Source organism: Nonomuraea bangladeshensis (genome assembly GCF_039529455.1).
Taxonomy (GTDB): Bacteria; Actinomycetota; Actinomycetes; order Streptosporangiales; family Streptosporangiaceae; genus Nonomuraea; species Nonomuraea bangladeshensis.
Genome location: NZ_BAAAMV010000025.1, coordinates 1 through 56852, shown reverse-complemented (window position 1 = coordinate 56852; position 56852 = coordinate 1). Strand labels below are relative to the sequence as shown.

The window sequence follows — 56852 nt, the reverse complement described above, 5'->3', positions numbered from 1 at the left end:
AGCCGCTCGGTGGCGTCGCCCGCCGCCTCCCGCAGCTCCCCCGCCGCCCGCGCCTGCGCCGGGTCCAGCCCGGGGGCCAGCTCCAGCCCGGCCGCCCGGACCGCGATCAGGGCCAGGTCGTGGCCGAGCGAGTCGTGCATGTCCCGCGCGATCCTGGCCCGCTCGCGCAGCCGGGCCTGCGCCTCGGCCGAGAGCCTGGCCTGGCCCCGCTGCCGGATCACCAGCCGCCGCACCAGCCCTATCAGGTACGGGATCAGATAGGTGCCCACCAGCCCGGTCACCATCGACACCCAGAGGGCGATGTCGCCGCCCGCCGCGAGCACGACCGCCATGCCGACCGCCGTGATGAGGCCGAACGCGGCGACCGGCGGCCACGCCGCGCCCTCCCGCCGGCCGGTCAGGTAGGCGTACCCCATGATGAACGGCGAGGCCGGCACCAGCGGGAGGATCTTGACGCCGGTCCGGGGCAGCAGCCAGCTCAGGTCCACGGTGGCGAACCCCTCGCTGAAGCGCCACGGGCCGAGCGGCAGCAGCAGCACCAGGGCGACGAGCGGCCGGCGGCGGCCCACCAGCACCACCGCCGACGCCAGGGCGAGCCGCGGCCCGGTCACCATCCCGAACGCGGCCGGATCCCGGAGGGGATCGGGCCCCGCGGCGGCGACGAAGGCGCACAGCAACATCCAGAGCAGCAGGTCGACGACCACCTCACGGCGGCTCTGCCTGCGGATCGACGGCGGGATTCTCACGTCGTCGAGCCTATGGGGGCCGGGCGGAGGCCCGCCCTCGTCCTCCGGCAGGAGACGACCCTGACGAAAGTCAGGGTAGGGCGCGTGGCACCGTCCTGGTAGTGCTAGCCCCACCCCCGATTCGCCTACCTCCACTCCTGCGCCGGCCTGCGCGAACGGGTTGGATCGAAGGTGTCGGCCGGGGCAGGCGGCACCGCCCCCGACGAAAGTCGGGGGCACCCGCTGCCGATCGGCCGATGTGCCATGACCAGCGGAGTTTCTAGCTTCATGAGCTACGGCCCTGACCCGATTAGGGGACGGGTCCGCGTTCGACCGGGGGCATCCCTGATGCCCCGGGACCCCGCGTACCGAGACGCTGTCCGTGTGCCGTGAAGATCGGAGTCAACGCCCCATGTCACATGCCATCCTCGACCTGGTCCAGCAGGTCATGTCATCCCCCTGGCTGTACGCGGCCCTGTTCGCCCTGGCCGTGCTCGACGGGTTCTTCCCCATCGTCCCGGCCGAGACCTCGGTGATCACGGCGGCGGTGTTCGCCGCTTCCGGGGAGACGAACCTCGCGCTGGTGATGGTGGTCGCGGCGCTCGGCGCGTTCGTGGGCGATCACGTGTCGTACCTGATCGGGCGCATGTCCGGCGGGCGGCTGCGGGACAAGAAGGCGTTCGTCTGGGCGCGCGGCGCGCTGGAGGAGCGGGGCGGGCTGGTGCTGGTCGTGGCCAGGTACATCCCCGGCGGCCGGACGGCCACCACGCTCACCATGGGCGCGGTACGCCACCCGCTGCGCTCGTTCACCTTCTTCGACGCGATCGCGGCGAGCTCGTGGGCGGTCTACTCCGGGCTGATCGGGTTCTTCGGCGGGATGGCGTTCGAGAACGACCCGATCAAGGGCCTGCTGCTGGGCCTCGGCATCGCGGTGTCCGTCACGGCGGTGGTCGAGCTCGTGCGGTGGGCGCGGAAGCGCCGCGCCACCCAGCCTTCCCCGGAAGTCCTTCCCGTGGACACGTCCGTTTGACCCTGCCGGGCGACCATCCGATTCGAGAGGAGTGCGCATGACTGTGCTGGCCGCGGCGATCGCCCTGGTCGGGTCGCTGTTCTTCGCCCTCGGCGCCGCCCTTCAGCAGTTCGAGGCCGCCGGCTCGGCGAAGCCGGGGCTCCTCGCCCTGCTGCGCCGGCCGCGCTGGCTGATCGGCGGCGCGTCCATCCTGGCGGGTGGCGGCCTGCACATCGTCGCGCTCGGGCTCGGCCCGCTCACCGTGGTGCAGCCGATGGGCGTGGCGAGCCTGCTGTTCGCCCTGCCGCTCGCCGCCACGCTGCACGGCCGCCGGCCCACCCGCAAGGAGCTGGGCGCGGCGGCGGTCGTCGCGGCCGGGCTGGTCGGGCTCGTGCTGATGGTCCCCGAGTCCGAGGGGCCGACCCGGCTCGACCCGGACGGCGTCCTCCTCCTGCTCGGCGTGGCCGGGATCGCGGCGGTGCTGCTGTGGGCGGGCGCGAAGGCGGCCTCGCCGGCCTGGCGGGCGGCACTGCTGGCCACCAGCTCCGGCGTCCTGTACGGCGCCACCGCCACCCTCATGCGGGTGCTCGTCGACGGCGGCTGGAACTGGTGGTACCTGCTGGCCCTGCCGGTGCCCACGCTGCTCGCGCTGATGATGCTGCAGCGGGCCTACGCCGTCGGCCACTTCGGCGTGTCGTTCGCCTCGCTGCAGGTCGCCGATCCGCTGACGGCGGTGGCGTTCGGCGCGCTGCTGCTCGGCGAGCCGCTGCCCACCGGGGTCGTCCCGGTCGCGGCCGCCCTGCTGACCGCCGCCGGCACCGTCGCGCTGGCGCGTACCAGTCCGCTGGAGGCGCGCAACGATCTCGCCTGACCCCGACCCCGTTCCCGGCTCGTCGTCCCCTGTTCCCCCTCCGGCCCTCCCCGGGCCGGGTTCCCTTGCGATTGTGGAGTCACCGTCATGGCCATGCCCCTGCACAGCGTCACCGACCGCGCCCGGCTCGCCCCCGCCCCCGAGCGCCCGCGCCGGGTGCTGATCTCGACCGACACCTACCCTCCCGACGTGAACGGCGCCGCCTACTTCACCCACCGCCTGGCCACCGGCCTCGCCGCGCGCGGCAACGAGGTGCACGTGGTCTGCCAGTCGGAGCACGGCCCGGCCAGCGCCGACGTCGTGGACGGCGTCATCGTGCACCGGCTGCGCTCGGCACCGCTGCTGGTGCACCCGACCATGCGTGTCACCGTGCCGACCCGGCTGGACCGGCTGGTCGCCGACATCAACCCGGACGTGCTGCACACGCAGGGCCACTTCGTGGTCGGCCGGGCCGCCATCGCCGCCGCCCGGCGCGCCGGCGTCCCCGTCGTGGCCACCAACCACTTCATGCCCGACAACCTCTTCCAGTTCGCCCACATCCCCGACCGGCTGCGCGTGAAGGCGGGCCGGCTGGCCTGGCGCGACTTCAGCCGCGTCTTCAACCGGGCCGACCACGTCACCACGCCCACCCCGCTGGCCGCGCGGCTCCTCGCCGACCAGGGGTTCGCGCGGGAGGTGGAGCCGGTGTCCTGCGGCATCGACCTCAGCAGGTTCCACCCGCACGCCGAGCCGAAGGCGTGGGCGCGCAAGCTGTTCGGCCTGCCCGACCGGCCGACCGTGCTGTTCGTCGGCCGCCTCGACGAGGAGAAGCGGATCGACGAGCTGGTCCGGGCGCTGCCGCTGGTGCTCAACGAGACCGACGCCCAGGTGGCGCTGGTCGGCAAGGGCAACCAGCGGGCCGAGCTGGAGCGGCTGGCCGCCAGGATCGGGGTCGGCGACCGGGTGTTCTTCCTCGGCTTCGTGCCCGACGAGAACATGCCGCAGGCGTACGCCGCCGCCGACGTCTTCGCCATGCCCGGCGTCGCCGAGCTGCAGAGCATCGCGACGCTGGAGGCCATGGCGAGCGGCCTGCCCGTGGTGGCGGCCGACGCGATGGCGCTGCCGCACCTGGTGGTCTGCAACGGCCACCTGTTCCAGCCGGGCGACGTGGTCGAGCTGGCCCGCCACCTGACCCGCGTGCTCGGCGACGACGAGCTGCGCGCCAGGTACGGCAAGGCCAGCAGGGAGCTCGCCCTCACCCACGACGACCAGGCGTCGCTGGCCCGGTTCGAGGCGATCTACGACGAGGTCGCGCGATGATCCCTCGGTGGAGCCTGTGGGCCACGGCCGGTGGCACGGCCGCCTCTGCGGCGGCGCTCGCCTGGACCGAGCTCACCCTGCCCGCCCAGCCGCTGATCAGCGACTACGCGCTGGTCGCCGGCGGCCTGGTGCCGGTGCTCGTCGGGATGCTGGCGCTCGCGGGGGCGTGCCTCAGCCTGGCGTACGGGCTGGTCGTGGCCGACCCGGCGCGCACCGCGGCCACCCGGGTGCTGCTGCTGGCCGGGGCCGCCGGGCTGATGCTGAGCGCGGTCTTCCCCACCGATCCCGGCTCCTCCCAGATCGGTACGCTCGCCGGGGAGATCCACCGCTGGGCGGCCGCCGTGGTGTTCACCGCGCTGCCGGTCGCCGGGTGGACGTTCGCCAGGGGACGGGCGGGGGCCGCACGCTGGAACGCGGTGCGGGCGATGAGCGTGACCGCGGGGCTGACGCTGGCGGCGTACCTGGCCGCGCATCCGGCCACCGTCACCTCGCCGCTGATCAACGGGGTCGCCTACTACGGGCCGCTGGAGCGGGCCGTGGTGCTGGCCGAGATGGTGCTTCTCGTGACGATGGCGGTGGCGGCCGCGGCCGGTCGCCGGGTCTCCGCGCGCGCCGAGAGCGCGCCCGCGCATTCCGCGCCCGCCAGTCCCGCGCCCGCCGGGTCCGCACCCGCCGGATCCGCGACCGTCGGCGACGCGTCCGCCGAGGGCGCGTCCGAGCTGGCCGCCTGAGCGCGGGCATGTTTCGGCCGCCGCCGAAGGATCTCGCTCCTAGCGTGGACCGCATGCACATCACCCGTCACGCCGAAGCCCTGGCGGTGCTCGCCGACCCCCGGTACGTGCCGCCGCCCGTGCGCCAGGACGCCCCCGAGGGGACGCTGGCCTGGCTGCGCGCCCACGTCTCGCGGTTCAGCTCCGGCGCGGAGCACGCCGAACGCCGCCGCCGCGTCGTCGAGCGGCTGGCCGCCCTGGACCCCGTACGCCTGCGCGCCGCCGCCAAGGCCGCGACCCTGGAGCGGCCCGGCGAGTGGCGTGCCGTGCCCACGCGGGTGCTCGGGGCCGCGCTCGGCGTCGCCGACACCACGCCGGTCGCCGCCGCGGCGGCCGGTTACCTGTCGGGCCAGGAGAGCCCGCAGGCGGACGCCGCCGTCGCCGCCCTCCTGGACCAGACCGACCTGCCGGCCGTCACCCTGCTGCTCCAGGGGCACGCCGCCACCGAGGCGCTGATCGCGGGCGCCCTGCCGCGGCTCGCCGAGCACGACGACGTGGAGGCGGTGCTGCGCGAGACGCTCCGGCACGATCCGCCGCTCAAGGTCACCCGCAGGCTGGACCTCCGCAGCGGCGAGGAGGTGACCCTCGACCTGGTGGCCGCCAACCGCGACCCTGACGTCTTCCCCGATCCCGGCCGGTTCGACCCGGCGCGCGGCGAGACGCCGCATCTGACGTTCGGCGCCGGGGTGCGGCCCTGCCCGGCGCCCGCGTACGCGCTCGCGCTGGCCGCCGGCGTGCTGGAGGGGCTGCGGGAGGGCGAGCGCCCGTGAGCTTCCGCGACCTGCACCGCCCCGGCGAGCCGTTCCTGCTGCCGAACGCCTGGGACTACGGCTCGGCCGCCGCCCTGGCCGCGCTGGGCTTCCCCGCGATCGGCACCACGAGCCTCGGCGTGGCGGCCGTGCACGGCCGGCCGGACGCGGCCGGCGTCACCCGCGCCGAGACCGTCGAGCTGGCCGAGACCATCAAGGACCTCGGCGTGCTCGTCACCGTGGACATCGAGGGCGGCTTCAGCGACGACCCGGCCGAGGTGTCGGAGCTGGTGGCGAGCCTGGCCGCGCTGGGCGTGGCGGGGGTGAACCTCGAGGACGGCCGGCCGGACGGCACCCTGCGCCCGATCGGGCTGCACCAGGAGATCATCGAGGCGGCCAAGGGGCACGGCGTGTTCGTCAACGCCCGTACCGACACCTGCTGGCTGCGGACGGGCGACACGCTGGAGCGGGTGCGGGCGTACGCGCACGCCGACGGCGTCTTCGTGCCCGGCCTGACCGGACTGGACGCGATCGCCGAGGTGGCGGCGGCCACGCCGCTGCCGCTCAACGTGCTCCTCCAGCCGGACGGCCCCACGATGGCCGAGCTCGGCGCGGCCGGGGTGGCCCGGGTGAGCACGGGCTCGCTGCTCTACCGGGCCGCGCTCCAGGGGGCGCTGGCGGCGGCGCTCGCCGCCGAGGGCAGGCCCGCGCCCCGCGTCCCGACCTATGAGGAGACGGCCGCGCTGCTGCCGAGAACTGGATAATCGAGGCATGCGCTTCCAGATCCTGGGGCCCACCACGGTGCTGGGCGACGACGGCGAGCCCGTCGCGCTCGGCGGCCCCCGGGTACGGGCGCTGCTCACCCTGCTGGCCCTGCACGCCGGCCGCGTCGTCGGGGCGGACCGGCTCGCCGCCGGCCTGTACGGCCCCGAGCCGCCCGAGGGCGTGGCCAACGCGCTGCAGTCCCAGGTGTCCCGGCTGCGCAGGGCGCTCGGCAGGGATCTGGTCGAGTTCCATCCGGCGGGCTACCGGCTGGCCGTCGAGCCGTCCGACGTGGACGCCCACCGCTTCGAGCGGCCGGTCGCCGGGCCCTCGCGGCCGGCGATCCCGGCCGTGCCGCCGGGCTGCTGCGCGAGGCGCTGGAGCTGTGGCGGGGCGCGCCGCTGGCCGACGCCCCGCACGCGGAGGACGCGGCGAGCGCGCTGGAGGAGCTGCGTCTCGCCGCGACGGAGGACCGGGTGCAGGCCGACCTGGACCTCGGGCGGCACCGGGAGCTCGCCGCCGAGCTGCGCGGCCTCGTCGCCGCCCATCCGCTGCGCGAGCGGCCGCGCGCCCAGCTCATGCGGGCGCTCTACGGCAGCGGCCGCCAGGCGGAGGCGCTGACCGTCTACGACGAGGCCAGGAGGTTGCTCGACGAGGAGCTGGGGGTCGCGCCCGGCCCCGAGCTGGCCGCCGCGCACCTGGCCGTGCTGCGGGCCGACCCCGCGCTCGGCGCGCCCGCTCCGGCCGCCCCGCAGCGGCAGGGGCTGCCCGCGCAGCTCACCAGCTTCGTCGGCCGGGACCGGGAGCTGGCCCAGGTGAGCGCGCGGCTGCGGGCAGACCGGCTGGTCACGCTGATCGGCCCGGGCGGGGCGGGCAAGACGCGGCTCGCGGTCGAGGCGGCCGGGCAGGAGCCACAGGATGTCTGCTTCGTCCCGCTGGCCCCGGTCACCGAAGGCGCGGACGTGGCCGCCGCGGTGCTGGCCGCGCTCGACGTCCGCGACGCCCTGCGCCCCGCCGCCGACCGGCCGGTGGATCCGCTCACCCGCCTCGCGACCGCGCTCGCCGGGCGCGAGCTGCTGCTCGTGCTGGACAACTGCGAGCACCTGGTCGAGGCGACCGCCGAGCTGACCGATCTGCTGCTGGCCTCCTGCCCCGGCCTGCGGGTGCTGGTCACCGGGCGGGAGGCGCTGGGCATCACCGGCGAGTCGATCCTCCCGGTCGCGCCGCTGCGGCTGCCGCCGGCCGAGGCCGTCGAGCCGCTGGACTATCCGGCCGTGCGGCTGTTCGCCGACCGGGCCGGCGCGGTGTCCCCCGGTTTCGTGGTGAACGCGGTGAACGCGGCGCACGTCGTACGGATCTGCCGGGCGCTCGACGGGCTGCCGCTGGCGATCGAGCTGGCCGCGGCGCGGCTGCGGACGATGTCGGTGGCCGACGTGGCGGCGCGGCTGGACGACCGGTTCCGGCTGCTGGCCCGCGGCAGCCGTACGGCGCTGCCGCGCCACCAGACGCTGCGCGCGGTCGTGGCCTGGAGCTGGGACCTGCTGGACGCCGACGAGCAGCGCATGGCCCGGCGCTTCAGCGTGTTCGTGGGCGGGGCGCGCCCCGAGACGGCCGAGCGGGTGTGCGGGCTGCCGGAGGAGGTGCTGTTCTCGCTGGCGGAGAAGTCGCTCGTGGAACGGGTGGACGGGCGCTACCGGATGCTGGCGACGATCCAGGCGTTCTGCGCGGAGCGGCTGGCCGAGTCGGGCGAGGTGGCGGCGGCCCGCGACGCCCACGCCGCCTGCTGCCTGGACCTCGTGCTCGCCGCCGACGAGCGGCTGCGCACCCGCGAGCAGCTGGAGTGGCTGGCCCGGCTCGACGAGGAGAGCGACGACGTCAACGCCGCCCTGCGCTGGGCCACCGAGACCGGCCAGGTCGAGACGGCGCTGCGGCTGCTCGCGCACTGCGCCTGCTACTGGTGGATGCGCGGTCACCGCGTCACGAGCGCCGACCTCGCGGCCACGCTGCTGCTCAGGCTCGGCGCGGCCGTCCCCGAGGGGCTGGAGGAGGAGTACGTGACCTGCGCGGTCGTCACCGCCTGGCGGGGCGAGGTCGGCGACGAGGTGCGCGACCTGATCGCCCACTCGCGCACGCTGCTGCCGTGGAACCACCTGCCGCGCCGTGTGGAGTTCCTGATGATGCTGCTGTCGATGTACAACGGGCCGCGCGGCGACTTCGAGCAGGCCTATCTCGACGTCCAGCGCACCATGGCGGGGCTCACGCCCTGGCCGCGGGCGCTGGCGTACGCGGGGGCGGCCTTCGTGCTGCAGGTGCTCGGCCGGATGGAGGAGGCCGCGGGCCACTTCCACGAGAGCCTGGCCAGGTTCAAGGCCATCGGCGAGCGCTGGGGCACGGTGCTGGTGCTGTCCGGGCTCGGCACGCTCCACCAGGAGCAGGGGGACTACGCGACGGCGTACGCGCTGGCGGACGAGTCGCTGGCGATCGCCCGCGAGCTGAAGGCGACGACGGAGATCGCCGAGTCGCTGTGCCGGCGCGGCGACGCCCTGCAGTGCCTGGGCCGGCCGGAGGAGGCGCGGGCCGACTATCTCCCGGCCGCCGAGCTGGCCGGCCGCAACGGCTCGGTCGAGATCCTGGCCTGGGCGCTGCTCGGGCTCGCCGAGGTGGCGCTGCGCGGCGGCGCCGCCGAGGAGGCGCGCGGCCTGCTGCTGCGGGCCCGCGCGGAGTGCCCGGACGACTGGTACAGCACGGCCGACACCCGCGCCCGCATCGCGGCGGCGCTGACCGAGCTCGACGGTCAGGTCAGCGGGGCGGTCAGCGACCGGTAGGCCCGCGGTCAGAGGCTCCCGTCACGCTGGCCCGCATGACGAACAAATGGTGGTGCCTGGCCGTCGCCTGCCTGGCCACTCTGCTGCTCTCGCTGGACCTGACGGTCCTGCACCTGGCGCTCCCCCGGCTGACCGCCGATCTCGGCGCGAGCTCCACCCAGCTCCTCTGGATCGGCGACGTGTACGGCTTCGCTCTCGCCGGCCTGCTGGTCACCATGGGCAACCTCGGCGACCGCATCGGCCGCAAGCGGCTGCTGCTGATCGGCGCGGCCGCGTTCGGCGCGGCCTCGGCGCTCACCGCGTACGCGACGAGCCCGGAGCTGCTGATCGCGGCCCGCGCGCTGCTCGGCGTGGCCGGTGCGACGATCATGCCGTCGACGCTGTCGATCGTCAGGAACGTCTTCACCGAGCCGGGCGAGCGCACCGCGGCCGTCGGCGTCTGGAGCGGGATGAGTGCGGCGGGCTTCGCCGTCGGCCCGGTCGTGGGCGGGCTGCTGCTGGACCACTTCTGGTGGGGCTCGGTGTTCCTGATGAACGTGCCGATCATGCTGCTCGTGCTGGTCGGCGGCGTGCTCGTGCTGCCCGAGTCGCGCAACCCGGCGGCGGGCCGGCTCGACCTCCTCAGCGCGGCCCTGTCCACGGCCGGGGTGATCGCGGTCGTCTACGCGGTCAAGGAGGCCGGGCACCAGGGCCTGGGGCACGAGAACGTGCTGGTCGCGGGCGTGGGCGGGGTGGCGCTGCTGGGCCTGTTCGCCTGGCGGCAGGCGCGGCTGCCCGAGCCGCTGATCGACGTGCGGCTCTTCGCCCGGCGGGCGTTCAGCGCGTCCATCGTGACGAACCTGCTGGCGATCTTCGCCATGTCGGCCATGATGCTGATGTTCGCCTGGTATCTGCAGCTCGTGCTGGGCTGGTCGCCGCTGCAGGCGGGGCTGGCGCAGCTCCCTGGCGGGCTGGCAGGCGCGGCAGGCGGCGTGCTCGCGGCCGGGCTGATCCGGCGTCTCGGCCGGGGCGGTGTGGTCGCGCTGGGCCTGGCCATGCAGGCGGGCGCGTTCCTCTACTACACGACGCTCGGCCTGGAGCTGACCTACGTGACGCTGCTGCCCGCGATGGTGATCGGCGGCGTGGGCGTCGGTTTCGCCTTCACCGTGAACAACGACAACGTGCTGGCCACCGCGCCCAGGGAGCGCGCCGGGGCGGCGGCCGCGGTGTCGGAGACCGCGTTCGAGCTGGGGGCGGCGCTCGGCATCGCCATCCTCGGCACCGTGCTCACCAGCACTTACCGGGCCAGCCTGGAGCTGCCCGCCGGGGTCGCCGGGGAGGAGGCCGGGGAGTCGATCGCGGGGGCCGCCCACGTGGCCGCGACGCTGCCCGCCGAGCAGGCCGGGGCGCTCATGCGGGCGGCGCGGGAGGCGTTCCTCGCCGGTGTGCACGTGACGTCGCTGGTCACCGGCGTGCTGCTGGCCGCGGTCGCGGTGCTGGCGCTGGTGGGCCTGCGCGGCGTGCCGAAGGAGATCCCGGAGGAGGTGCTGACCGCCCGCGCCTGAGCCGCGGGGTCACGGGAGGGGGTTGGTCGGGCAGGGGCGGCGGACGGTCGGGGTGAGGCCGTCCCAGCGGGTGCCGATCATGCGGGCCACGCCCTCGACGGTCTCGATGCCCGCCCCGTCCCCCGGCTGCAGGTCGGTCTGCACCGACAGCAGCAGGTCCCGTCCCGGCCCGGCGATCCTGCCGTAGCTGCTGACGGCCCAGGTGCCGTGGACGAACGGGCGGGGCGCCCAGCCGTTCTTGAGCGCCACCCGGTCGCCGCGCCGCGCCGCCGCGCTGACGCCCCACGCCTGGTCCTCCTGGACGCGTCCCATCAGGCCGAGCACCAGGTGCCGGTCCTTGGCGCTCAGGCCGCCGCCGCCCTTGACCAGCACCTTCAGCAGCCGGATGCGGTCGGACGGGCTGCTGGTGGTGCCGCCCCAGTAGATGCCCCGCCCCGGCGTGGTGTGGCGCAGCCCGATCCGCCGGTAGAACGCGCTCATCGCGCCGCTCCCGCCGATCCGCGCCCACATCACGTCGGCGGCGCGGTTGTCGCTTTCCGTGATCATGCGTACGGCCAGGTCGCGCTCGTCCTCGTCGAGCCTGCCCGCGCGGCGGGCCAGCAGCGCCATGACGACGTCCACCTTGGCGCCGCTGGCCGTGATCAGCTCGTCGCGATGCCGGCCGTATCCCAGCGTGACCCCGCTGACCAGGTCGTGGACCGCGTAGACGATCCGGCCGGGGCGGCGCGCGAGGTAGCGGGCGATGTCGTCGGCGAGCCGGGCCCTGGCCAGGCGCGCGCCCCGTACGTCGGGAAAGCTCATGACGCAGCGGGCGACCTTGACGGCCGGCGGCGCGGCGGGCAGGACCTGGCCCTGCCGGCTCCCGCAGCCACCGGCCAGCAGCAGCACGCCGACACCGGCGACCAGCCTCGCGCGCACCTCGCGACCCCCACTTCGGTGGTGTTGGGGGTCGCCAGGCATCATGCCCGAGAGATCAGGAGTCGAACCCCAGCCCCATCCTGTCGAGCGTGCGCAGCCACAGGTTGCGCCTGCCCTGATGCTGGTCGGCCTGGGCGATCGACCAGCGGGTGACCTGGATGACGCCCGAGCGCACCGGCTCCGGCGGGAACGGGACCGGCTTCTCCTTCACCATGCGCAGCTCGGTCCGCTCGGTCGGCTCACCGGACAGCAGGTCGAGCATGACGTTCGCGCCGAAGCGGGTGGCGCCCACGCCCATGCCCGTGTAGCCGACGCCGTAGGCCAGCCGGCCGCCGTGGGCCTGGCCGTAGAAGGCGCTGAAGCGGCTGCAGGTGTCGATCACGCCGCCCCACCGGTGGGTGAAGCGCACCTCGTCGAGCTGCGGGAAGGTGTCGTAGAAGTGCTGGGCGAGGGTCACGAACGTCTCGTCGCGCTGGTCGTACTCGGGCTTGACCAGGCCGCCGTTGTAGTAGACGGCGTCGTAGCCGCCCCACAGGATGCGGTTGTCGTCGGTGAGGCGGTAGTAGTGGAAGCGGTTGCCCGAGTCGCCCACGCCCTGCCGGTTGCGCCAGCCGACCGCGGCGAGCTGGTCGCCGGTCAGCGGCTCGGTCATCAGCGCGTAGTCGTAGACGGGGACCACGAAGTGCTTGAGCCGGCGCAGCAGCGGCGGGAAGACGCCGGTGCCGAGCGCCACCTTGGCCGCGCTGACCCCGCCGTACGGGGTGCGCAGCTCGATGCGTACGCCGTCGTCGCGCAGCGAGCGCACCGGGGAGCGCTCGTGCACCCGCACCCCGACCCGCAGGCACGCCTCGCGCAGCCCCCACGCCAGCCGCGCCGGGTCGAGCATCGCGCAGCCGCTGCGCTCCCAGAGCCCGCCGAGGTAGGTGGGCGAGTTCACCTCCGCCCGCACCTGCTCCTGGTCCAGGGGCACGTAGTCGAGCCCCAGGTCCGAGATGAGGTCCAGGTGCTCGCCCAGCGCGTCGAGCTGCCAGGGCTCGGTGGCCACGTGCAGCTCGCCGGTGCGTTCGAAGGAGCAGTCGACGCCGTAGCGCTCCAGCGTGGCCTCGATCTCGTCGAGGTTCGCCACGCCCATGCGCTCCAGGCGCCCGATGTCGTCCGGCCACCGCTCCAGGCCGTTGGCCAGGCCGTGGGTGAGGGTCGCCATGCAGAACCCGCCGTTGCGGCCGGTGGCCGCCCAGCCGATCCGGCGGCCTTCCAGCAGGACGACGTCCAGTGAGGGGTCGCGTTCCTTGGCCATCAGCGCGGTCCACAGACCGGAGAAACCGCCGCCGATGACGGCCAGGTCGGCGGTGGTGTGATCGGTGAGCCGCGGTCGCGGCTCGGGTCTGGCCGGGCTGTCCAGCCAGTACGGCTTGCGCTCCGCGTCAGCAAGCGCCTTCAGCGGATCCACAAATCCCACTTCCCTACGAAGGTCAGGTGTCTCAGTTGCGGCGCCGCGCCGCGATCGCGTTGCCGATCGCGATCAGCACCCCTATGCCGAAGATCAGCGTACCCATGACGTTCACCTGGGGCGGGATTCCCGTCTTCACCGCACCCACGATCCACAGCGGGAACGTCACGGTCGAGCCGTTGACGAAGCTGGTGACCACGTAGTCGTCGATCGACAGCGCGAACGACAGCATCGCCCCCGCCGCCACGCCCGGCATGATCGACGGCAGCGTGACCTGCCGGAACGTGCCCCACGCCGTCGCCCCGAGATCCCGCGCGGCCTCCTCCAGCGACGGGTCGAGCCCGACGACCCGTGCCCGTACGGTGACGACCACGAAGGACAGCGAGAACAGCACGTGCGCGACGATGATCGTGACGGAGTCGCGCGGCACGTTCCCCGAGACGAACAGCGACAGCAGCGAGGCGCCCATGACCAGCTCGGGCGTGGAGATCGCGGCGAAGACCAGGAAGTTCGTCGCGCCGAGACCGCGGAAGCGGTGCCGGCCGAGCGCGAGGCCCAGCATGGTGCCGATCACGACCGTGACAGCGGTGCTGGCCACCGCGATGACCAGCGTGTTCCTCAGCGCCGTGGTCAGGTCGGCGATCTCGAACAGCTCGCCGTACCAGCGGAGGGTGAACCCCTGCCAGGTCGTGTTGGACTTGCTCTGCTTGTCGTTGAAGCCGAACAGGACCATCACCGCGATCGGCGACGACAGCCACACGATGACGAGCCAGGTCCAGACGTGCAGCAGCCGGTCGCCCAGCCGGATGCCCCTCATCGGGCCGCCGCCTCGAGGACGTTCTCCGTGCCGAGCACGCGGGCGTAGACGAAGATGCCCACGAGCAGCACCCCCATCAACGTGAACGACAGCGCTGAGGCCGTCGGGTAGTCGAGGTTGGTGAGGTACTCGGTCTGGATGATGTTGCCGATCATGGTGTTGGCGGTGCCGCCGAGGATGGCCGCGTTGACCGGGTCCGCCGTGGCGGGCACGAACGTCATCAGCACCCCGGCGAACACCCCGGGCAGCGACAGCGGCAGCACCACCCGGCGGAAGGCCGCGGCGCGGGTCGCGTAGAGGTCCTGGGCCGCCTCCACCACCCGCGGGTCCACGCGCTCCAGCGCCACGTAGATCGGCAGGATCATGAACGGCAGCCAGTTGTAGGTCAGGCCGCCCACCACGGCGAACGTGGTGGCCAGCACGTGGAAGTCGGCGGGCAGCAGCCCCCAGCCCTTCAGCGTCCCGAACAGGATGCCATTGTCCGCCAGCAGGAAGTTCCACGAGATCGTCCGCAGCACGAACGACACGAAGAACGGCAGCAGGAGCAGGAACAGGTAGACCGACTTGCGCCGGCCGCCCTTGAAGGCGATCCAGTACGCCACCGGGTAGCCGATGACCAGCATCGCCACCGTCGCCATCCCGCCGTACAGCAGGGACCGGACGAACTGGGTGCCGTAGCGGCCGAGGGCGTCGGTGTAGTTGGAGACGGCGAACGTCATCGCGTAGCCGTCGATGGCGTTGCCGGTCTGCAGCGACACCGACGCCATGGCCGCCATGGGCACGACCAGGAAGATCGCCAGCCACATCCAGCCCGGCAGCGCCAGCAGGTAGGGGGTGAGCCGCCGCATCGTCTAGGCCTGGGTGACGGACTGGAAGATCGGGTTGAAGACCTGCTGCTGCTTGTTGTCGAGCGGCGTGTAGCCGCGCAGCCGGGCGTAGTCGGCCTCGGTCGGGAACATGAGCGGGCTGTCGGCCATCTGCTCCAGCGCCTTCTTGTCCTCGCCCTGGGCGGTCTTCGCCTTCTCCCGCAGCAGGTCCTGCACCGCCGGGACCGGGGTGACGAACTGGATGAACTCATCCAGCTCGGCGGCCACGGCCGGCTGGTAGAGGTAGTCCATCAGCATCAGCGCGTCCAGCGGGTTGGCGGCGCCCTTGGGGATGAGCATGTTGTCGGTCCAGATCGTGCCGCCCTCCTCGGGCACCACGAACTTGACCGGCTCGCCCGCGAGCTGGCGCTGGAACACGTCGCCCGACCAGGCCATGGTGATCCAGATGTCGCCCTTGGCCACGGCGTCGATGTAGCTCTGGTCGTAGTACTTGCGCACCAGGCCGTTGTCGCGCTGCTCCTTGAGCTTGTCGCCGGCCTTCTTCCAGTCGGCCTCGGTCGACTTCTCCGGGTCGATGCCGAGGGCGAACATCCCGAAGTTGCCGATCTCCTGCGCGTCGGCCATCATGCCGATCCGGCCCTTGTACTTCGGGTCGAACAGCGCCTGGATGCTGGTGATGTCGTCCTTGACGTACTTCGTGTTGTACGCGATCCCGGTCACGCCCGAGGTGTAGGGGACGGTGTACTTGTTGCCGGGGTCGTAGGCGCGTTCCTTGTACTTCTGGCCGGCGTTGGCCGCGAAGTTCGGCAGCTTGGAGTGGTCGAGCGGCACGCAGTAGCCCAGCTCGATCATGTGCTGGAGCTGGATGCCGTTGGTCATGACGACGATGTCGTAGCCCAGCGGCTGGCCGGCGCGGAGCACGGGGTCGGCCTTGCCGAAGAAGTCCGCGTTCTCCTGGATGACTTCTTTGTACTCGTAGGAGATGCCGGTGTCCTTGGCGAACTTCTCCAGAGGGCCCTTGTCCTCGGGCATGTACTCCGGCCAGTTGGCGAAGACCACCTTGCCGTTCTTGGTCTGCTTGGACCAGAAGTCCTGGACCTCGTCGGCCTTGGGCGGCGCGGCCTTCTGGCCCTGCACGCCGCAGGCGGCGAGCGCGAGGCCGGCGGCCGACAGGCCCGCGAGCCGGAACGCCTCACGGCGCGGCAGTCCGTGGCGAGGGAGGGGGAGACGGGGGTTCATGGCCTGCTATCAACTTCCAATCACGTACGAGTGCTGCGCCTGCCAGGACAGCCACACGGAGTCGCCCCGCTCCGCCGTGGCCGTCGCGTCATGGGCGTTCTGCTGGAACACCGTCATCTCGGCCCCGTCGGCGAGACGCACGGCATAGCTGTTGTAGGTGCCGAGGTAGACCACCTCGGAGACGGTGCCGGCCAGCGCGCTGAGTCCCGCCTCCGGCGCGTCCGTGCCGATGGTGATCTTCTCGGGGCGTACGGTGACCGTCACCTCGCCGTCCTGGCCGGGCACCAGCACGCGGCCGTCGCCGATCCGCAGCTCGCCCGCGCTGGCGGTCCCGGTGAGCAGGTTGGAGGTCCCGATGAAGCCGGCCACGAAGGGCGTCGCCGGCCGCTCGTAGATCTCCCGCGGCCCGCCGAGCTGCTCGACCAGGCCGTCGTTCATGACCGCGATGCGGTCGCTCATGGTCAGCGCCTCGTTCTGGTCGTGCGTCACGTACACGAACGTGATGCCGACCTCGCGCTGGATGCGCTTGAGCTCGATCTGCATGGCCTGGCGCAGTTTGAGGTCGAGCGCGCCGAGCGGCTCGTCGAGCAGCAGCGCCCGCGGCCGGTTGACCAGCGCCCTGGCCAGCGCCACCCGCTGCTGCTGGCCGCCGGACATCTCGCGCGGCCGGCGCTTCTCCCTGCCGACCAGGTCGACGATCTCCAGGATGTCGCCGACCCGCCGCCTGATCTCCTCCTGCGGGGTCTTGCGCTGCTTCAGCCCGAAGGCCACGTTGTCCCAGACGCTCATGTGCGGGAAGAGCGCGTAGGACTGGAAGACCATGTTGACGTCGCGCTTGTTGGGCGGGACGTTGGTGACGTCCTGGCCGTGCAGCTTGACCAGCCCCTTGGAGGGCGCCTCGAAGCCGGCGATCATCCGCATGGTCGTGGTCTTGCCGCAGCCGGACGGGCCGAGGAGGGAGAAGAACTCCCCCTCCTCGATGTCCAGCGAGACGCCCTTGACGGCACGGACGAGCTCGCCGTGCGCGTGATATTCCTTGACGACGTCCTCAAGCTCGATGGCGCTGGTCATCAGCGCTATTCACCGATGTAGTGCATGACGTGCTTGACCCTCGTGTAGTCGTGCAGGCCGAAGACCGACAGGTCCTTGCCGTAGCCGGAGTGCTTGAAGCCGCCGTGCGGCATCTCGGAGACGAACGGGATGTGCGTGTTGACCCAGACGACGCCGAAGTCGAGGCGGTTGGACATCCGCATCGCGCGGCCGTGGTCGGAGGTCCAGACCGAGCCGCTCAGGCCGTAGCGGACGTCGTTGGCCTTGGCCAGCGCGTCGGCCTCGTCGGTGAAGGTCTGGACGGTGATGACCGGGCCGAAGACCTCGTTCTGCACCATCTCGTCGTCCTGACGGAGGCCGTCCACGACGGTGGGGGCGAAGAAGTAGCCCCGGTCGCCGACGCGGTGGCCGCCGGTGAGGACCTTGGCGTGCGCCGGCACCCGGTCGATGAAGCCCTGGACGCGGGTGAGCTGGTTCTCGTTGTTGAGCGGGCCGTAGAGCGCGTCCTCGTTCGACAGGTCGCCGGTGACGGTGGCGGCCGCGGCCTCGCTCAGCGCGGCCACGAACTCGTCGTGCACGCTCTCCTGCACGAGCACCCGGCAGGCGGCCGTGCAGTCCTGGCCGGCGTTGTAGAGGCCGGCCGTGGCGATGTCGGCGGCGGCCTTGGCGAGGTCCTTGACGTCCTCGAAGACCACGACCGGGGCCTTGCCGCCGAGCTCCAGGTGCACCCGCTTGAGGTCGTCGGCGGCGCTCTTGGCGACCGACATGCCCGCGCCGACCGAGCCGGTGATCGCGACCATGGACGCGGTCGGGTGGCCGACGACGAGCGCGCCGGTCTCACGGTCGCCGGTGACGACGTTGAAGACGCCGGCCGGCAGCACCTCGCCGAGGATCTCGGCGAGCTTGAGCGTGGAGACCGGGGTGGTGTCGGACGGCTTGAGCACGATCGTGTTGCCCGCCGCGAGCGCCGGGGCGATCTTCCAGACCGCCATCATCATCGGGTAGTTCCAGGGCGTGACCTGGCCGATGACGCCGATCGGCTCGTGCCGGATGACGCTCGTGTGCTCGGCGAGGAACTCGCCGGCCGTCGGGCCCTCCAGCGTGCGGGCCGCGCCCGCGAAGAAGCGGAAGTGGTCGGCGGCGACCGGGGTCTCGTCCTCGGCCATGCGGGCGCGCGGCTTGCCGGTGTTGCGGCACTCGGCCTCGTTGATCTCGTCGGCCCGCGCCTCGATGGCGTCGGCGACCTTCAGCAGCAGGTTGGCCCGCTCGCCCGGTGTGGTCCTGCCCCACGAGTCGAACGCGGCGGCCGCGGCGGCGTAGGCGGCGTCGACGTCCTCGATGCCCGAGATCGGGGCCTGGACGTACGCCTCGCCCGTGCAGGGATCGATGATGTCGGAGAATCGGCCGCTCTTGGCGTCCACGAACTCCCCGTTGACGAAGTTCTGCAGACGGGTGGTCAAGGTGACCTCCTCGTGAGGTGGCTGAAGATGCCGCGACTCTTACAGAGTGGAAGCATCCGGACAAGGGATTTCGTGGTGAAGATACCAAATTGCTACGAATTCGCTTGACAGACCGCCAGGAACTGACAACATGTCGCACCAGGACGGCAATCAAGCGGGAACGCCCCCGTAACGCCGGACCGCTAGGAGGATTCCCTTCGATGACGTCGCCGCCCCGCGTCCGCCGCAGCAATCCGGCCCAGGGTCCCGTCGTGCTCGACGAGCTGTCCAAGCAGATCATCGAGCAGCTCCAGGCGGACGGGCGGATGCCGTACGCGGCGATCGGCAAGGCAGTCGGGCTCTCCGAGGCCGCCGTGCGCCAGCGCGTGCAGCGGTTACAGGAGGCCGGCGTCATGCAGATCGTCGCGGTGACCGACCCCCTCACCCTGGGCTTCCCCCGGCAGGCGATGATCGGGGTCAACTGTGAGGGCGACCTGGACTCGGTCGCCGACGAGCTGGCCGCGATCGAGGAGATCGACTACGTCGTGCTCACCGCGGGCTCGTTCGACGTCATCGTCGAGGTGGTGTGCGAGGGCGACGGTCACCTGCTGGAGATCCTCAGCAAGATCCGCGCCATCCCCGCCGTGCGGGCCACGGAGTCGTTCGTGTACCTGAAGCTGCGCAAGCAGTCCTACTCCTGGGGCACGCGCTGACCCAGGCGGGCCACCGCGCGGACGGGAGCGCCGTCCGCGCCGGCCAGCCTGATCGGGAACAGTGACACCTCGATCGACCGGCCGCTCTCCTGCGCCTGGAGCAGGCTGTCGAGGCCGGTCAGGTTCTCGGCGATGACCGCGTGCGCGCCGCACAGCACCCGGTGGGCGGCGAAGTCGGCGGCCGGCGTGGGGTCCACGCTCAGCGCGTCGATCCCGACCGTACGGACGCCCCGCTCCACCAGCAGCTCCGCCGCCTCCTCCGACAGGTAGGGGTGCTCCAGGTAGGCGGCGCTCCCCCAGTGCGCCGACCAGCCGGTGGCGACCAGCACGACCGTGCCCGCGCGCACCTCGCGGAAGGCCGCCGCGCCGATGCCCGACCGGGGCGCGAGGCCCCGGGCGTCCACCACCGTCGCCGGGCCGGCGAACCGGTCGAGCGGCAGGTCGTCCAGCGTGGGGAGCCCGTCGCCGAAGTGGTACGGCGCGTCCACGTGGGTGCCGGACTGGGAGCCCATGTGGACGGACAGCACATTGACGCCGTCGCGGGCCATGGTGAGCGCCGGGCCGATCGAGACCTCGGGGTCGCCCGGATAGACGGGCATCCCGGTCTCGACCGGCACCGACAGGTCGACGAGTTCCGTCATGGGGCAACCGGCTCCGTCGCCGCCGGCCGCGCGTCGATGATCGGCGGCACCGGGGTGTCGGCGGACCGGACCAGACGCGGGCCCCGCGGCCCGTAGACCTCGCGCGGCTCGGGGAAGGCGGTCAGCAGCGCCAGGTAGAGCAGCGCGGCGACGGCCAGGCCGACGGGCAGCGAGATGTCCACGCCGCCGGCCAGCTCGCCGAGCGGGCCGACGAACTGCCCCGGCAGGTTGACGAACGACAGCGCCAGCGCCGCCGAGGCCAGCCAGGCGGACATGCCCCGCCAGTTCCAGCCGTGGGTGAACCAGTAGCGGCCGCCGCGCTGACGGCGGTTGAAGACCTGCAGGGCGTCGGCGTCGTACCAGCCGCGCCGCGTGACGTAGCCGAGCATCATGATCACCATCCACGGGGCGGTGCAGGTGATGATGAGCGTGGCGAACGTCGAGATGCTCTGCGTCAGGTTCGCGGCGAAGCGGCCGACGAAGATGAACACGATCGACAGCGTACCGATGAAGACCGTGGCCTGCACGCGGCTGAACCGCGGGAACACGCTGGAGAAGTCCAGGCCGGTGCCGTAGAGGGAGGTGCTGCCCGTGGACATGCCGCCGATGAGCGCGATCAGGCAGACCGGGACGAAGTACCAGGCGGGCGAGATCGCCAGCAGGCCGCCGACGTAGTTGGGTGCGGCCGGGTCCACGTACTGCGCCGCCTTGGACGCGATGATCGAGGCGGTGGACAGGCCGAAGAAGAACGGCAGGATCGTGGCGATCTGCGACATGAACGCCGCCGTCATCACCTTCTTGCGCGGCGTGTCCGCCGGGATGTACCGCGACCAGTCGCCGAGGAAGGCGCCGAAGGAGACCGGGTTCGACAGCACGATGAGCGCCGCGCCGATGAACGACGGCCAGAACAGCGGGTCACCGGCCGCGAGCGTGCCCGGGTAGGACGGGTCGAAGTCGCCGGCGAAGGCGAAGATCCCCAGCACGAACAGCAGCGACGCCGCCGCCACCGCGATCTTGTTGACGAACAGCATGAAGCGGAAGCCGTACACGCAGACGGCCAGGACGAGGGCGGCGAAGATGCCGTACGCGACCGCGTACGACGCGTCCACGTCCGGCAGCCCGACCAGCCGGTGTGCGCCGCCCACGAGCGCGTCCCCCGACGACCACACCGAGATCGAGAAGAACGCGATCGCGGTCAGCAGCGACAGGAACGAGCCCACGACCCGCCCGTGCACGCCCAGGTGGGCCGAGGACGACACGGCGTTGTTGGTGCCGTTGAGCGGCCCGAACAGCGACAGCGGCGCCAGGATCATCGACCCCACCACCAGCCCGAGCACGGTCGCGGCCAGCCCCTGCCAGAACGACAGGCCGAACAGGATGGGGAAGGCCCCGAGCACGCAGGTCGCGAACGTGTTCGCGCCGCCGAAGGCCACCCGGAACAGGTCGAGCGGGCGCGCCGTCCGGTCGGCGTCCGGGATGCGCTCGACCCCGTAGGTCTCGATCTCGGTGAGGGTGTTGCTCATGTCTGCTTCTCCTGCCGCAACGCCAGCAAGCTGACGAGGTCGTAGGCCACGTGGGAGGCGGCGACCGAAGTGATCTCCGCGTGGTCGTAGGCCGGGGCCACCTCGACGACGTCGGCCCCGATCAGGTCGCAACCGGCGAGTCCGCGCAGGATCTCCAGCAGCTCGCGGCTGGTGAGCCCGCCGGCCTCCGGGGTGCCGGTGCCGGGGGCGTGGGCGGGGTCGAGCACGTCGATGTCGACCGAGACGTACAGCGGGCGCCCGCCGATGCGCTGCCGCAGCACGTCGATCACCTCGTCCAGGCCGCGCCGCAGCACGTCGGCGGCGGTCAGGATGCCGAACCCGAGCCGCCGGTCGTCCTCGAGGTCCTTCTTGCCGTACAGGGGGCCGCGGGTGCCGACGTGGCTCAGCGCCTCGGTGTCGACCAGCCCCTCCTCCACCGCCCGCCGGAACGGCGTGCCGTGCGTGTACTCCGCCCCGAAGTAGGTGTCCCAGGTGTCGAGGTGCGCGTCGAAGTGCAGCACCGCGAGCGGGCCGTGCTTCCTCGCGGCGGCCCGCAGCAGCGGCAGCGCGATGGTGTGGTCGCCGCCGATGGTGACGAGCCGGGCGTCGATCGAGCCCGCCGCCTCCTCGATCGCCTCGATGGCCGCGCCGATGTCGAACGGGTTCGCCGCGATGTCACCGGCGTCGGCCACCTGCACCCGCTCGAACGGCGACACGTCGAGCCCCGGGTGGTACGGCCGCAGCAGCCGGGACGCCTCCCGGACGGCGGCGGGACCGAACCTGGCCCCCGGCCGGTAGGACACGCCGCTGTCGAACGGCACGCCCACGACCGCGACGTCGGCCCGCTCCACCTGGTCGAGGCGGGGCAGGCGGGCGAAGGTGGCGGGCCCGGCGAATCGCGGGACCCGGGAGGAGTCGACGGGGCCGATAGTCATGCCGACAGTGTTCGTCATGCCTCTGACCTGCGGCAATTGTAGTGGGCACGAAGTAATACGGTGTGTGTTGTGCCGGAACACAAACGCCCGGTCCCGGAACGTCCGGACCACAAGATCACCGTCGAGGACCTCCTCCGCTCGCCCGCCCTGCAGCTCCGGCTGCTGGCCGGCGAGGCGGGGCTGTCCCGGTCGGTGTCCTGGGCACACGTCAGCGAGCTCGACGACCCGACGCCCTGGCTGCTCGGCGCCGAGGTCATCCTGACGACCGGGCTCGGCCTGCCCCGCTCGGCCGCCCGGCAGCGCGCCTACCTGCGCCGCCTCGACGACGCCGGCGTCTCCGCACTCGCCCTGTCCGCCGGGCTCCACGTGCCGCCGCTGCACCCGGCCTTCTTCGAGGCGGCCGAGGAGCGCGGCATCCCGGTGCTGGAGGTGCCGCTGGCGGTGCCGTTCATCGCGATCTCGCAGGAGGTGGCGGCGGCGCTGCAGGAGGACGCGAACCACCGCCTGGGCGCGCAGCTCCAGGTCTTCGGCGCGCTGCGCTGGCTCGCCGCCGAAGACCTCGACACCGCGACTCTCTTCAAACGCCTCGAACGGCTGTCCGGCTACGACGTCCACCTGTGCACGCCGCAGGGCCGGCCGCTGCTCAAGGGGGTGCCGGTGCCGCCCAGCCTGGACGTCCTGCCCGCCGAGCCTGACGCGCCGCCCACCATCCCCGGCGGCTTCGCCCTGCCGGTCTCCGCCCCGGGCGGACCCGCCGGTTTCCTCGTCGCCTTCGAACGCGAGGGCGCCCGCCCGGCCGGGCTCGCCGTCGTCCAGCACATCGCCACGGTGGCGGCGCTGCAGGTGGCGATGGCCCGCAACGAACGCGAGACGCTCCGCCGCGAGGGCGCCGAGACGCTGGCCGAGCTGCTCCAGGACGTGCTGGACCCGCCGGCCGCCCGCCGCCGCCTGACCCGCCTCGGCCTCGACGCCGACCTGGTCCTGCTGGTCGTCCGCGACGCACCCGACGACGCGCTGCGCCGCGCCCTGGACGAGCTGCCCCATCTGATGCTGCGCCGGGGCGAGGACCACTATGTGCTGGGGCCGCCCGCGGCCGGCCCCGCCGTCGCCACCGTCCCGGACGCCCGCGCCGGGGCGAGCCGCCCGTTCCCGGCCGGCGCGTCACTGCGCCTGCCGCACCGCGAGGCCGTCTGGGCCGCCTCGCACGCCGCCGAATCCGGCAAGCCCCTGGTCCACTACGGCGAGGACACCACGGGCCGCTGGCTCCCCGACGACCCGGCGACCCTGCGCGCCCTGGTGGACCACGTGCTCGGCGAGGTGGTGGCCTACGACGCCGCCCACGACTCGCGGCTGCTGGCGACCGTACGGGTGTGGATGGAGCACAACCGGCACACGGACGACGCCGCCGCGGCCCTGCACATCCACCCCAACACGCTGTCCTACCGGCTGCGCCGCTTCGCCGCGCTCACCGGCCGCGACCTCTCGTCAAGCGGCGCCTTCGCCGAGGTCTGGCTCGCCCTCCGCGCCGCCCGCCAACTCGGCCTCTTCGGCTAGGAACTCGGCCTCCAGGCGTTTCCTCTTCAATCGCTCGGCCTCCTCCAGTTCCAGGAACAGACGCTGGCCCACGAGAAGATCCTCCGCCGCCCTGACGTCGTTGACCGTCTTGAGCCACAGCTCAAGAATGACCGGGTCGATGCAGTCCAGGATCCGGGCCCGGACGTCGTCGGGCACCGGCAGCCCACGGTCTTCCAGCTGCTCGACGACGGCCTCGGCCTGTTCGCGCATCTCCGAGACGAAGAGGCGCTGGTAGGGATACGTCTGCTTCCGCATCTGCTCGAGCCAGTACGTCGCAGGATCGCGACAGGCGTTCTCGGCGATGATGCCGAACTTGTCCTCCCCATCGCCGTAGAGCAGGGCGCCGTCGGCCCGGCACACGGCCGGGTCGGCCTCCGAGAGGTCGGGCGAGGCGAGGCGGCCCTCGCCCGACTTCGGAATGGGCAGGTCGAACAGTGCGAGCAGCATATGTCGGGTGTGATCCGGTTCGAAGGTCGCGACCTTGGTCAGACCCTCGTGTTGCGACGTGACCATGCCACAGACATTACTACTCGCGTTCGATTCATTACTCAGAGTTTGCGGAACTGGATGGTGGCGATCTCCCAGGGCTTCAGGGGGAGGCGGAGCTCGCCGCCGGTCACCGGCAGGGAGTCTCCGGGGCGGCCGCGGAGGTCGGCGTGGCGGGCCTCGGTGAGGCCGCCCGCGACGACCGCCTCGGTGGCGTCCGGGGTGAGGGCGACGACGCGCAGCTCGTGCCAGTCGTCGCGCATCCGCAGCGACGTCATGGTCACCCCTTCGCCCGTCACCGACAGCCCGTACGCCGCCGCCGGCAGCGGCAGTGACGGGTCGCCGGCGCCCGCGACGGTGACCAGGTCGTGGCGGAAGACCTCGGCGGCGGGCGGCGCCTGCCGCCAGGACGCGCACGGCATCAGGGCGAGGTTGAGCGAGCGCAGCCCGCGCGACTGCGCGGCCGGGGTCGGGAGCTGAGGGCCTGCGGGCTCGGGGCGGAGGGCGTTGCGGTTGCGTGAGAGGTAGCCGGCCGAGCGGAGCAGGGTCAGGGCGAGCTCGCCGTCGCCGGTCAGCTCGTACTCGGTGACGTGCTCCAGCAGCACGGCGGCGCCGCCCGCGGCGACCCAGGAGGAGGCGGGGAAGGTGGGCAGCGGGGTCTCGCCGCAGCCGGCCTCGGCGGTCAGGCCGCGGGTGACGACCGCGAACTGGCCTTCGGCGTGGGACTCCGTGGCCGGCTCGGGCAGGGGCACGTGGAAGCGGACGCGGTGGTCGTCGCAGCGGTTGTCGAAGTCGAGCCGAAGCCGGACGAAGGGCTCGCCGGAGCGGAGCTCGACCCGGGTGGTGACGACGGTCCGCTCCGTGCGGGTGGTCCGCGACCTGGCCGGGAGCTCGGGGGTCTCGGCGAGGCCGTCGCCGGCGGCCGGCCACTCGTACGTCCTCCGCACCTCCACCACGGCCACCAGCGGCCCCGAGTGGATGAGCTCGGTCTCGACCGCGACCGGCTCGGAGACGAGCAGGTCGTGGGCGGGCGGCGCGTAGTTGTAGGTGTCGCCGACGTCGCCGCCGTCCACGATGCGGCCCGCGCCCGTGATGGTGGTGCCGTCCGCGCCGACGAGCGTGAGCGTGCCGTCGGCACCGAAGGTGACGCGGACCAGCCCGTTGTCGAGGAAGTCCTCGTCGGCGCGCGCCGGGAGGGGGCTGACGTCGGAGGCGAGCCAGCAGGCCGGGTCGTGGGTGGCGGTCTCGTCGTCCTCCGTGGGAGCGGGCGCGGTGAACAGCTGGGCGTGCGGCACCGTGCGCACGCTGGTGTGGCCGAGCGGCGGGACCTGGACCTGGGCGGCGACCGTGCGGCGGGTCTCGGCGACGATACGGACGCGGGTGACGCCGTCGAGGGCGTCGCGCAGCTCGGCGACGTCGAAGGCGAGCGTGGTGGTGCGGGCCACGGTGAAGGTGAGCACGCCGTCCTCGACGGACCAGCCGGTGATGTGCTGGCCGTACAGCTCGGTGCCGTGGACGAAGGTGAGGGCCGTGGCGGGGTCCATCTCCTCGTCGAGCAGCAGCGTGGGGGCGTACTCCAGGGGCTGGACCGGGACGACCGCGCCGGAGGGGTCCACCAGGGGGTCGAGGCCGGCGACGTCCAGGAGCACGACGCCGGTGCGGGCGGCGGGGGTGGGGTTGACCACGAGGATGCCCTCCGCCGGCACGGTGGCGGCGAGGCGGGCGGTCACCATGTCGCGTACGGCCTGGCCGAGGTGTTCGGCCTCGGCGATGCGGGCGGCCACCTGCTGGGCGGTCTCGTCCACGCCGCAGCCGGTCACCGAGTCGTGGCCGCTGGCGTCCACGAGCCGCCACCAGGCCATGTCGAGGAAGCGGCCGGGCCATTCGCCGCCCCAGAGCGCGGCGAACGGCTCGGCGTAGCGCTCGACCATGCGCTCGGCGCGGCCCATGGCCTGCTTGATGTGGGGGCGGATGGAGATGACGCCGGGCAGGATGTTGGCGCGGGCGTGGGAGCGGAGCTCGCCGGGCACGGCGGGCAGGCCCGTCACGTCGCCGGAGTACGCCCCGACATAGCCGGACAAGGTGTCCATGCGTGCCCCGATCGCGGCCACCATCTCGGGCAGGCCGCGCACCGGCGCGGAGTGGTCGGTGCCGTACATCGCCAGCAGCGACCCCTCGGGCCCGTGCCAGCGGCGCATGGTGGTGACGAACGTCGCCGCCCGCTCGGCCAGCCCGTCGGGGTCGTGGAACAGGTGGGCGCCGTTGCCGTAGCCGCCGGCCGGGAGGTACTGGGTGCGGATGGCGGTGCCGTCGGGGGCGACCCAGGCGAAGGCGTCGGTGGTGACGGCGGACGGCACGCCCCGGTAGACGCACGCGTGCAGCAGCCCGGCCTTGCGCAGGATCTGCGGCATCTGGGCGGTGTGCCCGAACATGTCGGGCAGGTAGCCGACCGGCATCGCGCCGCCCAGCTTGTCGGCCCGGTCCATGCCGAGTTCGAGGTTGCGGACGATGTTCTCGCCCGAGCACAGGAACTCGTCCAGCAGGATCTGCCACGGCCCGATCGCCAGCCGTCCCGACTCGACGAGGGCGGCGATCCTGTCGCGGTTCTCCGGCCGCACCTCCAGGTAGTCGTCCACGCAGGCGAGCTGGCCGTCGAGGGTGAAGTGGTAGCCGGGCTCGCGCTCCATCGTGTCGAGCACCTCGTCCAGCAGCGCCACCAGGCGCAGCCGGAAACGCTGGAACGGCTCGTACCACTCGCGATCCCAGTGGGTGTGCGGGACGACGACGATCTCCGTAGGCACGATCTCCGCGCTCACGCGGCCTCTCCTCCGATCGGCAGACCATGCTGCTCGGCGTAACGCGCGGCGATGCGCTGCGCGGTGACGATGTCCTCCAGCGCGCCGCCGGCGTCGGTGAGCGGCGGCTTGCCATCGCTGACGAAGGCGTGGAAGGCGGCGAGCTGCACCTCGAACGCCTCGGTGACGTCGCGGTACTCGTTGCGGCTCTCGGCCCCCGACACGACGGTGAGCGTGGTGGGGGCGTTCATCAGGTAGGGCGCGGGGAAGACCAGCTCCAGCGTGCCGGTGTCGTGGTGGATGGCCACCGTCTCCCGGTAGGCGGGGTAGTCCTCCAGGTAGTGCCAGCGGATGGAGAAACGCCCCCGTACGGGCAGCGCGCCGGAGATCTCCACCGAGCCGGGCGCGGGCCCCCAGGTCTCGACGTGCGAGATCTCGGCCGGCGAGCCGGTGAACCTGCGCAGCAGCGACAGGTCGTGGCAGATCGAGCCGAGTGAGATGCCGTACAGGCTGCGCACCGGCTCGGACTCGCCCACCGCGCGGATCGTCAGCTCGCGCTCGGCGGCCCGCAGCGAGTCGAGGAGCCCGGCGTCCACGTCGCGGGCCTGGGTGAGGTTGGCGAAGGCGAGCTGCGACTCCCCGCTCGGGTGCAGCACGGTCACCTCGACGGCGCGGATCGCCGCGGGGCCGCCCAGCTCGGCCAGCAGTTCCTCGGCCCGGCGCACGGCGGGGTCGTACTGCTTCATGTAGCCGACCATGAGCCGCCCCTCGGGCAGCGCGGCCACCTCGGCGCGGGTGAGCGCGAGCGGCTTCTCGCACAGCACGGCGTAGCCGGCGGCGAGCGCGCGGCGCACGGTCTCGCCGTGGGAGCCCGAGGCGAGCACGAGCACGGCCTCGAAGCCGCCGGCGTCGAGCATGTCCTCCAGCGCGGTGTGGCGGCCGGGGGCGCCGAGCCGGTCGCCGACGGCGTCGGCCAGCGTGCGCGACAGGTCGCAGACGGCGGTCACCTCGAACAGGTCGCGGCGCCTGGACAGCAGCGGCACGTACACCGCCTGCGTGACGGCGCCGCATCCGATGAGCGCGATTCTCACAGTCCCAGTTCCTTCAGCTTGCGGCGGTTGACGGCCTGGTCGGCGATGTTCTGCTCGACGGTGCGCCGGCCCGGCAGGGTGTCCTGCTCGATGACGACCCAGCCCGAGTAGCCGATCTCGGCCAGCGTGCGCACGACGCCGGGCAGGTCGAGCTCGCCCTCGCCGAGCGGAGCAAAGCCGCCGCGGCCCATGAGCTCGCGCAGGTCCACGCCGTCGGCGAGGGCGGCGGCCAGGATCTTGGTGTCGCCGTCCTTGATGTGCACGTGGCCGACCCGGCCGGCCCAGGCGCGCAGCGCGGTCACGGGGTCGCCGCCGGCCAGCAGCAGGTGGCCGGTGTCCAGGCAGAGCTGGACGTCGGTCAGCTCCAGCAGCCGCTCGACGTCGTCGGGCGTCTCGACGTAGGTGCCGAGGTGGTGGTGGAAGACGGGTTCGAGGCCGCGCTCGCGGCAGCGGTCGGTGGCCTCCTGGACGCGGGCGGCGTAGGCCGGCCACTCCCCCGCCGCGAGCCCTGGAACGCTCCCGCCGGGCCGCGCGAACCGCTCCGCCGAGCCCGAGCAGGCCAGCGTGGGCCGGGGCGCGAAGCCGTCGGGCGCGGGGGGCGCGGCGGCGAAGACGTCCAGCGCGGCCTCCAGCGCGGGCAGTTGCCCCGCGTACGCCTCGGCGTCGCCGTAACGCAGGTCGACCCAGCCGCCCGCGAGCAGCATCCCGTTGCCGGCGAGCCGGTCGGCCAGCTCGGAGCCGGCGCCCAGGTAGCCGATCGGGCCCGAGTCGATGCCTTCGTACCCGGCCTCGGCCAGCGCCTGGACCATGGTGTCCGGCCCGAGCGGCGGCGGCGCGTCGCTCAGCTCGAACACCCCGAAGCTCACCGGCGCGTTCGCGACCTTGACTAGTGACACAGCCCCATCACCTCGTTCTCGTACGTCTCCAGCCGGTGCGGCCCGTCCATGCCGCGCACCAGCACCCGGTCACCGCGGATCACCTGACGCTCGCCGGAGGGCCGGACCAGGACCAGCCCGTCGGCGTCCAGCGCCAGCAGTTCGTCGCCCAGCCGCAGCAGCAGCGGCCCGTCAGGACCCGCACTGATCGCCACGCGCCCGGCGCGCACCCCGTCGAGCACGGTGCCGGGGTCCTCGGCCAGCACCCAGGTCGTGGGCTCGCCGGGCAGCCCGTCGGAGCCGGGGCGGTGGAAGTCGCTGCCGCCGATCGCGATCACGTCGTCGCGCCAGGACTGCGCCCAGGCGATCGGGGCGCCCCATCGGCGGTCCCACCAGCCCGAGTGCCACACCTCGGCGTGCCGGGTGCGCCGGTCGAGCGGCAGCAGCCAGGCGCAGTCGCCGCCGAGCGGGTGGTTGACCGACATGATGCCGCCGGCCCGTTCGGCGTGCTCGGCCCAGGAGTCGGCGGGCTCGCGGAAGTCGACCCAGCCGACGTCGCCGAAGACGTTGGCGTGGCCGCGGTCGGTGGTGACCTCCTGACCGGGGATGAGCGTGATGCCGCGGCCGGCCTTGGCCAGCCAGGGGTGGTGGCTCACGGTGTTGTGGTCGGTGACGGCCAGGAAGTCGAGCCCGCGCCCGTGGGCCAGCTCGGCCAGCTCGGCGATGCTGAGCGCGCCGTCGCTGTGCACGGTGTGGGCGTGGAAGTCGCCGGCGTGCCAGCGCAGGCCGTCCACGGCGGGGATGTCGCGCCGCGGCGGGCGCTCGCCGTGCGGCGGCTCCTCGGCGGCCGGCTCGGGCGGGACCGTGCCGGAGGTCTCGATCTCCAGGGTGAAGTCGAGGCCCTGCGGCGGGATGCGGTGCAGCCGCAGCCACACGTGCCAGGTGCCCGGCTCGGGCTCGCCGGGCAGGTAGCCGGGGGTGGCCCAGGACGGGGTGATCGTGTACGTGTCACGCGCGCCACCCGACCAGCCACGGAAGCCGCCGGGGGCGCCGCAGCCCAGGTCGAGCACGCCCTGCGCGCGGTCGTACGACAGCCGGACGGTGACGGCCGCGGTGCCGGGCGGGACCTCGAAGGGCACCTCGCGCAGGATCCGCTCCAGGCGGTCGTCCAGACTCCAGTGGCCTCTCATGACACCAGCTCCCCGTCCCGGTAGACCAGCGCGCGGTCGCGCCGGGGCACGGCGTAGCCGTCGTCGCCGACGGCGGGCTCGCTGCCCTCGGGCACGACGGCCTGCACGATCACGTCGTTGACGTCGAGCGTCACCAGGTGGGAGGCGCCGAGGTTCTCCACGATGGCCACCTTCCCGCCCATTCCGCCCTCCGCGGGCTCGTCCGAGTAGGTCATGTACTCGGGGCGGACGCCGTACACGATCTTCTCTCCGTCGCTCAGCCGGCCCTCCGCCAGGGCGGGGACGGCCACCTTGCAGCCTGCCACCTCCAGCGTGTCACCTCGGACCAGCCCGTCGAGCAGGTTCATCGGAGTGGAGCCGATGAAACCGGCCACGAACGTGTTGGCCGGCCGCCGGAACACCTCGGCCGGCGTGCCGATCTGCCGGATGTGCCCCGCTTCCATGACGGCCATCCGGTCGGCCATGGCGAGCGCCTCGGCCTGGTCGTGGGTGACGAAGACGGTGGTGACGCCGAGCTCGCGCTGCAGCTTCTTCAGGAACGTACGCGCCTCCAGCCGCAGCCGGGCGTCCAGGTTGGACAGCGGCTCGTCGAACAGGAACGCCTGCGCCTGCGTGGCCATGACCCGCGCCAGCGCGACGCGCTGCTGCTGGCCGCCGGAGAGCTGGCCGGGCCGCCGGTCCATCAGGTGCTCCAGCCCGAGCCGCGCCCCGACCTCGGCGGCCTTGTCGCGGCGCGTGGCCTTGTCGACCTTCTTGATCCGCAACGGGTAGGCGATGTTGTCGGTGACGTCCATGTGCGGGAACAGCGCGTAGTCCTGGAAGACCATGGCCACGTCGCGTCCGCCCGGCTGGGTGCCGGTGACGTCGCGCTCGCCGATCAGGACGGACCCGCCGGAGGCGGCCTCCAGCCCGGCGATCGTGCGCAGCAGCGTGGTCTTGCCGCAACCGGAGGGCCCGAGCAGCGCGAAGAACTCGCCGTCGGGGATGACCAGGTCGAGCGCGTCGAGCGCTTTCACTCCGCCCGGGTAGACCTTCGTCAGCCCGCGTAGTTCGATGGCGGCCATTAGCGCTTGATCCCTCCGTGGAAGCGGAAGCCGTATTTCTTGCTGACGAACAGGTACATGAGCACCACGGGGACCGAGTAGAGCAGCCCGAACGTGGACAGCATGCGCAGGTTGGCCTGCCCGCCCTCGGTGTACAGCGTGTACGTGATCACCGCCGCCGGCTGCTTCTCCACGTCGCTCAGCAGCAGGTACGGCATGAGGAAGTTCCCCCACACGTTGGCGATCGACCACACGGCGATGGTCGCCAGCCCCGGCCGTACGAGGGGGACGACCACATGCCGCACGATCTGCAGCGGCGAGGCCCCGAAGACCCGGGCGGACTCCTCGTACGACTTCGGCGTGGAGTCCATGAAGTCCTTGAGCATAAAGATCGCCGCCGGCAGCAGCCCGCCGGTCAGGATGAGGATCAGCCCGAGCTGCGAGTCGATGAGGTTGAGCTCCACGGCGAGCTGGAACAGCGGCACCATGGCCGCGGTCCCGGTGATGATCGACGACAGCAGCAGCAGCGCGTACAGCAGCGCGTCGCGCCCCGGCAGCCGCACCCGGCTCAGCGCGTACGCCGCCAGCGCCGCCATCACCACGACCAGCAGCGCCGTCCCCACCGACAGCACCAGCGAGTTCCACAGCGACGGCAGCGCGTACGGATGCTCCAGGACCGCCTGGAAGTTCTCCCAGGTGAAGTCCGGCATCCGCACCTCGTAGGTGGGGTCGGAGGTGAACGGCGCGGTCACCAGCCACAGCAGCGGGATCGTGAAGAACGCCAGCAGCACCGCGATCAGCGTGTAGAAGCCGATCCGGCCGAGGACGAAGCGGGGCGTCATTTCTTGCTCCTCAGCAGCCGCAGGTAGAACACCGCCACGACCAGGTTGATGAGCAGGATGATCGTGGAGACCGCGGCCCCGTAGCCCAGCTCGCCGCTCTGCAGCGCGACCTTGTAGACGTGCACGGCCAGCACCTCGGACCGGCCGTCGGGTCCGCCCGCCGTGAGCAGGAACGGGCTGAAGTCGTTGAACGTCCACAGGCTGATCAGCAGCAGGTTCGTCAGGATGTGGCCGCGGATGTGCGGGAAGACCACGTCGCGGAGCTGCTGCCAGCCGGAGGCCCCGGCGAGCCGGGCGCTCTCCAGGTGCGAGGGCGGGACGTTGCCGAGGGCTGCGCCGTACAACATCATCGAGAACGCCGTGCCGCGCCAGGTGTTGAAGATGATGATCGACAACATCGGGTGGTCGAGCAGCCAGGCGAATCCGGGGATGCCGAGCAGCGCGTTGAGCGTGCCGCCGTCGCGATCGAGCAGCGCCACCCACAGGAACGACACCACGGCGCTGGGCAGGATCCAGGCCAGGATGACCAGGCCCTCGACCAGCCGCTTGAGCGGCCCGCGCCGGTCGCGCAGCGCCCAGGCGATGGTGAAGCCGAGCACGACCTGGCCGATGACGGCCGAGCCGAGCACGAACTGCACGGTGAGCCAGGTGGAGTTCCAGAACGTCGGGTTGGCGACCGCGTCCAGGAAGTTGTCCAGCCCCACGAACTGCGGCTCGGCCGCCGCGGCGCCGGTCAGGCGGTAGTTGGTCAGCCCCAGGTAGAGCACCCAGAGCGCGGGGAAGACGAGGAACGCCGCGATCAGCAGGAGTGCGGGGGTCACGAAGGCCCCCGCGCGGAGCCGGCCGAGGCCCGCCGCGTCGGAGCTGTATCCGCCGCGGCGGCCTGACGGGTCGCCCTCGATGACCTCAGGAGGCGATATTGCCTGCGCCACCGACGATTCCTTCGAGCTTCTTCTGGTAGTCGGCCGCCGCCTGGTCGGGCGTGGTGCCGCCGACGACCGCGGCGGTGGCCTCCTGGAGCGCCACCGACACCTGCGGGTAGACCGCGACCGGCGGCCGGTAGGCCGTCAGCGGCAGCACCTTCTCCGAGATGAACGTCAGCAGCGGCTGCCCGGCCAGGATCTCCTTGTTGACGTCGGTGCGCGGGGTGATACGCACGTTGCCGTCCTTGGTCTCCTCCTTCAGCGCCTCAGGGGAGAGCGTGAAGGCCAGCAGCTCGAAGGCTTCCTTCGGGTGCTTGCTGTTGGGGTTGACCGTGCGCAGCGCGCCGCCGGACATGCTGACGAAGTCCTGGCCGCGAATGCCCTTGCCGGGCTCGATGGCGGGGATCAGCGCGTAGCCGACGTTCTGGTCGCGGTCCTTCATGGGAGCGACTCCGGTGGCGGGGTTGACCACCCCGCGCCAGAAGTAGTCGCCCTCCATGAGGATGCCGACCTTGCCCTCGGCGAACTGCTGGAACGACTTGTCGCGGCCCTTGGCCTCCTGCTGGAGCTTGGGGTCGCCGAGGCCGCCGCCGTAGATCTTCTGGTAGAGGCCGAGCGCGTCCTTGAGCGGCTGCGCGGCGCCGGTCCACTTGCCGTCCTGCTCGACCTGGCCGCCCGCGCCGGCGAGCAGCGGCAGCACGCCCTGCATCGAGGTGGCCTCGCCCATCGCGGTGCCGGCGTTGATCTGGATCGGCACCGGCACGCCGGAGGACTTGAGCTTGGTGCCGGCGTCGAGGATCTCCTGCCAGCTCTTCGGCTGCCAGTCGGCGGGCAGGCCCGCCTTCTGGAACAGCGTCTTGTTGAAGTAGAGGACACGGCCGTCGGTGCCGACCGGGAGGGCGTACTTCTTGCCCTCGTACGTGGCCAGCCCCTGCACCGACTCGGGGATCTGCGCCCAGCCGTCCCAGCTCTCGGCCTCGGGGCCCACCACGTCGGCCAGCGGCTTGATGTAGCCGGCCTGGGCGAACTCGCCGGCCCAGATGCCGTCGATGTCGATCACGTCCGCGCCCTTGCCCGACTTGAGGTCGAGGGAGAGCTTGGTCTTGTACTGCTCGTCGTCGACGCCGCTGGGGACGAACTTGACCTTGACGTCCTTCCCCTTGGCCTTCTGGGCGGCCTCGAACTTGGGGATCACCCAGTCGGCCACGAACTTCGCCGCCGCCGCGTTCTTGCCGCCGGCGATGGCGTTCTGGGCGATCGTCAACTCTATGGTGTCGCCGCTGCCGCCACCCGAGGACTGGCCGCAGGCGGCGAGCCCGAGGCCGGCCGCGGCTATGACCACAGCGAACTTCCGCATTGCCATGCAAACCCTCCGACACGTTCCTTGAGGAGGTGGGCCGAAAGCCAATATGTCATGACATGCAGATGACGTAAAGCTCTTGCCATGTTTCAGAGATATGTCGGCCTTCCTACCCTTGCATCCGGAAGCAGGGCTAGTAACGTGGCGGACATCTGTATGTCCTGACAATATGCCATAGTGTCGAAGGTAAGCTCCCCTTCAGGAGGTGCGTTGTACGACCTGATCACGATCGGCCGCTGCGGCGTCGACGTCTACCCGCTGCAGACCGGCGTCGGGCTGGCCGACGTCGAGACCTTCGGCAAGTTCCTCGGCGGCAGCCCGACCAACGTGGCCGTCGCGGCCGCCCGCCACGGGCTGCGCTCCGCGGTGATCACCGGTGTGGGCGACGATCCCTTCGGTGAGTACGTACGGCGGGCGATCCGCGGGTTCGGCGTGGACGACAGGTATGTGGCCACCTACCCCGAGGCGCCGACGCCGGTCACGTTCTGCGAGATCTTCCCGCCCGACCACTTCCCCATCTACTTCTACCGCGGCGAGCATCCACCCGACCTGCGCCTCACCGCCGGCTCCCTCGACCTGGAGGCGATCGGCGCGGCCCGGATGTTCTGGTTCTCGCTGACCGGGCTCAGCAAGGAGCCGAGCGCCGAGGCGCACGCCGCCGCGCTGGCCGCCCGCAACGACGGCTGGACGGTGTTCGACCTCGACTACCGGGCCTCGCTGTGGCCTTCCCAGGAGGCCGCCCGCGCCATGGCGGCGCGCATGCTGCCGCATGCGAACGTCGCCGTCGGCAACCTGGAGGAGGTCGAGACCGCGGTCGGCGTGCGCGAGCCCGAGGCCGCGGCCGAGGCGCTGCTGGCCGCCGGGGCGCGGGTCGCGATCGTGAAGCTCGGCCCCGAAGGGGTCTACGCCCGCACCCGCGAGGAGAGCTGCCTGGTCAAGCCGGTCGAGGTGAGCGTGGTCAACGGCATCGGCGCGGGCGACGCCTTCGGCGGCGCGCTCTGCCTCGGACTGCTGAACGGCTGGCCGCTGGAGCGCGTCATCCGCTTCGCCAACGCCGCGGGCGCCTTCGTGGCCGCCCGGCTGGCCTGCGCCGACGCCATGCCCACGACCGCCGAGGTGGAGGAACTGCTGAAGGGGGTGACCTCGTGAGCGACATCACGCTATCCGCTTTCAACGGGCCCCCCGTCACCGGGTACGAGCAGCTCACCCGCATCCGCGCCACCCGCCCCGAGGAGATCGCCGAGGCCGCGGCCCGCAGGCAGCGGCGCGGGCTGCCCGGCGACGACGAGCGCCTGCTCATCATCGCCGCCGACCATCCGGCCCGCGGCGCGCTGGCCGTCCGCGACCGCCCGCTGGCCATGGCGAGCCGCGCCGACCTGCTCGACCGGCTGCGCACCGCGCTGTCGCGGCCCGGCGTGGACGGCATCCTGGCCGCCCCCGACGTGCTGGAGGACCTGCTGCTGCTGGGCGCGCTCGAAGGCAAGCTGGCCTTCGGCTCGATGAACCGGGGCGGCCTCCAGGGCTCGGTGTTCGAGCTGGACGACCGCTTCACCGGCTTCGACGCCGGCTCCATCGACGCCATGCGGCTGGACGGCGGCAAGATGCTCTGCCGCATCGACCCGGCCGACCACGGCACCGTCAACACCCTGGAGTCCTGCGCCCGCGCGGTGAGCGAGCTGGCCAGGCGGCGGCTGGTGGCCATGGTGGAGCCGTTCTGGTCGGTGCGCACCGAGTCGGGAGCCCTGCGCAACGACCTGTCCCCCGAGGCGGTGATCAAGTCGATCAGCATCGCCCAGGCCCTCGGCACGACCTCGGCCTACACCTGGCTGAAGATCCCCGCGATCGCCGAGATGGAGCGGGTGATGGCCGCCACCACGCTGCCCGCCCTCCTGCTCGGCGGCGATCCCCCGGACATCGACGCCGCCCTCGCCGACTGGGACCGCGCGCTGCGCCTGCCCGGCGTGCGCGGGCTCGTGGTCGGCCGGGCCCTGCTCTACCCTCCGGACGACGACGTGGCCGCCGCCGTGGACGGCGCCGCGGCCCTGGTGCGAGAGGCACGCGCATGACCCATCTTCCGTACGGCAAGACCGCGAACGGCCCCTGGTCTGTGGAGGTGACTCCGTCCCAGGCCGGCTGGACCTACTCCGGGCTGCGGATCCTCGACCTGACCGACGCCCCGGTGACGTTCTCCACCGGCGAGGAGGAGCTGCTGGTCCTCCCGCTGGCGGGCTCGTGCTCGGTGCGCCTGCCCGGCGACAGGTTCGAGCTGGCGGGGCGGCCGTCGGTCTTCGACGGGCCGTCCGACTTCGCGTACGTGCCGATCGGCACGGAGGTCACCATCGAGGGGGCGGGGCGGATCGCGCTGCCCTCCGCCCGCGCCACCGAGGCATTTCCCGCCCGGTACGTCGCGGCGGCCGAGGTGCCGGTCGAGCTGCGCGGCGCGGGTCAGGCCAGCCGCCAGGTCAACAACTTCTGCGCGCCCGGCGTCTTCGACTGCCACAAGCTCATGGCGGTGGAGGTGCTGACGCCGTCGGGCAACTGGTCGTCGTACCCGCCGCACAAGCACGACACCCCCAACCCCGGCGAGGCCGTGCTGGAGGAGATCTACTACTTCGAGGTCGCCGACCAGGGTCTCGGCTACCAGCGGGTCTACTCCTCGGAAGGGGGGCGGATCGACACCCTCGCCGAGGTGTCCTCCGGCGACGTCGTCCTGGTCCCCCACGGCTACCACGGCCCGTCCATGGCCGCGCCCGGCTACGACCTCTACTACCTGAACGTGCTGGCCGGGCCGGACGAGGAGCGTTCGATGGCGTTCTGCGACGACCCGCGCCACGCCTGGATCCGCTCCTCGTGGGAGGGGCAGCGCATCGACCCCAGACTGCCCTTCGGGAGGACGTCATGACCCGGTTGACCGTCGCGCAGGCCGTCGTGCGGTTCCTGGCGCGGCAGTGGAGCGAGCGTGACGGCGTGGAGCGCCGCTTCTTCGCCGGCTGCGTCGGCATCTTCGGCCACGGCAACGTGGCGGGGATCGGCCAGGCACTCGCGGACGATCACGAGTTGCCCTACCTCCTGAGCCGCAACGAGCAGGCCATGGTGCACACGGCGGCCGGCTACGCCCGCGCGAGCAACCGGCTGGCCACGCTGGCCTGCACCACCTCGATCGGGCCCGGCGCGACCAACATGGTCACCGGCGCGGCGGGCGCCACCATCAACCGGCTCCCGGTGCTGCTGCTGCCCGGCGACATCTTCTCCACCCGGGTGGCGAGCCCCCTGCTGCAGGAGCTGGAGGACCAGCGCTCCTACGACGTGTCGGTCAACGACTGCCTCAGGCCGGTCTCCCGCTACTGGGACCGGGTCAACCGGCCGGAACAGCTCCCGTCCGCGCTGCTCGCGGCCATGCGGGTGCTCACCGACCCGGCCGAGACCGGCGCGGTGACGCTCGCGCTGCCCCAGGACGTGCAGGCCGAGGCGTACGACTGGCCCGACGAGCTGTTCGCCCGCCGGGTCTGGCACGTGCCGCGCCCCCGCCCCGAGCGGGCCGCCCTGGCGCGGGCCGCCGAACGCCTGCGCGCGGCCGAGCGGCCGCTGATCGTGGCGGGCGGCGGCGTGCTCCACAGCGAGGCCGCGGACGAGCTGCGGGCCTTCGCCGAGCGGTTCGGCGTCCCGGTGGCCGAGACGCAGGCCGGCAAGGGAGCGCTCCCGCACGGGCACCCGCTCGCCCTCGGCGCGGTCGGCGCGACCGGCACCACGGCGGCCAACGCGCTGGCCCGCGAGGCCGACGTGATCATCGGCGTCGGCACCCGCTACAGCGACTTCACCACCGCCTCGCGCACCCTCTTCGCCCCGGACGCGGCCTTCGTCAACGTCAACGTCACCGGCTTCGACGCGGCCAAGCTGTCGGGACTCCAGCTCGTCGCCGACGCCCGCGAGGGCCTGGCGGACCTGGCCGGCGCACTGGGGGGCTGGCGCGCCCCGGCCGCGCTCGGCGAGCGGGCGGGCGAGCTGATCCGGGCGTGGGACGCGGCCGTGGACGCGGCGTACGCGCTGGAGGGCACGCCGCCGTCGCAGGCCGCGGTGATCGGCGCGGTCAACGCCGCCGCGGGCGAGGACGGCGTGGTGGTGTGCGCGGCCGGTTCGATGCCGGGCGACCTGCACAAGCTCTGGCGGCCGAGCGGTCCAGGCAGCTACCACGTCGAGTACGGCTACTCGTGCATGGGCTACGAGATCGCCGGCGGGCTCGGCGTGAAGCTGGCGGCGCCGGAGCGCGAGGTGTTCGTGCTGGTCGGCGACGGGTCGTACCTGATGATGGCGCAGGAGCTGGTCACCGCCGTGGCCGAGGGCGTCAAGCTGACCGTGGTGCTCGTGGACAACTCCGGCTTCGCCTCCATCGGGCGGCTGTCGGAGAGCGTCGGCGCGCGGCGGCTAGGCACCGCCTACACCGCCCGCGACGGCGGCCCGCTCCCGGTCGACCTCGCCGCCAACGCGGCCAGCCTGGGCGCGTCCGTGATCCGCGCCGAGACGGTCGCCGACCTGCGCAAGGCGCTCGACGCGGCGCGGGCGGGCGAGACGACGACGGTGATCTACGTACGGACCGACCGGCTGGCCGACGACGTGCCCTCGTCGGAGGCGTGGTGGGACGTGCCCGTGGCGCAGGTCGGCCCGCCGCAGGAGATCCGGGACGAGTACGCCGCCGCCAAGCGCGGGCAGCACCTCCACCTCGGCCCTTCCTGATTCCCCGATGATTGCCCGGCACCGTGCCGGGTAGGCCCCCTCTCCGGGCTGTTGAGGGGGCCAGATCAGGGAGCAGGGGATGAGGCCGTGGCGCTTGCTGGGATGGGCCGGCGTGATCGCCGTGGCCGGCTTCTGCCTCACCAAGGTGGCGACGGTCGCGATCTCGGTCGTGATCGGCGTGTTCCTGACGGCGCTGCTCGCGCCGGCCGCCCGCAGGCTCTGGCGGCACGGCTTCAACCGGGCCCTCGCCACCACGGTCGTCTTCCTCACGGCGCTGGTGATGGCGGCGGCGTTCATCGCGCTGCTCGTGCCGCCCACGGCGGAGAGCGTGTCGGAGATGCAGGCCAGCGTCGGCAAGGTGCTCAACGACCTGCACACCTTCCTCGCCGGGTTCGGCATCAACGACCAGCAGCTGCTCAAGCAGGCCACCGACTGGCTGTCCGGCCAGAGCAAGACGATCACCACCGGCGCGCTGGCCGGGGTCAGGACGGCCGGCGAGATCGTGGTCGGCGCGGTGCTGGCGGTGATCCTGTCGGTGTACTTCGTGCACAGCGGCGACCACCTGTTCCGCTGGCTGGTGAGCCTCGCCCCCGCCAGGACCAGGGGGCGGCTGATGTGGGGCGGCCGGCTGATCTTCTCGGTGATCGGCCGCTACGTCCGCGGCATCGCGATCGTGGGCGCGGTGGACGGGTTCTTCATCGGCATCGCGCTGTGGATCCTCGGCGTGCCGATGGCGCTGCCGCTCGCGGTGCTGACGTTCATCGGGGCGTTCCTGCCGGTGGTGGGGGCGTTCCTGGCCGGGCTGCTCGCGGCCGTGGTGGCGCTGGTGGCCAAGGGCTGGCTGGTGGCGCTCATCGTGGTCGCGGTGACCATCGCGGTGCAGCAGCTCGAAGGGCACGTGCTCGCGCCGCAGATCTACGGCAAGGCGCTCGAACTGCCCGGCGCGGTCATCCTGGTGGCGATCGCGGTGGGCAGCGTGGTCGCCGGGATCGTCGGGGCGTTCCTCGCCGCGCCGGTCACCTCGGTGATCGTGGCGCTGGTGCACCGCCACGAGGAGCACACCGACGAGCCACCGGCCCCGCCGGCTCCTCCCGGTCCTCCCGCTCATGCCCCTCCGCGGGGCGCCTAGAGCAGGAGCTCCAGCTCCAGCTCGTGCCTGATGGGGATGCCGTCGGCCTCGCGCGGGATGGAGGGCTTCAGCCTCCTCGCCCGCTCCACGCCGTCGCGGTGCAGGGCCACGAGGTCGAAGCCGTACCGCTGGTAGAAGCGCAGGGCCCTGGTGTTGTCGTTGGTGGTGATCAGCCACAGCCGGGTGGCGCCCCGCTCGGCGGCCGCGGCCCGCACCGCGTCGAGCAGCGCCCGGCCCACCCCCTTGCCGGGCAGCAGGGCGTCGATCGTGAGGATCTCCACGGCGCCGTCCCGCTCCCTGTAGGTGACGACGCCGGCCGGCTCGCCGTCGAGCTCGGCGACGAAACCGGGCTGGGCGGCGGCGTCCACCAGCTCGCCCCGGCCCATGGCGACGAGCGTGGTGCCGCCCCAGCTCTCCCGCAGCACCGCCGACACGCTCTCCACGTCGGCGGGCCCGATGGGTCGTACGGACAGGGTCATGTCGCCCATTATGTGTCCTATGAGATGGGTGACGTTCGACTGTTTCGGCACGCTCGTCGACTGGCGGCACGGCCTGCGCACCAGCGCCGAGCTGATCGCTCCCGGGCGGGGTGAGCGGCTGCTTGAGGCGTACAACCGGCACGAGCACGCGGTGCAGACCGAGTCGCCGGCGCTCCGCTACCGCCACGTGCTGGCCGAGACGCTGCGCCGGGCCTGCGCCGACGAGCGCGTCGAGCTGGGCGACGACGACGCCGCGGTGCTCGCCGCCACGATCGCGTACTGGCCGGTCTTCCCCGAGGTCGGCGCCGAGCTGTCGGCCGTGCGCGCGGCCGGCTGGAACCTGGCGCTGCTCACCAACTGCGACCGCGACCTGATCGCGGAGACGCTGCGGCGGCTGCCGGTGCCGTTCGACGCGGTGGTGACCGCCGAGGACGTCCGCGACTACAAGCCGTCCCTGACGCACTTCACCACGTTCCGGCGCGTCCACGAGCCGGCCGCGTGGGTGCACGTGGCGCAGAGCTACTTCCACGACCTGGTGCCCGCCCACCGGCTCGGCGTCCGCCGGATCTGGATCAACCGGCTCGGCGAGCGCGCCCCCGACGGCGGCGTCGTCCAGCGCGAGCTCCCCGACCTGCGCGGGCTGCTCGCCGCCGTGGAGAGCGCCTGAGTTCAGGCCTGCCGCTGCTCCAGGACGTCGGCGATGCCCGCGAGGAAGGAGTCGACGTCCGCCATGAGGTAGCCCGAGCGCACCAGCACGGCCGAGAACCGCGCCTCGCGCACCTCCTTCGCCGTCACCGGGAAGTCGGTCGTGCCGCGTAAGGTGGCCACGATGCGGTCGAGGAAGGCGTCGACCTCGTCCTCGTTGTAGCCGGTGCCCATGCGGCCCGAGCGGAAGGCCACCCGCTCGACCCGGGCCGCCTGCGTCTCGAACCACTCCTCGCGCAGCAGCTCGCCGGTCGGCTCGGCGAGCGCCAGCCGGACCGGCCACTTGGCCTGCGTCTCCAGCGCCACCACGAACGCCTCCAGGGCGAAGTCGACCGCCGTCTCCTGGTAGCCGCCGCGTTTGGCGCGGAACGTGGCCGCGCGCACCTCGTCGGCGGTGATCGGCTCGTACGTGCGGGGACCCCGGCCCAGGGTCGCCTCGATGCGGCCGATCAGGGCGTCGACCTCGGCCGGGTCATAGCCTGAACGCATGCCCATGACGCGCGGAAAGCGGTTCAAGCTCACGCTCCTCTGAATCGTGCTGGGGGTGCCTCCATTGTGCTGCTCTTTATCTTGGTCAGGCACCCCGACATATACCGTTACACCACCATGCGACTGTCCAAGGTCTCTTTCCGCTACCGGCGACGTGACCCCTTCGTCATCCAAGGGGCCGACGCCGAGCTCGCGCCCGGTGACATCGTCGAGCTGACCGGGGTGAACGGCGCGGGCAAGTCCACCCTGCTGCGGCTGCTGGCCGGGCTGTACCGGCCCACTCAGGGGACGATCGGCGGGCGGCCGGCGGTGGTCGGGTTCGCGCCGGACCGGTTCCCGACGGGGCAGCCGTTCACGGTGGCGGCGTACCTGCGGCACGTCAGCCGGATGCACGGCTCCCGGACGCGCGGCTCTGGGACGCGCGGCGGGGCCCGGTGGGAGCCCTGGGCCGAACGGCTGCACATGGAGCACCTGCTGGACACCCCGCTCGGCGAGCTGTCGAAGGGCGGCGGGCACAAGGTGGGGCTGGCGCAGGCGCTGATGGCCGACCCCGGGCTGCTGATCATGGACGAGCCGTTCGCCGGGCTGGACGCCGCCACCCGCGCGGTGCTGCCGGACCTCGCGACGGAGGTGGCCGGGCGGGGCGGCATCGTCGTCGTCAGCGACCACCAGGGCGGCCTGCGCGCGTTACCGGCGCTCCGGCACTGGACGGTCACCGACGGCCGGCTCCACGAGCCCTCCTCGCCGGTGCCGGTTTCCGACGAGCTGGTCACCGTGGCCGTACAGGTGCCCGCCGGCGAGCTGCCCCGCTTCCTCGCCCGGATGCGCGGCGAGGGCTACCCGGCCCGCGAGATCGAGGAGTCCGCCCGATGATCGCGCTCACCGTGTTCCGGCTGGCCGCCTACGTCCGCTCGCACCGCGTCTTCCAGAGCCTGCTGCTGACCCTCGCCCTGCTGGCGATCCTGCACAGCACCCGGGCGCCGCGCGGCGAGGAGGCGGGCGTGCTGGCCGACGCCGCCGTACTGATCGTCCCCGTGCTGGCCTGGTCCGCCAGGAGCCTGCTGGACACCGAGCCCGACCGGCAGCGGGAGCTGTCGGCGGTGACGGTGGGCGGGCGGGGCAGGGAGCTGGTGGCGGGCCTCGTGGCGGCGCTGGTGACCTGCGGGGCGCTCGCCGCCGCGGGACTGGCCGCGGCGCTGCTGCTCGGCACGAGCGCGCGGCCCTCGCCCGGCGTGCTCACCGCCAGCGTGGCGATGCACGCCCTCGCGGCGCTGACCGGCACCGCGCTGGGCGCGCTCACCAGCCGGGCCGTGGTCCGCTCGCCCGCCCTGTCGATCATGGGACTGGTCCTCGGGTTCCTGCTGATGCTGCTGCTCAGCGCCTCGCCGGCGTGGTGGCTGTCGGTGCCGCTGGTGGTGTGGATGCGGGCGGCCAACGACGGCGACCTGGTCGCCCGCTTTCCCGAGCTGGCCGCCGTCTCGCTCGCGTGGTGCCTGCTCGCCCTGACGTTGTACGCCTGGCGCCGCCTGAGGCACTGACCGGGGTGTGCGGGGCTATTCGGCCGCGGCGAGCTGGCCGCAGGCGCCGTCGATCTCCCGCCCGCGCGTGTCGCGCACGGTCACCGGCACGCCGTGGAACTCCAGCCGCCGCACGAACGCCCGCTCGTCCTCCGGCCGCGACGCCGTCCACTTGGAGCCCGGCGTCGGGTTGAGCGGGATCAGGTTGACGTGCACCAGTTTGTTCTTGACCAGCTTGCCGAGCAGGTCGGCCCGCCACTCCTGGTCGTTGATGTCCTTGATCAGGGCGTACTCGATGGAGACGCGCCGCTTGGTCTTCGCCGCGTACGCCCACGCGGCGTCCAGCACCTCGGCCACCTTCCACCGGGTGTTGATCGGCACCAGCGTGTCACGCAGCTCGTCGTCGGGCGCGTGCAGCGACAGCGCCAGCGTGACCGGCAGCCCCTCGTCGGCGAGCTTGCCGATGGCCGGCACCAGGCCGACGGTGGAGACCGTCACGCCGCGCGCCGAGATGCCGAGCCCGTGCGGCGCCGGCTCGACCAGCCGCCGGACCGCGCCGATCACCTGCTTGTAGTTGGCCAGCGGCTCGCCCATGCCCATGAACACGACGTTGCTGACCCGCCCAGGACCGCCCGGCACCTCGCCGGCCGCCAGCGCCCGCGCGCCCGCCACGACCTGCTCGACGATCTCGGCGGTGGACATGTTGCGGGTCAGGCCCGCCTGTCCTGTGGCGCAGAACGGGCAGTTCATGCCGCAGCCGGCCTGCGAGGACACGCACATCGTGACCCGGTCGGGGTAGCGCATGAGCACCGACTCGACCAGCGCCCCGTCGAACAGCCGCCACAGCGTCTTGCGGGTGGTGCCGCCGTCGGTGGCCAGCTCGCGCACCGGGGTGAGCAGGGTCGGCAGCAGCGCGGACAGCTTCTCGCGGGCGGCGGCGGGCAGGTCGGTCATCGCCGAGACGTCCGTCGTGAGCCGTTCGAAGTAGTGGCGCGAGAGCTGGTCGGCGCGGAACGCCTTCTCGCCCAGCTCGGTCACCGCGGCCCGCCGTTCGGGCATCGGCAGGTCGGCCAGGTGCCGGGCGGGCTTGGCCCGTCGCGGCGCGACGAAGGTGAGCTGACCTGGGGGCTGGGACACGTTGCTGCCTTTGCTTCGGGTATGAGGACCAGGGTAATCAACGTTGGGGACGGAGGTGGCATTCCTGGTCAGGGTACGGCTCGCGTCATGGTCTCCGCCCGATCTACAGTGCACACGTATGGCGATTTTTCGGTCGGCGTCCGGGGAGGGTGGCGCCGAGGTGGTTCTCGCCGTCGGCAACCCGTACGGAAGCCGCACGCTCGTCGTCGAACGGGACGAGGACGCCTCGGTAGCTTACCTGTGCTCGCCCGACGGCACCGTCCACGGCGCCGTCTGGCTGGCCAACCACCGGCCCGCCCCGGCGGTCGTGGACCTCGCCCGGATCAACTCGGGCCTGCCGCCGCTCATGCCCCGGCCCAACACGCTCCGCCCGGAGGGCCGCCGCCCGCTGGGGCAGCTCAGCGCGCTGTGGTTCGAGGAGGGCGACGGCGTCGCGCTGTACGAGGACGACGAGCTGCTCGCGGTCATCCCCGGCTGGGCCGACATGAGCCGCGGCATGCCCGGCTACGCTCGCGACGCGGTGGGCGAGTCGCCGTTCGCGTGGGCGCTGTCGGAGGCGCTGGAGGGGCTCGAACCCCGGATCGCCAACGCCCGCTCGTACTGGCGCTGGCGGCACAGCGAGGGGTCGTGGCCGTCGTTCCAGCAGTTCGTGATGGGGCACCTGGACCGGGTGCTCGGCCCCGCCGGACGCTACTGGGACGCGAGCGGCGAGCGGCTGCCCACGGTCGGCATCACCGAGCGGCCACCCCACGACAAACGCGGCTACACCGTGCTGTCCACGGTCGGGATGAGCTGCCAGCGCATGCCGACCGTCGAGCAGTGGATCGACAAGCCCGGCGCGTACGCCAGGATCGAGCTGGCCGTGGCCACCCGCGACGACCCGAGGGACGCGGCGCTGCTGCTGGTGTGGCTGGCGCAGTATCCGTGGCATTCGGTCACCTGGCTGGGGCACGCCCACACCGCCAGGTGGTATCACGAGCCGGAGACGTTCCCGCTGGGGCCTCGGTATTCAGGGGTGCTGATGCTGGCCGACGCCCCGCACATGCCTGACATGTCGGGATTCGCGTTCGGTGGCGAGGCGGTCCGGTGGCTCTGGCTGACGCCCGTCACCGCCGAAACCCTGGACACCCACCAGTGACGCGGGCTCAGAAGAACAGCGTCAGCAGCAGCCAGACCGGCACCAGCGTCGTGACCAGCGAGTCCAGCCGGTCCATCAGCCCGCCGTGCCCCGGCAGGATCGTGCCGAGGTCCTTGATGCCGAGATCCCGCTTGATCATCGACTCGATCAGGTCGCCCATCGTCGCCAGCAGCGCCCCCAGGGCCCCGATCAGCGCGCCCTGCCAGAGCGCCCCGCCGAGCAGCCAGGTCACCAGCCAGCCCCCGACCGCCGTGCACGCCACGAGCGACCCGGCGAAACCCTCCCAGGTCTTCTTCGGGCTGATGACCGTCATCCGGTGCCGGCCGAACAGCACGCCCGCCGCGTAGCCGCCGATGTCGCTGGCCACGGTCACCGCGATGAAGATCAGCACCCGGTGGGCGCCGTCCTCCTCCCGCAGCAGCAGCGGCACGAACGCGGCCAGCATCGCGGGGTAGAAGAGCGTGAACACCGACGCCGTCGCGTCACATACGTAGCCGTCGGTGCCGTCGCTGAACATCCGCCAGGTGAGCAGCACGAACGCGAACACCGCGAAGCCCGCCAGCATCCACACCGGCCCGCCCCAGTAGGCGCCCGCCTGCATCGCCACGAGCCCCGCCAGCACCGGCGCGGCCGGGACCTTGATCTCGCGCAGCGCGAAGGCCTTGACCAGCTCCAGCACGCCGACGCCGACGGCGCCGACGACGACCAGGAGGAACAGCTCCTTGATCGTGTAGATCGTCCCGAGGACGAGCGCCCCCAGGATCACGCCCACGGCGATCGCGGCGGGCAGATTCCTCCCGGTACGGCTGCCGCCGCTCGGGCTGGTGCCGGCCGTACGTTCTTCCACTGCAACTCTCCATAGGGCCACGGCCCTCGCCGGGGGGCGAGGGCCGTAGGGCAAGACCCGCTGACCCGGCGGACCACCCGGAGGCGGCCGCCGTACGGGTCGCCGGGGGGCGATCCGGGCCGGGACGCGCCGCTCAGACTTCGAGCAGCTCGGCTTCCTTGTGCTTGAGCAGCTCGTCGATCTTGGCGACGTGCTTCTGCGTCAGGTCGTCCAGCTCCTTCTCGGCGCGCCGGACCTCGTCCTCGCCCGCCTCGCCGTCCTTGACCAGCTTGTCGAGGGCGTCCTTGGCGGTGCGGCGGATGTTGCGGATGGAGACCTTCGCGTGCTCGCCCTTGTTCCTGGCGACCTTGATGTACTCCTTGCGGCGCTCCTCCGACAGCTCGGGGAACGTCACGCGGATGACCTGGCCGTCGTCGGTGGGGTTGACACCGAGGTCGGAGTCACGGATGGCCTTCTCGATCGCGCCCATCGAGCTCTTGTCGTAGGGCTGGATCAGCACCATGCGCGCCTCGGGCACGTGGAACGACGCCAGCTGCTGGATCGGCGTCGGCGTGCCGTAGTACTCGGCGCTGATCTTGTTGAACATCGCAGGCGTGACCCGGCCCGTCCGGATGGTCGCGAAGTCCTCCTTCGCGACCGAGACGGCCTTGTCCATCTTTTCCTCGGCTTCGAGGAGGGTTTCGTCGATCACAGCGGCTCCCTGTCGTCTTCTGGCTGGCGGTGTCGGGCTCGCTCCGTCATTTCCCCGCGGGACTCACCAGCGTGCCGATTTTCTCACCGCGTACCGCACGCAGGATGTTGCCCTCGCCCATCAGGTCGAAGACCACGATCGGCAGGTCGTTGTCCTTGCACAGGCTGATCGCGGTGGCGTCCATGACCGCGAGGTCACGCAGCAGCACCTCGCCGTAGTCGAGGTGGTCGAACCGGACCGCGTCCGGGTTCTTGCGCGGGTCGGAGTCGTAGATGCCGTCCACCTGCGTGCCCTTCAGCAGCGCCTCGGCGCCGATCTCCAGGGCGCGCTGTGACGCGGCGGTGTCGGTGGAGAAGTAGGGCGAGCCGAGCCCGGCGCCGAAGATCACGACGCGGCCCTTCTCCAGGTGCCGGATCGCGCGGCGCGGCAGGAACGGCTCGGCCACCTGCTGCATCGTGATGGCGGTCTGCACGCGGGTCTCGACGCCCCTGCGCTCCAGGAAGTCCTGCAGGGCCAGGCAGTTGATGACCGTGCCCAGCATGCCCATGTAGTCGGCGCGGGCACGGTCGATGCCACCCTGCGACAGGGTGGCGCCGCGGAACATGTTGCCGCCGCCGACCACGACGGCGACCTGCACGCCCTCCTTGACCGCCTCGGCGATCGAGTCGGCGAGATGGTCGACGATCGTCGGGTCGATGCCCAGCGGCTCGCTGCCGGCGAACGCCTCGCCCGACAGCTTCAGCATCACCCGCTTCCACCTCAGATGGCTGGTGGGCGGATGTGGAGATGAGTCGGCCGCCGTCCGTGTGGATTCGTGGGCTGACTCCCGGTGGTCCTGCACGGCGGCGGCCTCCTTCATTCGGTGGATCGATCCTGGCTTCTCGGCGTGCCTGATGGTGGCTTGCCTAAGCCTAAGCCTGACCGACCTTGAAACGGACAAAGGCCAGGACCTCGACGCCGTTCTCCTCGGCGTACTTGCCGACGCTCTTCTTGTTGTCCTTCACGAACGCCTGCTGGAGCAGCGTGAAGTCCCGGTACCAGCCGTTGAGGCGGCCCTCGACGATCTTGCCGATCGCGGCCTCGGGCTTGCCCTCCTCGCGGGTCATCTCCTCGAAGAGCTTGCGCTCCTTCTCGACGACCTCGGACGGCACGGAGTCGGCCTTGAGGTACTGCGGGGCCATCGCCGCGGCGTGCTGCGCGATGTCCTTGGCGACCTCGGCGTTCGGCTTGTCGAGCTGCACCAGCACGCCGACGGCCGGCGGCAGCGCCGGGTCGGTCTTGTGCATGTAGGCGCCGATGTAGCCGCCCTCGAGAACCTGGTAACGGCGGATCTCGATCTTCTCGCCCAGCGCGGCGTTGGCCTCGTCCAGGTGCTGCTTGACGGGCTTGCCGCCGAAGGAGGACTCCAGCAGCGTGGCCACGTCGGCCGGCTTGGTCTCCAGGATGTGCGCCACGACCTGGGACGCCAGGTCCTGGAAGCGCTCGCCCTTGGCCACGAAGTCGGTCTCGCAGTTGAGCTCCAGCAGCGCGGCGACCGAGTCGCCGTCCTGCTTGAGCGCGACCAGGCCGTTGGAGGCGGTGCGGGCCTCACGCTTGCCCACGTCCTTGGCGCCCTTGAGGCGCAGCAGCTCGACGGCGCGGTCGAAGTCGCCCTCGGCCTCCTCGAGCGCCTTCTTGCAGTCCATCATGCCGGCAGCGGTGATCTCGCGAAGCCGCTTGACGTCGGCCATGTTCACGGAAGCCATTGCTCTTTTTCCTCGTGGGATTTCGTCGTCGTCATCGTGGTCGTCATCGTGGTCGGACGGTCCGGGATCGGTCCGTCCGCCCTTTGTCGTCGGTACGGCGGGCGCGTGCCGTACGGGCCGTTCAGGAGCCTTCACGCTGCTCCGGCGTCCTTGGTCCGGCGCACTGGTCCGGCGTGCCGAGCGGTACGCCGGTCCGGTGTGCCGGGCCGTTTGCCGGTCCGGCACGCCGTTCTGGCGGGCTGCTCCGGCGTCCGGTCCGAGCCTCCGGTCTCACTCACCGTGGCTGGTGGCCGCCGAGGCTGGTGGGCACCGGGTCTTACGGCACCAGGCCCGGGCTGGCCACGGCTGCTTCGCTGCCATACTGCCCAGCCTCGCCCCGCCGTACCGCCCAGTCCCCCACCGGGAGCCTTCGGCTGCGAAGCTCCGGTCGGAAGCTCCAGCTGAGAAGCCTCAACCCGAAACCCCGACCAGAAACCACCAGCCACAAGCCCCGGCCGGAGACCCGACCAGAAAACCACCAGCCGCAAGCCCCGGCCCGAGAGCCCAACCAGAAACCACCAGCCGCAAGCTCCGGTCGGAGACCCCGACCAGAATCACTAGCTGCAAGCTCCGGTCGGAGACCTCGGCCAGAAACTCCGGCAGCTAGCTCCGGCCAGAACCATCGGCTGTGAGCTCCCGCTGGGATCTCAGCCCGAAAGCCAGGCGACAACCCGTACCTCTGCCGGCCTCGCGGCCCCGCGACCCGGGTGGCCGACCGATCCGTAACCCAGCCGACCTTCCGGCCGCCTGCGCAGGACCAGCAGCTCCTGGCTCGCCGTTCAGCGGACCGCCAGTCAGTGGTGCACCGTGATTCAGATGTCAGCTGACCCGGGCCCGGGTTTCACCCCTGGCCCAAGCCATCATGCCCGCACCCCGGCCAGAACCGGGAAGCCCTCAAGCCCGGACCCGTAAGCCCAAGCCCTCGCGAACCCGAAGCCCGAGCCCTCACCCCCGGCCTGAACCCGAAGCCCGAGCCCTCACCCCCGGCCTGAACCCGAAGCCCGAGCCCTCACCCCCGGCCTGAACCCGAAGCCCTCGCCCGAGACCCCGGACCGGAGCCTTCGCCCGAGCGAGAGGCGACGGCCGCACCACCCCCGAAGCGGCGGTGGCGACCGTCACCATCCACACCCGTGCCAGCCGGCCCGCGCCTGTGCCCGTACGTTACGTGCGGGTCAGGCCTGCTGCTCGGCGTCGCCCTCGGCAGCCGGGGCGGCCGGAGCGCTCTCCTCGGCACCGGCCTCAGCGGCCGGAGCCTCGGCGGCGGGCGCCTCAGCAGCCGGAGCCTCGGCGGCGCCGGTGCCCTGCTCGATGAGCTCACGCTCCCACTCGGCCAGCGGCTCGGCGGCAGCGGGCTTCTCGTCGCCGCGAGCGGCGCCGGAGCGGGCCATGAGACCGGCGGCGACACCGTCGGCGACGACCCTGGTCAGCAGGCCGACGGCGCGGATGGCGTCGTCGTTGCCCGGGATCGGGTAGTCGACCTCGTCGGGGTCGCAGTTGGTGTCGAGGATCGCGACGACAGGGATGCCAAGCTTCTTGGCCTCGCTGATCGCGATGTGCTCCTTCTTGGTGTCGACGACCCACACCGCGCTGGGCACGCGGCCCATGTCACGGATGCCGCCGAGCGTGCGCTCGAGCTTGTCCTTCTCGCGACGGCGCATGAGGAGCTCCTTCTTGGTGAGCCCCGAGGCGGCGACGTTGTCGAAGTCGAGCTCCTCGAGCTCCTTCAGACGCTGCAGCCGCTTGTGCACGGTGGAGAAGTTGGTGAGCATGCCGCCCAGCCAACGCTGGTTGACGTACGGCATGCCGACGCGGGCGGCCTGCTCGGAAATGGCCTCCTGAGCCTGCTTCTTCGTGCCGATGAACAGGATCGTGCCGCCGTGGGCGACCGTCTCCTTGACGAAGTCGTAGGCGCGGTCGATGTAGGAGAGCGACTTCTGCAGGTCGATGATGTAGATGCCGTTGCGCTCGGTGAAGATGAAGCGCTTCATCTTCGGGTTCCAGCGCCGGGTCTGGTGACCGAAGTGAACGCCGCTCTCGAGCAGCTGTCGCATGGTGACGACGGGGGCCATCTGCTGGTCCTCCAGGTCTGGGCGCCCTGCGGATGGGCGCGGTTCTCGGTTGTGCCGCGGCAGCGCGTTGTCTGCCGCCCTGATGCCCCGAACCCGCTCCAGCCGGGCACTGGGCCCGGACCGATGGGGCGGTCCGCAATGGGGCATGCGAAGTCGGCCTGTGGCTACAGGCCACCGAAAAGTCTACCTTGCACACCGCCCCCGCCTGACCGTCAGAGGTCAAACGCCCGCCCTCGGAAGCCCCTCTCCCCACATCTCCAGAGAAACCCCTCCCCCCCTACTTCCAGCAAGCCCCTCTCCCCGTACTTCTGGGGAGCCCGGGCAAGCCCTCTCCTGCCCCCGCGAGTCCCCTGCGCCACCCCGGGCTTTCCTGAACATCCCGGAAAACCTCCCTGGGCTCCGCACAGGACCTGGGCTCCGCACAGGACCTGGGCTCCGCACGGGACCTGGGCTCCGCACGGGACCTGGGCTCCATACGGGACTCTCGGCTCCGCACAGGACTCCCGGCTCCGCACAGGACTCCCGGCCTCGCACACGACTCCCGGCTCCGCACAGGACTCCCGGCCTCGCACACGACTCTCGGCTCCGCACAGGACTCTCGGCCTCGCACGGGACCCGGCCTCGCACGGACCCGGCCCCGCACGGGACCCTCGGCCCCGCGCGGAGACGCCTCATCCCTACGAGCCCCCTCCCCCCGCTTCCCCTGCTTCCCCCGCCGCCCGTTCCGCCGCAGCGACGCGTTGCGCGAGCCCATGATCCTCGGTCGGCAGCCCGGGAACCGGCCTCGTGATCACGGGGAACAGGTTGAGCTGCACCTCGGCGACCCTCGCCCCGTCCGGCACCCCGGTCTCCTCCCGCCTCCGTACGGCATACGGCTCGATCAACTCCTGGATCGTCTTGTAGAGCCGCGCCAGTTCCTCGGCGGTGACCTTCACCCGCGTCCGGTGGAACACGGTCGCGTCCTGCCATTCCTCCGGCTCCGTCTCGACGTTGGCCAGCGCCCGGTCGGCCTCCCGGTTCGCCTCCCGCCGAAACGCCGTCATCAGCGCCACCTTGGCGTCCCGCACATCGGGCTGATCCTCGGGCAGCAGCCCCACGCTCAACTGCTTGCCGACGGCTCGCCACAGCCGCTCCCGCCCATCGCCCCTGGGCGGCGCATCCTCCACGAACCCGTACTTGGCCAGCATCCGCAGGTGATAGCTCGCTGCGCTGGGCGTGATGCCCGCGATCTCCGCCACCTCGGTGGCGGTCGCGCTCTCCTCCACTCCAAGCCGGTTGAGGATCTGCAGCCGCGCGGGATGGGCCAGCGCCCTCATCGCTTTGGGGTCGCTGAGCCCGTCGAAGTCCGCAGTCATGCGCCCAAGGTACCCGGCCCACTCCCCCACTCTGAAACATTGCTTTCACAACTCTGAAGGGATAGCTTCATAATTGTGAAGCGAACCCTTCAGACCCCGCCTGCCTCCCCCGAACCGGCACCTCCGCCCCTGCGCAGGCAGCGCGACTACCGCCTCCTCTGGACCTCGCGCACGATCTCGATCACGGGGTCGGAGGTTTCCAAACTGGCCATCCCCCTGACGGCCGTCACGCTGCTCACCGCCAGCCCGACCGAGATGGGTCTGCTGACCGCCGCCGCCCCGCTCCCGGCGCTCCTGTTCGGTTTGCAGGCCGGCGCGATCGTCGACCGTCTCGTCCGCCACCGGCCGCTCATGATCGCCTGCGAGCTCGTGGCCTGCGCCGCCGCCGCGTCAGTCCCGCTGGCCTGGCTCCTCGGCCTGCTGAGCGTCCCGTGGCTCCTCGTGGTGGCTCTGGTCATCGGCACGACGGCGGTGCTGTTCAAGTCCGCGAACTTCTCGTACATCGCCGGAACGGTCCCGACCACTCAGCGCGTCGAGGCGATGGCCGGTCTCCAGGCATGCCACTCAGTGGCCTCGGTCGGTGGCCCGAGCCTCGCTGGTCTCCTCGTCCAGTTCTTCACGGCACCGCTGGCCGTCCTCGCGGAGGCGATGTCGTTCCTGGCCTCCGCCCTGCTCCTCCGCTCCATCCGTACGGAAGAACGGAACGAGCCCGCCCCCTCCCGCGGCATGTGGCGCGACGTGACCGAGGGTCTTCGCTCCGTCCTCACCCACCCCACCCTGCGCGCCCTCCTCGGCGCCGGCGTGACGATCAACTTCTTCGCGATGGCGTACGTGGCCGTCTACATCCTGTACATGGTCAACACCCTAGGCATCCCCAAGGGCCTGATCGGCGCCCTCATCGCGATGGGCGGCGTTGGCGGTCTGGTGGGCGCCTGGCTCACGACCCGCCTGACCAAACGCTACGGCGAGAACCGCATCCTGCTCGTCACCGTGATCTTCTTCCCCATCGAGGTCCTGACGGCCGGCCTGCTGAACGGCCCCCTCTGGTGGAACGTCACCGCGATGACCATCGTCGGTCTCATGACGGGCGGCGTTGTGGTCGCCTTCTCCACCTGCCTGGGCGTCATCACCCTTCGCGAGACCCCCCAGGAACTGCGCGGCCGCGTGAACGCCACCATGACCTTCGCCGTCCAGGGCGTCCTGGCGCTGGGCGGCCTGGCAGGCGGTGTCGTCGCCGACCAGATCGGCCTGCGCCCGGTGATCCTGCTCTGCGCCGCCGGCATGGCCCTGACGACGTTCTGGATCTGGCTCTCCCCCCTACGCCCCCGCACTCCCGAACGCCCTCACCCCTCCCCCGCCCCTGCCACGAGCCCGACCCCCGACGCTCTGACCCGCCACCTCATGTCCACGAAACGCCATCTCTGGCCCTGACCGTTCACACCCGTGTGCCCCCGGCACCGTCCCCACCGACCCGGCTACCCCCGCACCGCGAGAACGTAGATTCGCCACCCGCCACGACAGAAATCCAAGCACCTCCCTCCGACAATTCCGCGCACGCAAGCCCCGCACCCACAGGCGCAGACGACACGGACCCACCTCCAGCAACAGACCCAGCGTCCGCCAACAGACCCCGGGCCCGCCGATGCAGCAGACGCGAGCGAGCCTCAAGCCCGCCGACGCACCAAACCACGAGCCCCGCATCCACAGGCACAGCGAGCCGTGAACACCTTCATCCACAGAACGCCGTTCACCGCCACGCCCCCACCGCACCCTGGCGGAAACTCCCGCCATGCACTCTCACTTCACAAGCGCCCAGGCGTCCCTCATCCACCGTCCTCCCACGTCGAGCAGAACCCGCCTTCCACGCCTCCATCACACCGCCGCTCCCCTCCTCCTGCTCCTGCTCCTGCCCACCGCGCTCGTCGCCCCACTCCTGACAACCACCCTCATCGCCCTGACCGCTCCCCCGGCCAGAGCCTCACCTCCGGCCTGGCGCTGGCCCTTGGACGGCCACCCCCGCGTCCTACGACGCTTCACCCCACCCCCAGAACGCTGGCTGGCCGGCCATCGCGGCGTCGACCTGGCGGCACCGCCCTCCACGCCTGTCCTGGCAGCGGGCGCCGGCACGGTCCGCTTCGCCGGTCCGGTGGGAGGAAAGGGCGTGGTGACGATCGACCACGAGGGAGGCCTGCGGACGACGTACCTGCCGGTCATCCCCACCGTGAAACGAGGCCAGCCCGTCACCCCCGGCACCGAACTGGGCCTACTCCAAACCCCCACCCCGCACTGCCCGGAGTCCTGCCTCCACTGGGGCCTCCTGCGCGATTCCCGCTACCTGAACCCTCTTCTCCTCCTAGGCCAGGCCCCCATTCGCCTCCTCCCTTACTGGCCCGCACCACCCCAAGCCATCACTCTCACGAAGAAGCCGCCCAGCACCACCCCACCGCACCCTCCCGCACGATTTCGAACACGCAGCAAAACCGACCACCCCAACCCGCCACCGCCCAAAACCACGCAGCCGAACAACTACCGCCTGAGCAAGTCCACCTCACCCACCACCGCCGCCGCCCCCATTGCGATCTCACTGCCCGTCGCCATACTCGTCGCACTTCTCCTGATCATCGGCCTGCACCACCGCCGCCACCATGGCCGCACTTTAAACAGCCGGCCACTCCACCCAAACAGCGGCCAGCATCGCAAAAGGAGTTGGGGCAACCGCGGAATCAGAGCCAGCACCAAGCACCGCAAAGGCCCGCTCACCCCACCCTCGCCGTAAAGCCCGCAGCCATGACGACCATCCGCGTCATTTACGTCACTGGCGGTGCCGTTCGCGTCAGAAATCAGCAGGGCAAGAGCATGACAACGCCACACCCGCTCACCGTCCGCCGCTGAAATCCCAAAGCCGCGACTCCGAACCGAGCTCTTGCGGACCGTCGATTTGCTCCCGCCAGCAACATCCGGTCAACCGCAATTGCGTCAGTCACGCCCTGGGATGAGCCTGCCTGTACGCCGCCCGCAACCGCTCGATGGAGACATGGGTATAAATCTGTGTGCTGTTCAAGGACGCATGCCCAAGGAGCTCCTGCACACTTCGCAGATCTGCCCCACCCTCTAGCAGATGAGTGGCCGCACTGTGCCGCAGCCCATGCGGTCCCATATCGGGAGCCCCCTCGACCTGCGCCAACGCCGCATGCACCACCCGCCGAACCGTCCCCGCGTCGATGCGCCCTCCCCGTACCCCGAGAAAAAGCGCCGGCCCGGACCCCGCCCGCACCCAGAGTGGCCGCCCATTGATGCACCACTTATCCAGCGCCCGGAGCGTAGGCAACCCAAACGGCACCGAACGCTCCTTACGCCCCTTCCCCATGACGCGAACGACGTGCCGATCCCGATCCACGTCATCCACGTCGAGCCCGCACAGCTCACTCACCCGGACCCCGGTGGCGTACAACAGCTCAAGAATCGCCCGATCCCGAAGCTCCTTGGGCTCCACGCCAGAGGCCGAATCCAGGACTTCCTGCGCCTGTTCCTGATCGAGCACCGTCGGCAAGTCCCGTGGCGCCTTGGCACTCCCCAACAACAACCCGGGATCCGCGTCCAACCACCCCTGCCGGTGACAGTAGGCGGTGAAAGTCCGTGCACAGGCCGCCCGCCGCGCCAAGGTCGCACGCGCTTTCCCAGCGTCATGCTGTACGGCCAGCCACTCCCGCAACACCGCAATATCAAGGTCCTCAATGGAACCACTCAGCTGATCGAGCAAGCTGCTGACATCATTCAGATAAGCACGCACCGTATGCGGCGAAAGATCCCGCTCAAACCGCAGATACCGCCCGAACGCCCCAAGAACCTCGTCCCGCCCCAAGCCCGCCCCTCCCGACCGCAGTACCCACAAACGATCGTGCCACCCCAAGCCGCCTCCAAACCCAACTGCCACACCCTCAACATCGCATTGCCCTCACCACCCCCACCCGCACGAACATCCAACCTGCAATAGCCTCCGAAGCCAGAGCCAGTAGTCCCATCAACGCACACCCCGCCACCCACTGAGCACCTCCATTGCGAAGGCCACCACAGAGGACGCGAGGACGGACTGTGCTGCCTACGCTCCAGCCCGTCCCGGGCTTCGGACAAACCCCAGATGGCCGGTCACGCCGGAGGACGCCGGAGGACGCCGGAGGACGCGGCGAGGCTACGGTTCGCGGACCGCCGTACTTCACCTATCGCTGCCTGCTGCTGAGACGTCCCACGCGTCCGCGCCTCGTATCCACGGTTGGTCCACGCCTACATCCCGCACCTTCCCGCGGGTCGTGCTGCCGTGTGCCAACTACGCGGACGGCGTGGCCACGCCAGGTGGACGGCCAGCTTGATTGGGAGTGTCAACTTAACGGCTGATCTTGGTTGTTGAAGTGTTCAGAGGTTGGCAGGGGTGAGGCGGCCTTCGAAGGCGATCTGGAAGGCGTTCAACGGTGCCTTCCAGCGCATGGTCCATCTCTTG

Annotated in this window: 51 protein-coding genes and 1 pseudogene (1 of these 52 running past the window's edge); 22 read left to right on the top strand and 30 right to left on the bottom strand. The window is 71.9% G+C overall.

Translation table 11 applies throughout. The features are described 5' to 3' along the window. Positions 1-746, bottom strand: the 5' portion of a protein-coding gene (locus ABD292_RS47935) for a sensor histidine kinase (protein ID WP_344220012.1). 391 nt of this gene lie to the left of the window's left edge; 746 of the gene's 1137 nt are visible here — the first part of the coding sequence; its start codon is at positions 744-746; its stop codon lies off the left edge, out of view. Positions 747-1137: 391 nt separating this feature from the next. On the opposite strand from ABD292_RS47935, the gene ABD292_RS47930 reads away from it, so the two are divergent. From ABD292_RS47930 to ABD292_RS47890, 9 genes and pseudogenes are all read left to right on the top strand, one after another. Next, complete coding sequence (locus tag ABD292_RS47930; protein ID WP_344220010.1) at positions 1138-1755, top strand: DedA family protein; 618 nt, start codon at positions 1138-1140, stop codon at positions 1753-1755. A gap of 37 nt (positions 1756-1792) precedes the next feature. After that, a complete protein-coding gene (locus ABD292_RS47925) occupies positions 1793-2605 on the top strand; it encodes a DMT family transporter (protein ID WP_344220008.1) in 813 nt (270 codons plus the stop codon). An 87-nt stretch (positions 2606-2692) separates the two neighbouring features. After that, entirely contained in the window at positions 2693-3904 is a 1212-nt protein-coding gene (locus ABD292_RS47920) for a glycosyltransferase (protein WP_371252656.1), read from the top strand. Next, positions 3901-4635: a DUF998 domain-containing protein gene (locus ABD292_RS47915; RefSeq protein ID WP_344220006.1), complete on the top strand. Its 735-nt coding sequence runs from the start codon at positions 3901-3903 to the stop codon at positions 4633-4635. Before ABD292_RS47920 ends, ABD292_RS47915 begins: the two co-directional genes overlap by 4 nt. 53 nt (positions 4636-4688) lie before the next feature. Then, on the top strand, positions 4689-5444 hold the full coding sequence (locus ABD292_RS47910) for a cytochrome P450 (RefSeq protein WP_344220004.1): 756 nt from the start codon (positions 4689-4691) through the stop codon (positions 5442-5444). Then, positions 5441-6187 (top strand): isocitrate lyase/PEP mutase family protein, encoded by a 747-nt coding sequence (locus ABD292_RS47905; RefSeq protein WP_344220002.1) that lies wholly within the window; start codon positions 5441-5443, stop codon positions 6185-6187. Before ABD292_RS47910 ends, ABD292_RS47905 begins: the two co-directional genes overlap by 4 nt. After that, positions 6150-6392: pseudogene (locus ABD292_RS47900) on the top strand (hypothetical protein); the annotation flags it as partial. The gene ABD292_RS47905 and the pseudogene ABD292_RS47900, both read left to right, overlap by 38 nt. A 155-nt stretch (positions 6393-6547) precedes the next feature. Further along, positions 6548-9010: an ATP-binding protein gene (locus ABD292_RS47895; protein WP_344220041.1), complete on the top strand. Its 2463-nt coding sequence runs from the start codon at positions 6548-6550 to the stop codon at positions 9008-9010. Between the two features lie 35 nt (positions 9011-9045). Continuing rightward, positions 9046-10554, top strand: a complete 1509-nt coding sequence (locus ABD292_RS47890; protein ID WP_344220000.1) for an MFS transporter — start codon at positions 9046-9048, stop codon at positions 10552-10554. A 9-nt stretch (positions 10555-10563) separates the two neighbouring features. Here the strand turns inward: ABD292_RS47890 and ABD292_RS47885 are convergent, their stop codons facing one another. From ABD292_RS47885 to ABD292_RS47855, 7 genes are read right to left on the bottom strand one after another with little or no spacing between them, the layout of a single operon-like run. Beyond that, positions 10564-11472, bottom strand: coding sequence for a serine hydrolase (locus ABD292_RS47885; protein WP_344219998.1), 909 nt, complete (start codon positions 11470-11472; stop codon positions 10564-10566). A 55-nt stretch (positions 11473-11527) separates the two neighbouring features. After that, positions 11528-12922 carry an NAD(P)/FAD-dependent oxidoreductase gene (locus tag ABD292_RS47880; RefSeq protein ID WP_344219996.1) on the bottom strand — a complete coding sequence of 465 codons (1395 nt, stop codon included), beginning with the start codon at positions 12920-12922 and terminating at the stop codon, positions 11528-11530. A 31-nt stretch (positions 12923-12953) separates the two neighbouring features. Beyond that, the gene (locus ABD292_RS47875; RefSeq protein ID WP_344219994.1) at positions 12954-13739 is read right to left on the bottom strand and encodes an ABC transporter permease; all 786 of its coding nucleotides are present in this window, start codon (positions 13737-13739) and stop codon (positions 12954-12956) included. Beyond that, positions 13736-14587, bottom strand: coding sequence for an ABC transporter permease (locus tag ABD292_RS47870; RefSeq protein WP_344219992.1), 852 nt, complete (start codon positions 14585-14587; stop codon positions 13736-13738). Before ABD292_RS47870 ends, ABD292_RS47875 begins: the two co-directional genes overlap by 4 nt. A gap of 3 nt (positions 14588-14590) precedes the next feature. Next, on the bottom strand, positions 14591-15805 hold the full coding sequence (locus ABD292_RS47865) for an ABC transporter substrate-binding protein (RefSeq protein WP_344219990.1): 1215 nt from the start codon (positions 15803-15805) through the stop codon (positions 14591-14593). 9 nt (positions 15806-15814) lie between these two features. Then, a complete protein-coding gene (locus ABD292_RS47860; protein WP_344219988.1) occupies positions 15815-16876 on the bottom strand; it encodes an ABC transporter ATP-binding protein in 1062 nt (353 codons plus the stop codon). Between the two features lie 5 nt (positions 16877-16881). Further along, the gene (locus ABD292_RS47855) at positions 16882-18315 is read right to left on the bottom strand and encodes a gamma-aminobutyraldehyde dehydrogenase (protein ID WP_344219986.1); all 1434 of its coding nucleotides are present in this window, start codon (positions 18313-18315) and stop codon (positions 16882-16884) included. Positions 18316-18515: 200 nt separating this feature from the next. On the opposite strand from ABD292_RS47855, the gene ABD292_RS47850 reads away from it, so the two are divergent. Continuing rightward, positions 18516-19007 carry an Lrp/AsnC family transcriptional regulator gene (locus tag ABD292_RS47850; RefSeq protein ID WP_344219984.1) on the top strand — a complete coding sequence of 164 codons (492 nt, stop codon included), beginning with the start codon at positions 18516-18518 and terminating at the stop codon, positions 19005-19007. On the opposite strand, the gene ABD292_RS47845 is transcribed toward ABD292_RS47850, so the two are convergent. Genes ABD292_RS47845 through speB form a run of 3 tightly spaced genes read right to left on the bottom strand, consistent with a single transcriptional unit; the run spans position 18986 to position 22106 of the window. Further along, a complete protein-coding gene (locus ABD292_RS47845) occupies positions 18986-19648 on the bottom strand; it encodes a cyclase family protein (protein WP_344219982.1) in 663 nt (220 codons plus the stop codon). The two genes, ABD292_RS47850 and ABD292_RS47845, sit on opposite strands and share 22 nt — an antisense overlap. Continuing rightward, complete coding sequence (locus tag ABD292_RS47840; RefSeq protein WP_344219980.1) at positions 19645-21171, bottom strand: purine-cytosine permease family protein; 1527 nt, start codon at positions 21169-21171, stop codon at positions 19645-19647. Before ABD292_RS47840 ends, ABD292_RS47845 begins: the two co-directional genes overlap by 4 nt. Further along, the gene (gene speB, locus ABD292_RS47835) at positions 21168-22106 is read right to left on the bottom strand and encodes an agmatinase (protein WP_344219978.1); all 939 of its coding nucleotides are present in this window, start codon (positions 22104-22106) and stop codon (positions 21168-21170) included. The genes ABD292_RS47840 and speB overlap by 4 nt, the downstream gene beginning before the upstream one ends. A gap of 69 nt (positions 22107-22175) precedes the next feature. On the opposite strand from speB, the gene ABD292_RS47830 reads away from it, so the two are divergent. Continuing rightward, a complete protein-coding gene (locus ABD292_RS47830; protein WP_344219975.1) occupies positions 22176-23660 on the top strand; it encodes a PucR family transcriptional regulator in 1485 nt (494 codons plus the stop codon). Here ABD292_RS47830 and ABD292_RS47825 read toward each other — a convergent pair. Genes ABD292_RS47825 through ABD292_RS47785 form a run of 9 tightly spaced genes read right to left on the bottom strand, consistent with a single transcriptional unit; the run spans position 23592 to position 34283 of the window. Next, entirely contained in the window at positions 23592-24194 is a 603-nt protein-coding gene (locus tag ABD292_RS47825; RefSeq protein ID WP_344219973.1) for a hypothetical protein, read from the bottom strand. The two genes, ABD292_RS47830 and ABD292_RS47825, sit on opposite strands and share 69 nt — an antisense overlap. A 35-nt stretch (positions 24195-24229) precedes the next feature. Beyond that, on the bottom strand, positions 24230-26983 hold the full coding sequence (locus ABD292_RS47820; RefSeq protein WP_344219971.1) for a glycoside hydrolase family 38 N-terminal domain-containing protein: 2754 nt from the start codon (positions 26981-26983) through the stop codon (positions 24230-24232). Further along, on the bottom strand, positions 26980-28053 hold the full coding sequence (locus ABD292_RS47815) for a Gfo/Idh/MocA family protein (RefSeq protein ID WP_344219969.1): 1074 nt from the start codon (positions 28051-28053) through the stop codon (positions 26980-26982). The genes ABD292_RS47820 and ABD292_RS47815 overlap by 4 nt, the downstream gene beginning before the upstream one ends. After that, positions 28050-28949 carry a TIM barrel protein gene (locus ABD292_RS47810; RefSeq protein WP_344219967.1) on the bottom strand — a complete coding sequence of 300 codons (900 nt, stop codon included), beginning with the start codon at positions 28947-28949 and terminating at the stop codon, positions 28050-28052. The genes ABD292_RS47815 and ABD292_RS47810 overlap by 4 nt, the downstream gene beginning before the upstream one ends. After that, complete coding sequence (locus ABD292_RS47805) at positions 28940-30118, bottom strand: CehA/McbA family metallohydrolase (protein ID WP_344219965.1); 1179 nt, start codon at positions 30116-30118, stop codon at positions 28940-28942. The genes ABD292_RS47810 and ABD292_RS47805 overlap by 10 nt, the downstream gene beginning before the upstream one ends. Beyond that, the gene (locus ABD292_RS47800) at positions 30115-31182 is read right to left on the bottom strand and encodes an ABC transporter ATP-binding protein (protein WP_344219963.1); all 1068 of its coding nucleotides are present in this window, start codon (positions 31180-31182) and stop codon (positions 30115-30117) included. Before ABD292_RS47800 ends, ABD292_RS47805 begins: the two co-directional genes overlap by 4 nt. Further along, positions 31182-32003 carry a carbohydrate ABC transporter permease gene (locus ABD292_RS47795; protein WP_091093518.1) on the bottom strand — a complete coding sequence of 274 codons (822 nt, stop codon included), beginning with the start codon at positions 32001-32003 and terminating at the stop codon, positions 31182-31184. The genes ABD292_RS47800 and ABD292_RS47795 overlap by 1 nt, the downstream gene beginning before the upstream one ends. Next, complete coding sequence (locus ABD292_RS47790) at positions 32000-32935, bottom strand: carbohydrate ABC transporter permease (RefSeq protein ID WP_344219960.1); 936 nt, start codon at positions 32933-32935, stop codon at positions 32000-32002. Before ABD292_RS47790 ends, ABD292_RS47795 begins: the two co-directional genes overlap by 4 nt. Next, complete coding sequence (locus ABD292_RS47785) at positions 32910-34283, bottom strand: extracellular solute-binding protein (protein ID WP_344219958.1); 1374 nt, start codon at positions 34281-34283, stop codon at positions 32910-32912. The genes ABD292_RS47790 and ABD292_RS47785 overlap by 26 nt, the downstream gene beginning before the upstream one ends. A gap of 213 nt (positions 34284-34496) precedes the next feature. Here ABD292_RS47785 and iolC point away from each other — a divergent pair, with 213 nt between their 5' ends. From iolC to ABD292_RS47760, 5 genes are all read left to right on the top strand, one after another. Further along, positions 34497-35435, top strand: coding sequence for a 5-dehydro-2-deoxygluconokinase (iolC, locus tag ABD292_RS47780; RefSeq protein WP_344219956.1), 939 nt, complete (start codon positions 34497-34499; stop codon positions 35433-35435). After that, positions 35432-36352, top strand: a complete 921-nt coding sequence (locus tag ABD292_RS47775; protein ID WP_344219954.1) for a Cgl0159 family (beta/alpha)8-fold protein — start codon at positions 35432-35434, stop codon at positions 36350-36352. The genes iolC and ABD292_RS47775 overlap by 4 nt, the downstream gene beginning before the upstream one ends. After that, positions 36349-37188 (top strand): 5-deoxy-glucuronate isomerase, encoded by an 840-nt coding sequence (iolB, locus tag ABD292_RS47770; protein ID WP_344219952.1) that lies wholly within the window; start codon positions 36349-36351, stop codon positions 37186-37188. Before ABD292_RS47775 ends, iolB begins: the two co-directional genes overlap by 4 nt. Beyond that, entirely contained in the window at positions 37185-39017 is a 1833-nt protein-coding gene (iolD, locus tag ABD292_RS47765; protein ID WP_344219950.1) for a 3D-(3,5/4)-trihydroxycyclohexane-1,2-dione acylhydrolase (decyclizing), read from the top strand. The genes iolB and iolD overlap by 4 nt, the downstream gene beginning before the upstream one ends. A 79-nt stretch (positions 39018-39096) precedes the next feature. Continuing rightward, a complete protein-coding gene (locus ABD292_RS47760) occupies positions 39097-40146 on the top strand; it encodes an AI-2E family transporter (RefSeq protein ID WP_344219948.1) in 1050 nt (349 codons plus the stop codon). Here ABD292_RS47760 and ABD292_RS47755 read toward each other — a convergent pair. Next, a complete protein-coding gene (locus ABD292_RS47755; RefSeq protein ID WP_344219946.1) occupies positions 40143-40634 on the bottom strand; it encodes a GNAT family N-acetyltransferase in 492 nt (163 codons plus the stop codon). The genes ABD292_RS47760 and ABD292_RS47755 overlap by 4 nt on opposite strands. 10 nt (positions 40635-40644) lie before the next feature. Between ABD292_RS47755 and ABD292_RS47750 the strand changes: the two genes are divergently transcribed. Further along, positions 40645-41292, top strand: a complete 648-nt coding sequence (locus tag ABD292_RS47750; protein WP_344219944.1) for an HAD family hydrolase — start codon at positions 40645-40647, stop codon at positions 41290-41292. Positions 41293-41294: 2 nt separating this feature from the next. Here ABD292_RS47750 and ABD292_RS47745 read toward each other — a convergent pair whose 3' ends face one another. Then, complete coding sequence (locus ABD292_RS47745) at positions 41295-41852, bottom strand: DivIVA domain-containing protein (RefSeq protein WP_344219942.1); 558 nt, start codon at positions 41850-41852, stop codon at positions 41295-41297. An 84-nt stretch (positions 41853-41936) separates the two neighbouring features. Here ABD292_RS47745 and ABD292_RS47740 point away from each other — a divergent pair, with 84 nt between their 5' ends. Next, positions 41937-42692 (top strand): ABC transporter ATP-binding protein, encoded by a 756-nt coding sequence (locus ABD292_RS47740; RefSeq protein WP_344219940.1) that lies wholly within the window; start codon positions 41937-41939, stop codon positions 42690-42692. Further along, positions 42689-43357: a hypothetical protein gene (locus ABD292_RS47735; RefSeq protein WP_344219938.1), complete on the top strand. Its 669-nt coding sequence runs from the start codon at positions 42689-42691 to the stop codon at positions 43355-43357. The genes ABD292_RS47740 and ABD292_RS47735 overlap by 4 nt, the downstream gene beginning before the upstream one ends. 15 nt (positions 43358-43372) lie before the next feature. Here the strand turns inward: ABD292_RS47735 and rlmN are convergent, their stop codons facing one another. Next, the gene (gene rlmN, locus ABD292_RS47730; RefSeq protein WP_344219936.1) at positions 43373-44473 is read right to left on the bottom strand and encodes a dual-specificity RNA methyltransferase RlmN; all 1101 of its coding nucleotides are present in this window, start codon (positions 44471-44473) and stop codon (positions 43373-43375) included. Between the two features lie 118 nt (positions 44474-44591). Between rlmN and ABD292_RS47725 the strand changes: the two genes are divergently transcribed. Next, positions 44592-45611, top strand: a complete 1020-nt coding sequence (locus ABD292_RS47725) for a suppressor of fused domain protein (RefSeq protein ID WP_344219934.1) — start codon at positions 44592-44594, stop codon at positions 45609-45611. A 7-nt stretch (positions 45612-45618) separates the two neighbouring features. Here the strand turns inward: ABD292_RS47725 and ABD292_RS47720 are convergent, their stop codons facing one another. From ABD292_RS47720 to ABD292_RS47695, 6 genes are all read right to left on the bottom strand, one after another. Further along, positions 45619-46458, bottom strand: coding sequence for a phosphatidate cytidylyltransferase (locus tag ABD292_RS47720; RefSeq protein WP_344219932.1), 840 nt, complete (start codon positions 46456-46458; stop codon positions 45619-45621). Between the two features lie 133 nt (positions 46459-46591). Then, positions 46592-47149: a ribosome recycling factor gene (frr, locus tag ABD292_RS47715; protein ID WP_329583778.1), complete on the bottom strand. Its 558-nt coding sequence runs from the start codon at positions 47147-47149 to the stop codon at positions 46592-46594. A 46-nt stretch (positions 47150-47195) separates the two neighbouring features. Continuing rightward, positions 47196-47894 carry a UMP kinase gene (gene pyrH / locus ABD292_RS47710; protein ID WP_020545359.1) on the bottom strand — a complete coding sequence of 233 codons (699 nt, stop codon included), beginning with the start codon at positions 47892-47894 and terminating at the stop codon, positions 47196-47198. A gap of 166 nt (positions 47895-48060) precedes the next feature. After that, positions 48061-48894, bottom strand: a complete 834-nt coding sequence (tsf, locus tag ABD292_RS47705; protein ID WP_344219929.1) for a translation elongation factor Ts — start codon at positions 48892-48894, stop codon at positions 48061-48063. A 1211-nt stretch (positions 48895-50105) separates the two neighbouring features. Next, positions 50106-51002 (bottom strand): 30S ribosomal protein S2, encoded by an 897-nt coding sequence (rpsB, locus tag ABD292_RS47700; protein ID WP_344219927.1) that lies wholly within the window; start codon positions 51000-51002, stop codon positions 50106-50108. 677 nt (positions 51003-51679) lie between these two features. Continuing rightward, a complete protein-coding gene (locus ABD292_RS47695; RefSeq protein ID WP_344219925.1) occupies positions 51680-52357 on the bottom strand; it encodes an ArsR/SmtB family transcription factor in 678 nt (225 codons plus the stop codon). 75 nt (positions 52358-52432) lie between these two features. Here ABD292_RS47695 and ABD292_RS47690 point away from each other — a divergent pair, with 75 nt between their 5' ends. Together ABD292_RS47690 and ABD292_RS47685 are read left to right on the top strand one after the other, a co-directional pair. Then, entirely contained in the window at positions 52433-53788 is a 1356-nt protein-coding gene (locus ABD292_RS47690) for an MFS transporter (RefSeq protein WP_344219923.1), read from the top strand. 358 nt (positions 53789-54146) lie between these two features. Further along, positions 54147-55133: a M23 family metallopeptidase gene (locus ABD292_RS47685; protein ID WP_344219921.1), complete on the top strand. Its 987-nt coding sequence runs from the start codon at positions 54147-54149 to the stop codon at positions 55131-55133. 204 nt (positions 55134-55337) lie between these two features. Here the strand turns inward: ABD292_RS47685 and ABD292_RS47680 are convergent, their stop codons facing one another. Beyond that, positions 55338-56219, bottom strand: a complete 882-nt coding sequence (locus tag ABD292_RS47680; protein WP_344219919.1) for a tyrosine recombinase XerC — start codon at positions 56217-56219, stop codon at positions 55338-55340. Positions 56220-56852: the final 633 nt, after the last annotated feature.

Bases quoted from the DNA above. Each gene is read 5' to 3' on its own strand.
- ABD292_RS47930 (WP_344220010.1), top strand. From the start codon at position 1,138: ATGTCACATGCCATCCTCGACCTGGTCCAGCAGGTCATGTCATCCCCC.
- ABD292_RS47925 (WP_344220008.1), top strand. From the start codon at position 1,793: ATGACTGTGCTGGCCGCGGCGATCGCCCTGGTCGGGTCGCTGTTCTTC.
- ABD292_RS47920 (WP_371252656.1), top strand. From the start codon at position 2,693: ATGGCCATGCCCCTGCACAGCGTCACCGACCGCGCCCGGCTCGCCCCC.
- ABD292_RS47915 (WP_344220006.1), top strand. From the start codon at position 3,901: ATGATCCCTCGGTGGAGCCTGTGGGCCACGGCCGGTGGCACGGCCGCC.
- ABD292_RS47910 (WP_344220004.1), top strand. From the start codon at position 4,689: ATGCACATCACCCGTCACGCCGAAGCCCTGGCGGTGCTCGCCGACCCC.
- ABD292_RS47890 (WP_344220000.1), top strand. From the start codon at position 9,046: ATGACGAACAAATGGTGGTGCCTGGCCGTCGCCTGCCTGGCCACTCTG.
- ABD292_RS47875 (WP_344219994.1), bottom strand. From the start codon at position 13,739: ATGAGGGGCATCCGGCTGGGCGACCGGCTGCTGCACGTCTGGACCTGG.
- ABD292_RS47870 (WP_344219992.1), bottom strand. From the start codon at position 14,587: ATGCGGCGGCTCACCCCCTACCTGCTGGCGCTGCCGGGCTGGATGTGG.
- ABD292_RS47865 (WP_344219990.1), bottom strand. From the start codon at position 15,805: ATGAACCCCCGTCTCCCCCTCCCTCGCCACGGACTGCCGCGCCGTGAG.
- ABD292_RS47860 (WP_344219988.1), bottom strand. From the start codon at position 16,876: ATGACCAGCGCCATCGAGCTTGAGGACGTCGTCAAGGAATATCACGCG.
- ABD292_RS47850 (WP_344219984.1), top strand. From the start codon at position 18,516: ATGACGTCGCCGCCCCGCGTCCGCCGCAGCAATCCGGCCCAGGGTCCC.
- ABD292_RS47845 (WP_344219982.1), bottom strand. From the start codon at position 19,648: ATGACGGAACTCGTCGACCTGTCGGTGCCGGTCGAGACCGGGATGCCC.
- ABD292_RS47840 (WP_344219980.1), bottom strand. From the start codon at position 21,171: ATGAGCAACACCCTCACCGAGATCGAGACCTACGGGGTCGAGCGCATC.
- speB (WP_344219978.1), bottom strand. From the start codon at position 22,106: ATGACTATCGGCCCCGTCGACTCCTCCCGGGTCCCGCGATTCGCCGGG.
- ABD292_RS47825 (WP_344219973.1), bottom strand. From the start codon at position 24,194: ATGGTCACGTCGCAACACGAGGGTCTGACCAAGGTCGCGACCTTCGAA.
- ABD292_RS47805 (WP_344219965.1), bottom strand. From the start codon at position 30,118: ATGAGAGGCCACTGGAGTCTGGACGACCGCCTGGAGCGGATCCTGCGC.
- ABD292_RS47800 (WP_344219963.1), bottom strand. From the start codon at position 31,182: ATGGCCGCCATCGAACTACGCGGGCTGACGAAGGTCTACCCGGGCGGA.
- ABD292_RS47795 (WP_091093518.1), bottom strand. From the start codon at position 32,003: ATGACGCCCCGCTTCGTCCTCGGCCGGATCGGCTTCTACACGCTGATC.
- ABD292_RS47785 (WP_344219958.1), bottom strand. From the start codon at position 34,283: ATGCGGAAGTTCGCTGTGGTCATAGCCGCGGCCGGCCTCGGGCTCGCC.
- iolB (WP_344219952.1), top strand. From the start codon at position 36,349: ATGACCCATCTTCCGTACGGCAAGACCGCGAACGGCCCCTGGTCTGTG.
- iolD (WP_344219950.1), top strand. From the start codon at position 37,185: ATGACCCGGTTGACCGTCGCGCAGGCCGTCGTGCGGTTCCTGGCGCGG.
- ABD292_RS47760 (WP_344219948.1), top strand. From the start codon at position 39,097: ATGAGGCCGTGGCGCTTGCTGGGATGGGCCGGCGTGATCGCCGTGGCC.
- ABD292_RS47755 (WP_344219946.1), bottom strand. From the start codon at position 40,634: ATGGGCGACATGACCCTGTCCGTACGACCCATCGGGCCCGCCGACGTG.
- ABD292_RS47750 (WP_344219944.1), top strand. From the start codon at position 40,645: ATGAGATGGGTGACGTTCGACTGTTTCGGCACGCTCGTCGACTGGCGG.
- ABD292_RS47740 (WP_344219940.1), top strand. From the start codon at position 41,937: ATGCGACTGTCCAAGGTCTCTTTCCGCTACCGGCGACGTGACCCCTTC.
- ABD292_RS47735 (WP_344219938.1), top strand. From the start codon at position 42,689: ATGATCGCGCTCACCGTGTTCCGGCTGGCCGCCTACGTCCGCTCGCAC.
- ABD292_RS47725 (WP_344219934.1), top strand. From the start codon at position 44,592: ATGGCGATTTTTCGGTCGGCGTCCGGGGAGGGTGGCGCCGAGGTGGTT.
- pyrH (WP_020545359.1), bottom strand. From the start codon at position 47,894: ATGCTGAAGCTGTCGGGCGAGGCGTTCGCCGGCAGCGAGCCGCTGGGC.
- tsf (WP_344219929.1), bottom strand. From the start codon at position 48,894: ATGGCTTCCGTGAACATGGCCGACGTCAAGCGGCTTCGCGAGATCACC.
- rpsB (WP_344219927.1), bottom strand. From the start codon at position 51,002: ATGGCCCCCGTCGTCACCATGCGACAGCTGCTCGAGAGCGGCGTTCAC.
- ABD292_RS47695 (WP_344219925.1), bottom strand. From the start codon at position 52,357: ATGACTGCGGACTTCGACGGGCTCAGCGACCCCAAAGCGATGAGGGCG.
- ABD292_RS47685 (WP_344219921.1), top strand. From the start codon at position 54,147: ATGCACTCTCACTTCACAAGCGCCCAGGCGTCCCTCATCCACCGTCCT.